Raw genomic sequence first — 57,671 nt, 5'->3', positions numbered from 1 at the left:
GTTCTTGCGGAAGGCCGGGTTGACGTGCACGCGGGCCAGGGCGAAACCGATGTCGTCTTTGGCGCGGGCATCGAACGGGCCTTTGTAGACCACGCCGGCCTGTACGTAGTTGTCGATGGCGTTGGTTTTCTTGTCGTGCATCGTCGCGTTGGCGAACACGCTCAAGCCGCGTGAGTGGTCGCTGGCGATGCTGGTGACTTGCTGCTGGGCACCGAACCACACGCCGTGTTTGCTCGACGCGCTGCGGTAGGCTTCGCCGCTCAGTGCGGCAGGCTGGCCGTTCTGGTCTTTATAGACGTCAGAGGCCTTGGCGCTGCTGTAGTAGTAACCGGCGCGGTATTCGCCCGGCAGGTCGTTGAGTTTCGGCGTCCACACCAGTTCCACCGGCAGCACGGCGCCCTGGGTGCCGCTGCCGCTGAGTTTGAAGCCGTTGCCGCGATCGAGGTTCGACGGGTTCTGCTCATAGGCGCCAACCTGCGCGTACAGCTCCGGGGTCAGGTGATATTTGACCCGCAGCGCCCACTGGCTGACTGGCCAGTTGTACCAGATGCCGCCGACCCAGTTGCCGACCTGCGAGCCGCAGAACGCCAGGTTCTGGAAGTCGCACGGGAAGCTGTTGAAGTCTTCGCCTTCGCCGAAGCGGCCGACCTTGATGTCGAGCTTCTGGTCGAAGAATTTCTGCTGGTACCACATCTGCGTCAGGCGCGTGGTCTGGCCACGGCCCCAGACTTCCTGGGCCGAGGTGAAGCCGCCAACGCGTGGATCGTTGATCCGGTCGTTGCTGATGTTGTTGCCGCTGCGCTTGGTGATGGTCAGCTGAAATTCGGCATCGTCCCAGCCGAGGATTTTTTGCAGGTCCAGGTGCGTGCCCAGACCGAACTGATCGCTGTAGCGCGCGGTGCGATCGTGGTCGTAGCCGCCGTGCAGGTTGCTGCCCATTTCGCCGGTGTAATCGAGTTTGAAGTCGTAGCCTTTTTCCGAGAGTTCGGTACGCGTGCCGTTCCAGTCACCGAGCATCCACGGTGAGTCGCTGTCGAAGGCGGGCGCCGCCTGGGCGTAGGTGGCGAAGCCGAGCGCGGTGCAGCCGCCGAGCAGGCGCAGGGCTGAGATAGCGCTGTCTCGGGAGAAGGAAAAATCAGGCATGGGTCAGTCTTTTTTTGGTGTTTTTCGGGGGTGAACCGAGCGCTTCAATATGTCGCAGGCAGTGAAGCGATTCAGCTGAAGGGCGGCAGGATAATGATCTGTAACAAAAAGACAAAGGGCTTTTATAAACATGCATCCTTTCGGATTTTGTAACAGTACGAAAAGATCGCAGCCTTCGGCAGCTCCTACATTGGAATGCGTACACCTGTAGGAGCTGCGGGACGCTGCGATCTTTTGCCCTTGGCCTACATTTGAAGGAAGCCCTTCCACCGCGCCGGCCCCTCGGCTAAGGTGCGCGGCTTGTGCATTTTCACTCCGTCCAAAGGCCTGGCATGAACGACCACACTCCCGATCCGCTGCATGGCGTAACCCTTGAACAGATCCTCAATGCGCTGGTGGCGCATTACGAGTGGTCGGGGTTGGCCGAGCGCATCGATATCCGCTGCTTCAAGAGCGATCCGAGCATCAAGTCGAGCCTGACCTTCCTGCGCAAAACCCCGTGGGCGCGGGAAAAGGTCGAGCGCCTGTACGTGAAACTGATGCGCACCAAGCGTCCGCTCTGAGATGACCGCCGATTCGCGGCGCCGCCTGATCACGCTCCTCGCCAGCCTCGGCTGGGCCGGGTTGAGCATTCAGCTGTACCTGATTTTCCTTTCGCGGCTGAGTGTCGATGCCAGCCTGCTGGGCGGGCTGGTGAGTTTCTTCAGTTACTTCACGGTGTTGACCAACACCCTGGTGGCGACGGTACTGACCTGCGCGGTGACCCGGCGTGAGTCCGCTGCGCAGCGCTGGTTTCTACAGCCGTGGGTCAGCAGTGGGGTGGCGGTGAGCATTGCTGTGGTGGGGCTGGCTTACAGCATTTTGCTGCGGCATCTATGGCACCCCGAAGGCTGGCAGTTCATCGCTGATGAATTGCTGCACGACGTGATGCCGTTGCTGTTTCTCGGTTATTGGTGGTTTTGCGTACCCAAGGGCACGTTGCGCCTCAAGCACTTGGTGCTGTGGCTGATCTATCCGCTGCTGTACTTCGTTTACGCCTTGCTGCGCGGGCATCTGCTGGGCGCGTATGCGTACCCGTTCATTGATGTGGCGCTGCTCGGTTATGCACAGGTGTTCATCAATGCCGGGGGGATATTGGTGGGTTTTGTGCTGATTGGGTTGCTGCTGATCGGGATCGACCGCTGGCAGTCAGGACGAAGTTAAAAGGTCAATGTGGGAGCGGGCTTGCTCGCGAAGGCGTCAGGTCAGTCAACATCATGGTTGAATGATCGACCGCCTTCGCGAGCAAGCCCGCTCCCACAAGGGCAAATCACTCTTCTACCGAACCCTCAGCGCGCCAGTAGCCGACGGCTTTGATGAACTGTTCATTGAGCCCATGCTCATCCAGCAGCACCCGGCGGATCTGCCGCGAGACCTTGGTTTCGGTCGCTACCCACGCATACAGATTGCCCTTGGGCACCTGCAGTTGTTTGACCGTGGTCAGCAGGTTGTCCTTGCCACCTTCGCGCAGGACCCAGATCACATTGACCTGCGCCGCACTCTCCAGCACTTGTTGCTCGGCACCGTTTTCCACTTCGATCACCACCAGCGCCCTGCGATTGCTCGCCAGGCCTTCGAGGCGGCGGGCGATGGCGGGGAGGGCGGTTTCGTCGCCGATCAGCAGGTAGCTGTCGAAGATGTCCGGCACGATCATCGAACCGCGCGGCCCACCGATGTGCAGAAACTGCCCCGGCTTGGCCTGTTCCGCCCAGGTCGAGGCAGGGCCGTCGCCGTGCAGGACGAAGTCGATGTCCAGCTCGAGTTTTTCCAGGTCATAGCGACGCGGGGTGTAGTCGCGCATCTCGGGCAGCGGGCCGTTGTCCTTGCCCGCGCCGAGCACCATGGTCTCCAGCGCTGCGGTTTGTTCGGCATTTTGCGGGAACAGCAGTTTGACGTGATCGTCGGTGCCCAGGCTGATGAATCCGGCCAGCTCCGGTCCGCCGAGGGTGATGCGGCGCATGCGCGGGGTCAGGTCGACCACGCGCAGCACTTCGAGTTTGCGGCGTTTGATTTCGTGCATCACGCGGTGAATGGTTTGCGTATCGACTGCAGTCATTCGGCTTTCTCCGGGGCAGTTTGAACGGCAGGGCCGTCGACGATGGCTTTGGCGGTGTCATTGAGCAGCGCGGCAACCCGCTGGATTTCTTCCGCGCTCCAGCGTCCGTGGTGCAGTTGCAGGGCGTGGCGCAGGTTGTGCACCGCCTCGTGGATTTCCGGCGGCCGGTCATGGCCGCGCAATGAACGCTTGCTGACGTCGATGCGCATCCGCACACCGTCCAGCGCCACCGCTTGCTCGCTCAGAGACAAACGACCGGCGTCGGTCACGCTGTAGCGTTTTTTGCCGGCCTCGGCGTCGCCGCTGATCAAGTCGCTTTCTTCGAGGAACGTCAGGGTCGGATAGATCACCCCGGGGCTGGGGCTGTAGGCGCCGTCGAACATGCCTTCGATCTGGCGGATCAGGTCATAGCCGTGGCACGGCTGCTCGGCGATCAGCGCCAGCAGCAATAATTTCAGGTCGCCCGGGGCAAAGACCCGTGGGCCACGTCCGCCGCGCTCGCGGCCAGGACGTTTTTCGAAACCGTCGCGGCCGTCGCCGTGCTCGCGGTGGTGATGGGGGGAATGATGGTCTCTCATTTTGCCTTCTCGCTCGTCGTGTTTAGATACAACTTAAGATATATCTTTACGATCATGCAAGGCCTGTCGACCAATGGTTTGTGCATCACCCATCGAGTCGTCGAACGCAAAACGGCGAAAAACAATCAAAAAAACGGGGTTTTAAATCCCGTGGCAAAGGCGCAGATTAGTGCTAACTCTCTAATACTCGAGTTCGCCCTTTATTAACGGGTAAGTGTGGTACGGGTCTTACAGAAGTTGCTGTAAAGTTATGGCTCGTACAGTCATATGGCTGGCGCCGCGTAGTCTGGTTCTTACAGTTGAACATGAACTTTCCCGATTTCAGCGGTTTTTTCTTTCTAAACTAATCGCCGTCGGACTACGCGCTCGCAGGACGTTGCCTGCTTACTTTGAATATGAATTGGTTGACCATGCCTCGGCGTTGAAAGTTAACGGTAAGTCACTAACTCCTAGTGGCTGTTGTGCTCACCTTGATTTTTCGATGAATCAACTAATTTATATAAGACAGGTATTCAATGATGCTCAAGAAACTCGCCTTTGCCGCTCCTCTGACCGTATTGGCCATGTCGGCCTCGATGGCGTTTGCCGCCACTGAAGCCAAGCACTCGATCAGCATCGTGGCGCACGTGCCGGCCGATGACTTCTATGCGGTTCCGGTCGATGCCGATCTGGTCAACAAGGATCAGGACATGAGCTACAACCCGGCCACCGCTTCGATGCGCGAAGTCAACGGGCATTTCGACGTGCTGCACACCGCCGGCAAGGTTCATGCACGTCTGGAAGCTGTGCCGAAGCTGATCGCCGGCAACAAGACCATCGACCTCAAGGTCGAGCTCAACGGCAAGACACTGACCACCAACTCCCAGGAAGTGGTTGGCGAAGCCGAGTCCAACACCCGCTACCGTGCACCGTTCAAGGTCAGCGCCACTGGCGCCAAGCCAACCGCTGGCGACTACACCGGCGTGGTCATGCTGGTGGTAGAACCGTCGGTGTGATGTTTCAGGCAACAACCAACGCTTACTTGTCCAAGTAACGTAACCGGTCGGCAACTTTAAAGTTGTCCGGCCGGGTTTTAACTTTCCGGTTATCAGAGTATCCGTTCATGTTTCCGATGACGCCCATCGCGGCTGCGCTTGCGTTGCTGACTTGCAGCAGCGTACTGGCGGCGCCCCCACCAGTTGATAACTCTCCACGAAGTTTGCTGGCCCAGGCAAAAGGTTTGCCGGCGGAATTCGAAGAGCATTTTTTTGATGTTCCACTGGCCGTCAGAGTGGAACTTGATCAACAACCGCTGGGCGAGGCAATGATTGTTCTGTCGCGCGATGACCGCGTGACCTTGCTCGAATTTACCGACACCAGCGACAGCCGTTTCAGCGCCGCCGAGCGTGATACCTGGGCGAGCATCCTCAAACCCGGCGTGGCCCTGGGCGCGTGTAGCGCGCAATGCCCGGAGCAATTGCTGGCAGTGCATTACAACCTGGAAAACTCGTTGCTCTCGATCGCCACTGAAAACGCCGAGCGTGACCTGCAGACCCAGCGCTTTCATGAGCAGCCCGACGGCGGCAGCAGCGGTTTGATGCTGCGCAACCAGCTGAACCTCAACGGCGGCCAGGAGCAGGACCTGGGCGGGCGTTTCGGCCTGGAAGCCAGTGCCAGCCTTGGCAACTGGAGCCAGTCGTTCAACATGCAACTGGCACGCCTCGGCGGGCCGGACAATCAGACGTATCACGCAATACACGAGCTTTACACCCAGCGCGAACTGCAAGGCAGTTTTTTTCGCCTGGGCTATTTCACCCCCAGTTCCGAAGGCCTGACCCGCCAGCCCCGTTCATTCGGCACCAGTCCCGACACGGCGGTGGGCCTGATGTACGGCAGTTCCGACAGCCTCGCGGTGGACAGTCCACGGCCCAGCGTCTATCCGATCTTTGTCACGGCCAACCGCCAGGCGTCGGTGGAGGTCTATCGCGATGGCCTGCTGATCAATACTCAGGCCGTGCCCGCCGGTTTGCAGACCCTCGACACCCGGCCGTTGCCCGGTGGCATCTATGAAGTCGAAGTGCGCCTGATCGAAGACGGCCAGACCACTTCGACCACCCAGGAACTGGTGTACAAACCGGTGAACTGGCGCAACCTCGACGAGCGCTGGCGCTACAACCTGTTTGCCGGGCAGGAAACCCGCTTGTTCAGCAACTGGGACGAACAGGACAGCGGCGATTTCACCGCCGGCGCTGCGCTCAATTACCTGTTGCACCCACGAGTGATCCTCGGCCTGTCGGCGCGCCAGGTGCGCGAGACATTGCAATACGGCACCTCGATCGACTGGAGCCTGGCCGACAGCGTCAGCCTCTACGCCAACCTTTATCAGACCGAAAAACACGGCACCGGCGCCGACGTGCAGGGCCTGTACAACTACGGCTCCGGCAGTCTGGTGATCAGCCACAATCGCAGCTGGCTCGACACCCGCAACACCTACGACACCCTGCCCGACGGCACCCGCGTGCGCCAGCGCAATGTGTTCACCGGCGAGACCAGCAATTCATCGCTGGCACTCAATCATCGCATCAGCCGCAAGAGCTCGCTCAGTGCGCGGGTTTCGCACAGTGAGGGCAACGTCGAAGGCGTCGGCATGGATCTGGGCTGGACCCAGCGCACCGAGCTGTTCGGCAGCGATGCCAACTGGCGCTTGTCGCTGTTCGATCGACCGGGCAGCTACAGCAGCGGCGATGCGCGCAATCGCGGGGTCGACCTGAGCATCAACGTGGCGCTGGGTGGCCCAGGGCAGCAGATTTCCGGGAGCATCGGCAGCCGCACCGCGCGCGATGGCAGCCGCGACAACAACGGCTCGGTCGGTTATCGCAAGGACCTCAAAGACCATGTGCTGCAAAGCGTTTCGGTCACGGCGCTGACCGATACCTACGGCGTCGGCCTGGCCAGTCTGGCCAATTTCCGCACCGACAGCGTCAACGGCGACGGCTTCCTGCAGCGCTCGTCCTATAACGGCAATTTCACCGGTGGCGTCAACCTCGACAGCAGTGTGGTGTTCGGCGGCAATCAACTGGTCATGACCAGCCAGCATCAGGCGCGCGGTGCCGGGATGATCGTCGATGTCGAGTCGGACATCGACGGCATCACCTTGCGCGCCGACGACCTCAGCGGCGGCAGTGCGGCGCTGCGTCCGGGGCGCAATTTCATTCCGCTCACGGCGTATCGCAACAGCTCGGTGAGCTTCGACTTCGAAGGCAATCACGCACCCGCGGCGAATATCGAACCGGCACGCACCCGCTATCACCTGAACAAGGGCGGCGTCGAGTACCGCAAGGTGCGGGTGATGCAGACGGTCACCGTGCTCGGACGCCTGCTCGATCCACAGGGCCAGCCGCTCAAGGGCCACCACGTGATCAACCACGCCAGCCGTGGCGTCAGCGAAGTCGACGGATTCTTTTCGATGGAAATGCATGCCGGCTCACCGACCCTCGAAGTGCGCTACGCCGACCAGTTGCTGTGCCAGTTTCGCCTCGACATGGACAAGCACCGCAGTGAAAACGATGTGCTGATGATCGGTGACCTGCGCTGCTCGCCGGATACGTTGGCGCACGTAACAGATACTCGTCAGGAAGCCGGTTGAATGATCAGTCTCAGAAGTTTGCGCCGCCTGAGCGGGTGCCTGCTGGCAATGTTGGTAGCGCCCTCGGCAGAAGCCGCCACTCAGGAAATCCGCGCCCTGTTCATGCCGGATTCGGCCAATCCGCAGCGCAACACGTTCGTCAACCAGACGCCGTCCACGGGTTACTGCGAGTACTACCCCGATATCTGTCGCAACAGCCAAACATTCAGCATCCGCCTGCCGACGCGCGTTGTATCGAACAAGCCGATGCAGGCCAACGCCGCTCCCCGTGACAGCGCGATGTTCAAGGTCCCGGGTGGCTGGCGCTCTCTGACCGTGGCCAATGCCGATACCGGGCAAACCAGAGTTGTAGAAGTGCGCATCGCCGGTGTCGGCTCCAACTACATTTTGAGTGACACGGCCGCCAGACTCACCGGCACGTCGACCCCGCTGGAGGGGCACACTCAATTATGGGATGGTTTTAGCTGGGTTTACGCGCCACAGCCTTGTACATCGACCGGGATGGGGTTTTTCGGTGGGGCGACTTTCGCCTTTTTCTGGAAAGTCCCGGATGAGCGGGCCTGTGTCAAGGTCGCCCGTTTTCCAATCCCCGCCATGACCTACGACTACCTGGATTTTGCCTACGAATTGCGTACGCCCAATCCGTTGGAAATGTTCTCGGGGCACTACACCGGCAGCTTGAGTTATCGGCTCGGCCCGGGGGGAGATTTCGACTTCGGCGACGTGATGATCCCGAATGACCCCGACCTGACCCTGAACTTCAATCTGGAGGTTCAGCACACCCTCAAGGTCGACGTTCCGCCCGGTGGTGACAAGATCCGCCTGGTACCGGCCGGTGGCTGGCAGAGTTGGCTGCAGGCTGGCCGGCGGCCAGTGAGTCTGTTCCGCGACCAGACGTTCAATATCTCGGCTTCGTCGCGATTCAAGATGCAGTTGCGCTGTGGGATCGGTATCGACCTTAGTGAATGCGCACTCGAGAACCGCGAGGCGAATCGGCGGATTCGGCTCGAAGTCAGCGTCAGCCTGCCAGCCGGCCTGACCGATCTTTCCGGGCAACCGGTCAGGCGTGCGCGCTTGCGATCAGGTCCGGATAACGCGCTGGAGTTCAAGCCGGGTTTCTATGTGGACCGGGCCCCCGGAACGCTGCATTTCGAAATCCCGTCGCAGTACGTGGAGTCCATATTGCGCCCGGGTGAATCCGCTACCTATATCGGCCAGGTCTGGGTGATCTGGGACTCGGAAATCTGATGCACGGCCAAACGAGCAATCGAGCCGGTAATGTGTTCAATGACCAAGGAATAAAGGTGATGAAACGTCTGTTGTCAGTAGTGAGTCTTTGCGGGTTTTCGCTGGTTCTTCACGCCGCCCCGCAGATCAACGTGGGCACGGTGTACGACTACCTCGACGGTGACAAGAGCACCTATCTCAAGCGGGTGTTCAACAGCGGTGACAGCACCGCGTTCGTCAAGGTCAACATCCTCGAAATCGTTTATGACGCCGATGGCACCTCGCGGGAAATCGAGGTCAAGAGCCAGGCCGACGCACGCAGTCGCGACGGCCTGATGGCCAGCCCGGCGCGGTTGATCGTACCGGCCAACGGCATGCAGGGCACGCGCCTGCTGCTGATGGGCGAGCGCGACCGCGAGCGCTATTTTCGCGTGCGCTTCATCCCGGTGGTGCCGGAAAAGGAAGACGAATTCGCGGTCTCGGCCCAGGAGCGCGACGAGTACAAAAACACCCTGTCAGCGGGCGTCAACGTCATGACCGGTTTCGGCACGGTGTTCTTCGTGCGCCCCAAGGACGCTCGCTTTGACAGCGTCATCGAAGACAGCCCCGGGCGTTATCGCCTGCGCAATAACGGCAACACCGTGGTGGTGATCGATGAGTTTCGCAACTGCGCACTCAAGGACGAAACCGCTTGCGAGCCGACCACCAAGCACCATGTTCGCGCCGGCAACAGCTTCGAGTTCGAGAAGCAGGCAGGACGCGAGTACCGCTTCAACCTGGTGGAAGGCGACAGCAAAAAGACCTTGCGCGTCGCCGGCAGCTAATCAAGGGATGACCTGACATGACCAAGCATTTGATCAGTGCCACGTTCGCCGGCCTGCTGGCGTTGTGCAGCGCCTCGCTATTTGCCGCGCGCGAGGAACACCGGTTCGAGATCTCGGTGGATATTCCGACCCTGGGTTTCTATGTCATCCCGGCCGAGACGGACTGGATTCATCGACCGCAGATTCTGCCGTGGAACGTCAGCACTTCGACCCTCGGCGGCTTGCGCAAATACTTCGACCTGCGGCACGACACCAGCGCCATCGAGGCTCGACTCGAGCGCGAACCGTACCTGTCCAATGGTCGCGACGAACAGAACATTTATCTGCGCGTCAGTTTCGCCGGCAAGCCCCTGAGCCACGAGGCGTTGCCCCGGCAGGTGGTGACGGCGGAGCAGGCACGGATCGGCGGAAGGTTTGCCCTGGAGATCGAACCGATCGTTCCCGTCGGCGGCTACAAGTCGGGCAGTTACTACGGCAATGTCCACCTGATTTTCAATGCGGCAGCGCCGTGAATTTTCTCTGCTCACCGAGACAATCATGAAGCCATTTATCCTACCGCCACGCTTCTCGCGAGCCGGACACCTGGTGGCGCTGCTGCTGGTGTTGTTCGCGCCTGCCGCCGAGGCACTGACCCAGCAGATCAGTGCCTCGTTCCGCCCCGATTCAGCCAACCCGCAAAACAACCGATTCACCAACACCACACCGGTCAGTGGTTATTGCGAACAACATCCGACGGCTTGTCGCGACAACAATATTTTCAGCATTCGCCTGCCGCTGCGCTTCGACTCTGTCCGGGCGCTGCAACCAGACGCCGACGCCCGCAACAGCGCAATGTTCAAACTGCCCACCGAGTGGCGCTTGCTGTCGGTGACCAACACCGAAACCGGGGAGACAGAGCAGGTCGAGGTGCGGATCGCAGGTTTTGGTTCTGACCAGTTGTTGAGCCATAGCACCGTTGATCTGACGGGCGCGCCGGATATCCGCCAAGGGCATGACCAGTTGTGGCACGGCAGTGGCTGGCTGTTTGCTGCGCCACCGTGCCAATACAGCGGTTTGGTCACGTACACCAGTCGCACCTACAGTTTTTTCTGGAAAACCCCGTCGGAAGGCACCTGCGTCAAGGTCGCGAGGTTCGTGGTCCCCGCGATGTCCTACCAGTACCTGGATTTTGCCTACGAGCTGCGCACGCCCAATCCACTGGGCATGTCCTCCGGGGTTTATAACGGGCAGTTGAGTTATCGCATCGGCCCCGGTGGGGATTTCGACATGGGCGACGTCATGCTGCCGAGCGATTCGACACTGACGCTGGATTTTGCCCTCGACGTGCAGCACACCCTCAAGGTCGAGGTGCCACCGGGCGGTGACCAGGTCCAGTTGGTGCCGGCCGGTGGCTGGCAGAGCTGGTTGCAGGCCGGACGTCGGCCGGTAAGCCTGTTTCGTGACCAGATCTTCAATATTTCGGCGTCGTCGCGTTTCAAGATGCAGCTGGAGTGTGAAACACCGGGGATCGTCACCGACTGTGTGTTGCGCAGTCGCACCACCGACGGCATGGTTGAATTACACGTTTTCCTCAGTCTGCCCAATGGCCTGACCGACCTTTCCGGGCAGCCGGTCAAGCGCCGGCGATTGCGCACCGGCGCAGCCAACGCGCAATACTTTCAGCCAGGTTTCTATGTGGACCGAGCCCCCGGCACCCTGCATTTCGAGATCCCGGCATATGCCATGGAATTCTTATTGTTGCCCGGCCTTGGCGGTGCCTATTCCGGGCGGGTGACCGTGATCTGGGATTCGGATGTCTGACTGCCCGCCTGAACAGAAGTCAGGCGGGCTGCGGCCTCAGAGCCCGGCGCGGGTTAGCGCTTCACGGGTCAGACGGCGTGTCAGTGCTTTTTCCTCATCACCCAGATCGACCAGCAGGCGCTCGAAAATCGCATCGCTGATCGGCGCGTCGTCGAACACCACCGTCGGTGGCACCGGCAAATCGTTGATCAGCGTATTGAGCTGTTCGCGTAGCGCGCTGCGTTCGGCATCCACGCGCGCCTGCGTCCATTTCAGTTGGGTTTCGCGCAGGGTTTCCAGTTGCTCGTAGCGGGCCTGGTACAGACGCTTGTTGCGTTCCAGGCGCACCGGGTACTTGTCGCTCAGGTACTGCGCCCAGAACGACTGTTCAAGCATGGCGTCGATCAGCCCGTCACCCTCGCCGAGCGCCAGTACCGTTTCGTAGGCCTGATCGATCATTGCGTCGGTGACCCCGGACACCGGCCGATACAGCATGTCCTCGGACTGCCACGGCAGACCGAGACGTTTCGCCAGGCCGGTCTGATAGGCCAGATAGACTTCGACGTCATCCGGGGCACCGCCACGGCTGGCGACATCGGCCCGGGCAATCTCGTTGACGTGCTCCAGACGCGCGGCGCCCTTGGCCAGGGTCACCAGTTTGCGTTCCAGCTCCTTCGGCTCGATGGAATAGGCATGGGCCTCGTAGGCCAGTACGTTGATGCCCATGTTGTTGAATAACTGCGCACCGGCATCGGCGCAATCCACCGGGGCGACCACCATGGTGAACAGCTTTTCTCGCAGACGGCTGTCGACATGCACCGCATCGAGCATGCGCCATACCCGCTGCATCAGTTGCTCGCGGGCCGTACCGCCGGCGCGATAATCGGCAAAATCGCGCACGCTCAGCAGGGTTTGCATGAACGGCTGGGCCGCCGGTTCATCGACCAGCTCCGACCACGGCGTTTCGCGGTTTACCCCCCAGCCCGGCACGTCGCCCCAGTAATCGGCGCCAAAGCTGGAAATGATCGAGTTGACGCGCAGCGGGTCGCTGAACAGGACGGGTTCCGGCGGCAGGCTCATCGCTCGACGGTGGGCCTGATAGCGCAGTTGGTCGAGTTCCGACAGGGCGCCGACATCCAGGCGCGTGCGCGCCACCAGCCACTGCGCTTCGGAACCGGTCGGCACCTCGGGGATTGCGCTGAGCGGGTTGCCACGCAGATCGAGCAGAAAGCCCCGTGGTCGTGGTTTGGCCAGAGTGCCCTGCGGCCACTCGGTCAGCCCGGTGTACTTGAGCGCAACCACCTTCAGGCGTGGCATGCGCGACAGGTCGGGCGACAGGCCCAACGGGTTGTCGTCCATCTTCAGCACTTCAAGATAGGTCAGGCTGCGCAGGCGCTCGACCGCGGTGGTGTCCAGCACGATGTGGTTGTTGCTCAGGCGCAAGCGTTCGAGACGCCGCAGGGTGGTGCCGATGCGCTCGGGCAAGCGTGTCAGTTCGCAATATTGGGCACTGAGTTCCACCAGGTTCGGGAAGTCTTTGAGCAGACCCGTGGCCTCGCTGGAAAACCGTGTGTTGTCGAGTTTCAGCACCGAGACCTTGTCGAGGAATTTCTTCAGCACGGGACGTTTGGCCCACCAGACCTCCAGGTCCACCGACAGCAGTTGCCGGGACAGGTCCAGCGCGTAGACCGACGGGTCGGCGCGGTTGCCGAGGTCAGTGTTCTTGCGTTCGAAACACTCCAGCAGCCGCTCGTAGATGTGCAGTCCGCCGTCGTCGCGAAAGCTCTGGCTGGCGGGGCCCCAATGCTCCGGTTGCTGGAAGCGCCAGCGATGGACGATGTTGCGCAGTTCACGCAGATCGTTTTCATGGGCCTCGATCGCCGTGAGCGGTGCGCCCTGTTCAGTCAGGGCATTGGCGAATGCGTCGACTTCATCCGCGCTGAAGTGCGGATGCAGATCCTCGATGCGTTCCTGCAGCGTCGTGCCATCCTTGCTCAGGCCGCCACCCCGCAGCAGAAACAACATGTTGGGTTCGGCCGCCGGGCGGATCGGCGGCGTCGCCAGAACCGTGCGGCGCTCGCTCGGCGCCTGGGTCTTGGCGAGGATCCATTGCTTGAACGGCTCGACCTCATGCGTTTGATAGCCGAGGGCATTGCGCCCCTCGTGAGTGATCGCCTGCAGGACTGTTTCATACAGACCGCTTTCGGCATGCAGCGGCTGGTCGGCCGCATCGCGCAGCAGATAGCGGTCGGTCGCGACACGCACCAGCACCCGTAGCCGTGTGGCTGATTCGGCACCGGCGGCACAGCGTAGTTCGCCGTCGAACGTGGCCTCGCGAATTTCCACCCGCAGCGCCCCGAAGCTGTCGCTGTAATGGCGCAGGGCGCCGAGGATCAGCCGTTCGCTGTCGAGGTTGCTCAACGCTTCGTGCTGCAAACCCTGGGCAGCCCGCACCGACTGCAATTCAAACTGCACCTCACGGGCGCTGGTGCGCAGACGCAACGGCAAACGGCGGTGCGCGGTGATCTGCTGCAACTCCAGCGGAGTGGCCTGGGCGACCACCCGTTCGGCGAGCACCGGGATCAGTTGCGGGCAATCCACCAGCGCCTGACTGGCGGCCGGCGACAGGGGCGCTACGGGCGCATCCGGGCCGGCCATGCCGAGCCGTTGCAGGGTGTCGGCGAGCAACGGCGGCGGCTCGGCGTTTTCCACGTGCATGCGTCGCAGTGTGTTGTCGTCGGTACCGGTGAGCAGACGCATATGCTCTAGTTGTGCACTGCTGAAGCCATCGGTGCGGTGCCCGAGTCGGCGCATCAGCAGGGTTCCTTCCCACTGGCGCGGATTTTCCGTTTCACAGACCCAGGCACCGCGCCCATTGTGCTCAAGAGTCGGTGCATAGGCTTGCGGGCGGCTTGGGTGGCGGATGCGATGCTCCCCGGTCGGCTCCTTCGTCACTTCGAACAGGCCATGATCCAGGCGCAACAGTTGTTTGCCGTCCAGGGCATGCAAGCCTTGCGCGTCGGGGCGCACGTGTGGCGCCAAGGTGGTTTCCGGCAGGCGATAGGGGGCGAGGTCGGGGTTCCACAGGCGTGTCTTGCCATCGGCCAACTGCACCGGTTTCATCCCCGCGACAAAGGACGAGAGCTTCACTCGAGCGACGTGGCCCAGGGTGGTGCCGGCGGCGAATGCGCCGAGCTGGACGATGCTTTCCAGCACGCCGATGGCTTGTTCGCCGGCCTCGGCCAGATGCCCTTCGGCCAGATCCACTACGCCTTCGAACACCCCGTCGAGCAGTTGATAGCTGGTATAGGCGAGCATCAGCTCGCCGAGGAACGGCACGAACGGCGTGGCTACCAACAGCGCGACGTCGAGGATGTCGGAGAACATTTTCTGCAGGTTGTCCCACCACGCCCAGCGGGCCATGCGGTCGGCGTAGGCGGTGGCAATCGCGAGCTCGGCGGCGTCATTGAGGATCTTGTTGAGTTTGCAGCGATACAGATAACCCCACAGGTCACCGTTGAACCGGTTCTCGCGGTCGTCCTGGAATTTCACCAGGCTGAATTGTAGGTTCGGATTGTCCACGGCTGTTTCGCGCCAGCTCGGCAGGTTGGAGCCTGGCGCTGCGGGCTGCCATCGGACGGTTTCCAGACGCTCGTTGAGGCGCGCGAAAAAACTCCCGCGCTGGCGCTGGTCGACGAACTGGCTGAAGAATTTCTGATAACCCGAAGGCGTGCTTCTGTCGCGCAATTGCCGGGTCAGTTCGGCCATCAGCGCCAGCGTCGACGGGTATTGCTTGAGCGGATGTTCCGGATCATGGGGCACATAAGCGATGACCGGTACGGTGGCCTGCGCGCTGAAAACATCCGGGGCGATCAGGATGATCCCGGTCAGCGTGGTGTCCATCATCGCCAGGTTGTAGTAGCTGACCGTCTGGCCTTTCCATTTCAGCTGACGGCGGTCATCGAGCATGCCCTGGACGATCCGGTAGGCGTGCGGATCAATGTCCTTTTTCATCAGGGCCATGCGCGCGGCCAGGTCCAGCGCGTGCTTCTGGCTGAGGCTGACCTTGTGCCGCAGCGCCTGCCGGGCAACGCCGTCGTCGGGCAACAGAAACGCCTTCAGGTGCTGCTGGTAGCGCGCGCCGAGATCGAGCTCGCGGCACAGCGCCTTGAACTGCTCGATAGTGATCCTGCGTTTGAGCGGTTTGACCGTGAAACGGCCATTGGCATCGGGGCGGGTGATGAACTCCGAATCGGCACTGAAGGTTTCGCCAGCGGCAAAGTTATGCAGCGCGGCGTCCAGCAGCGACACCGTGCGGCTGTGGGTGGCGCCGGCAAAATCATGCGCCCACCATGAGGTTTTCACCGGCGCGTACAGGCGCACCCAGGTCTGCTCGACATCGTCTTCGATGCCGAAGCGCGACTTCAGCGCTTGCTGCAGCAGCGGTTTGGCAAAGGCATGGACGTCTTGCAGATTGCTCAGTGCGTTGTCGACTCCGTTCTGCGTCTTCCAGGCCATCTGCAACGCCTGTTGCAGACGCTGCTGATCGGCGGGCGCGGCGTCGCGCTGCCAGGGGGCGAGGCCGGGTCTGGCGGTCTTGAGTTGTTTGATGCGAGCCAGAGGGGTGTCGAGCAGCCACGCCGGCAAAGCGTTGGCGATCACCTGTTGATGACCGCTGAAATCGGCAGGGGCGAGGGGTGGCCCTTGCAGGGGAATTCTGGGCATTGCGCTGATCGTCCTTGATCAAAAGTGGAGCGATCAGACTAGGCAACGCCGGGCGCCTAAAAAAGCGCAAATACCCGCTTGAAGCCCGGCGGGTAGTTGCGCCGATCCTTCGAAAATTCAACGCTGAAAAATGCCGGGTTACTGCACCGACTGCGCGTTTGTATGCCTTAACGCGCCGCCGTGGTCTGCGGTGCCTGACACATGGTGTGCGTGCCCGGTTGCAGGTACGGCGAGAGGATCGGCGCCATGCCCTTGAGCACCTGCACCGGCAGCGCCGAGGTGAACTTGAAGTTCTCCGCCGAGCGCCCGGGAACGAACGCGGTCAGCGTGCCGAAGTGGTTGTCGCCGATGTAGAACACGAACGTCGCCGTGCGGTTGATCGACTTCGAACTGAGAATCCGCCCGCCGGAGCCGATGGCCTCGATGCGGTTGTCGCCGGTGCCGGTCTTGCCGCCCATCACCAGCGGCGTGCCGTCGGCGGTTTTGAAACTGCCGGAAACGCGTTTCGCCGTGCCCGAGTCCACCACTTGCGACAACGCCTCGCGCATCGCCGTAGCGACCTCCGAAGGCATCACCCGTTTGCCCACATGCGGGTCGTTGGTCAGGCGCGTTTCATACGGGGTGTCGGCGGCAAAATGCAGGCTGTCGATGCGCAGGGTCGGCATGCGCACGCCGTCATTGAGGATGGTGCCGATCAGCTCGGCCAGCGCGGCAGGGCGGTCGCCGGAACTGCCGATGGCGGTGGCCAGCGATGGCACCAGGTGGTCGAACGGATAGCCGACTTTCTGCCAGCGCTGATGAATCTCGAGGAACGCTTCGATCTCGAGCATGGTGCGGATGCGGCTGTCACGGGCGCCCTTGTGTTTGCTTTTGAACAGCCAGCTGTAGACTTCCTGACGCTCGAACTGGCTGGCCTTGACGATCTGACTGAAGGTGGCGTCCGGGTTGTGCAGCAGGTAGCCCATCAGCCACAGATCCAGCGGGTGGACCTTGGCGATGAAGCCCTGATCGGGCAGATCGTAGGTGCCCGGGCCGTAGGCGTCGTACAGGCGGATCAGACGATCATCGGTGAGTTTTTCGCTGAGCTTGGCGCCTTTCAGGTGTGCGCGCACGAAGCTGTTGAAGTCTTCCTGACTGGCATTGGGCAGCAGATAACGGTGCACCGCAGCCATGCGGATCGGGGTCGGGCGCATGCTGTCGAGGAAGGTCTCGAGGCGCGCCTGGGTGTCCTTGTTCTTGTACTTTTTCCAGAACTTGAGCAGGAACGAAGTCCCTTCGCGGTCGGCGAAATTGGCCAGGTATTCCTGACGCCGCGGGTCGCGGTCGTCCTTGAGCAATTCGGCGCTGCTGTTGGGGCCGGAGTAGGTGACGTAGCGCACCACGTCGCGCATCAGGCGAATGAACGGCAGGTTGATCGACTCGCGCAGGGCATCGCGCAGGGTCGGCATGCGGCCGTTGTCTTCCTTGCGAAAGTTGTGGAACACGTGCAGGCCGCCACCGGTGAAAAACGCCTCACCGGGGCTGGCCGAATATTTGCGGTCAAGCGCGGCACCGAGCATTTTCGACAGGTCGTGATCCTTGTTCTGGATCAGGTAATCGATCACCCACTGGCTGAGCCGGTCCTGATCCGGCACCTCGACTTTCTTCAGTTCCGGCACGCTCATGGCGCCGTACTTGTCGTGCAGTTCGGAGATGATTTGCAGGTAAGTGGTGAGCACACGCATCTTCGCTGTCGAGCCGAGTTCGAGCTTGCTGCCTTCGTTGATGTCGAACGGCTGATCGGTGCTGTCGGTCTGCACCCGCACCCGCGAGCCGTCCGGGGTCAGCTCGAACAGGGTGAAGCTGTAGCGCACCTGGGTGGTGCTGGTGGGGGTCAGCAGGCGTTCGCCGATCAAACCGATCTGCCCGGCAAAGGTCGGGTCGGCGAGTTTTTTCAGGTAGTCGGTGGCCTGGGTCTGCAGCTCGCCCTGCAAGGTGCTGGTGGCCGACAGGTCGAGACGATCGAGGTCGTACAGCGGACGGTTGAGCATGCTCGCCAGACGGCTGCGGGCGACGCTGATGCCCTTGTTGGTTTCGATCGGCTGGATCGTCGGCTGGGTCTGCCAGTCGCGGTAAGTGACCTTGCTCGCCAGCGCGGCATCGGCCAGCGCGCTGTCGATCACGCCGTTCTGTTTGAGCAGGCGCAAGTGGCTGTCGGTGAGGTCGGCGAGCTCTTCACGGCCCTTGGTCAGGTAATGCGAAGGGCGGCGCTGGGCGATCATCAGCGAGAGCATTTCGCGCAGGGCGAGGCCTTTGTCGGCCATGGTTTTCGGGTCGGTGGCCGGGCTGTTCAGCTGTGCGTTGGCCTGGTTGAAATCGCTGCCGTACCAGACCCGCAAACCTTCGGCCATGCCGTGGACTTCGCCATGCCCCGGCACGGCGGAGAGCGGCACGCTGTTGAGGTAGTCGCGGATGATGTTCTGCCGCGCGCCGAGGGTGTCCGGGCCGGGCTGATAGGCGCGAACGCTGGCGGACAGCATCTGGCGGATCTTCTCCGCGCCGGAGACCGTCAGGCCGTCAGGCGAGTGCCGGTACTTCTCCAGTTGCGTCGCCAGGGTGCTGCCACCCGCCGATTGCCCCGGCAGATGGAGCAGCTTCGCCACTTGCGACCAAGCCGCCATGCCGAAACGCGGCCAGTCCACCGCCGGGTTGGCCAGCGGTTGTTTGGGGTCGAGCAGAAAGCGGTTTTCGATGAACAGCAGACTGCTGACCACCACCGGCGGAATCGCCGCAAAACTCGAATACAGCTGCTGCGGATATTTGTACTGGTACAACGGCGCGGCGCGGCAATCGGTGATCGACAGCCCGGCCTGAATCTTTTCCGAATAGGGCACGAACAGACCTTTGTCGGTATAGCTGAGCAATGCCGGAGAAAACCGCGTCTGCTCGGTGACGACGTAATCGCGCTTGAGCAGGCGCGGCAGGAATTCATCGAGAGAGCTGTAACCCAGACGCAGATCGAACGGCCCGTTGCCCGGGTAGCGGATCGCTTCGCTGGGGCCGGGTTCCAGCTGATATTTGAGCGAGGCGGCGTATTGGCTCAGCTCACGGGACTGAAAACGCGAGGTGCGCATCTCCTTGCTCGCGGCCAGGCCCAGCACGATTGCGATAATCAGCAGCAATAACCAGAACGCCTTCCAGCCATGCCGGTTGCGGCTTTTTTTTGGGGGGACAGGCGCTTCATCCACACGTTCAGTCGGAACCACGGCTTTACTCGAATCGGTTTGCCACAAAGCGCCCATAGTCGATTGATCCATTCACGCAGATTGATCGGACTTGACTGAAGCTTAGACGGTGGTGGCGGATGGGGAAAAAAATGTGCGGGGTAGCCATCTGAACAAAACTGAAGTCGGTGGCTGTTTTGTGTGGAGGTTATCTGTGGAGAGGGGATTATTTGTGGTGATGGAATTAATCTGTGGTGATGGGATTTACCTGTGGCGAGGGGATTTATCCCCGATGGGGCGCGAAGCGGCCCCTAACCCAGGGGCACCGCATTTGAAGAGCTTGGGCCTGCTGCGCAGGCCATCGGGGCTAAATCCCCTCGCCACATTCAAATCTCCTGACCACAGATAAATCTTCTGACCACAGATAAATCTTCTGACCAAAGATAAATCTCCTCACCATGATCGGCTTCGGTAACGGACCTAGAGCCAGCAGGCGTCCCAAAGCGGGTAGTCGCCAATCCGCTCCACCAGTCCTGCCCGTAGCGGATTGGCGACGATGTAACGGGCGAACGGTTTCAAGTCCTCACCGTCACGGATGGCGCGGTCGTGGAAACCGGTTTGCCACAATCGGCCGCGACGACCGGTTTTCCTGTTAACGGCTTGGGTGCAGCGCGCCTTAACCGCGCCAATGACATTGCCAAGATTGTCGCTGTTCAACTGCATCAGCCAATGAAAGTGATCAGGCATGACCACCCAGGCAATGGATTCCACCAAGCCTTGTTCATGGGCGTGGCGAAACTCTGCAACCAATAAACGGCCTGTGCGCCAGTCGGAAAATACCGGCTGTCGGTCATACACGACAGAAGTGACGAAATAGGCTCGACCTGTTTCGGAGTGTCGGCCTAAACGAAGACGGTAGGTATTTGGTTTGACTGGCATGTTCGCTCCTTGCGTTCAGTGATCAAGGCCTGAAGGCTAGTGGCGGATTACTTGGGTGGGATCTGTAAATGCCGTAGGAATTTTCGGACGTGGCGAGTAGATGGGGTTGCCTGTGGCGAGGGGATTCAGCGAAACGTCGCACCGCCCCGATGGGGCGCGAAGCGGCCCTGACCAAGGGTGACCAAATTTGAAGAACTTGGGCCTGCTGCGCAGGCCATCGGGGATAAATCCCCTCACCACAAGAGCTTTCAGCGCAAATGGGCCATATGAACTGAGGAGTACCGGTTTAGAGCTGTTAAATCTTCAATACCACCCACCCAAGGGCATGACGATGCACCAACGCTGTGCAATACTCGCCGGCCTTTTTGGTGGCGACTATTCCTACGTAAAGCAGTTAATGCCTCTCCGTAATCCGGCTTTCTGCCGAGAGTTCCCGCTGAATGTTGTTGCTTATAGAGTGAAAAGCCCTGTCACAAGCTTTTTATACTGCACGCCCCGCTGATCTTGCAGGTCGGGACCTGCGAGACGCGTTTGCCCACGAGGCAAGCGCGGTTTCGGGAAGCCTGGGCCTATCGGTCGACGCTTCGCCACTCGGTGGTCATATCCAATAACAAGACGAGGTTGTATCCCTATGCCAGTCGGCAATCACCTGCCCCATGGCGAGACCGCTCACGGCGGCCCGCTCAAACGCGAACTCGGTGAACGGCATATCCGCCTGATGGCGCTCGGCGCCTGTATCGGCGTCGGCCTGTTCCTGGGTTCGGCCAAGGCCATTGAAATGGCCGGTCCGGCAATCATGCTGTCGTACATTCTCGGCGGCCTGGCGATCCTGGTGATCATGCGCGCCCTCGGTGAGATGGCCGTGCACAACCCGGTGGCCGGCTCGTTCAGTCGTTACGCCCAGGACTACCTCGGCCCGCTGGCGGGCTTTCTCACCGGCTGGAACTACTGGTTCCTGTGGCTGGTGACCTGCGTCGCGGAAATCACCGCCGTCGCCGTGTACATGGGTATCTGGTTCCCCGATGTGCCGCGCTGGATCTGGGCCCTCGCGGCGCTGGTCAGCATGGGCTCGATCAACCTGATCGCGGTAAAAGCCTTCGGTGAATTCGAGTTCTGGTTCGCCCTGATCAAGATCGTCACCATCATCGCCATGGTGATTGGCGGCATCGGCGTGATCGCCTTCGGTTTCGGCAACGACGGCGTGGCGCTGGGGATTTCCAACCTGTGGGCCCACGGCGGCTTCATGCCCAACGGCGTGACCGGTGTGCTGATGTCCCTGCAGATGGTGATGTTCGCCTACCTTGGTGTCGAGATGATCGGCCTGACCGCCGGTGAAGCGCGGAACCCGCAGAAGACCATCCCGAACGCGATCGGCTCGGTGTTCTGGCGCATTCTGCTGTTCTACGTCGGTGCGCTGTTCGTGATCCTGTCGATCTACCCGTGGAACGAGATCGGCACCCAGGGCAGCCCGTTCGTGATGACCTTCGAACGTCTGGGCATCAAGACCGCCGCCGGCATCATCAACTTCGTGGTGATCACCGCGGCACTGTCGTCGTGCAACGGCGGCATCTTCAGTACCGGGCGCATGCTCTACAGCCTGGCGCAGAACGGCCAGGCCCCGGCCGGTTTCGCCAAGACTTCCAATGGCGTGCCACGCCGCGCGTTGCTGCTGTCGATTTTCGCGCTGCTGATCGGCGTGCTGCTCAACTACCTTGTGCCGGAGAAAGTCTTCGTCTGGGTGACTTCGATTGCGACCTTCGGCGCGATCTGGACCTGGGTGATGATCCTGCTGGCGCAACTGAAATTCCGCAAAGGCCTGAGCGCCAGCGAACGTGCCGGCCTCAAATACAAAATGTGGCTGTACCCGGTCAGCTCGTACTTCGCGCTAGCGTTCCTGGTGCTGGTGGTCGGCCTGATGGCGTACTTCCCGGACACCCGCGTGGCGCTGTATGTGGGGCCGGTGTTTCTGGTGCTGCTGACGGTGTTGTTCTACGTGTTCAAGTTGCAGCCGACCGGTGAATCGCCAGGCGCGGTGCGTTCGGCCACTTGATGTAGCGCGGTAGCAAGCAAAAGCAAAAGCAAAAGCAAAAGATCGCAGTCTGCGGCAGCTCCTACAGGGTGAATACATATCCCGTGCAGGAGCTGCCGCAGGCTGCGATCTTTTGCCGTTTTACCGCCGGTCCGAAACAGCGATACAAACACTGCAACAACGCTCAAACGTGTATCACCTTGCAATCCCGCGCGGCAGTGAACCGAGGCGCAGACATGAGGGCGAGCGCATTTCTCCAACGAGAGCTCAGTCACCGGCAAGCCCTGCTGTTCTTCCTGCTTGCCACCGCGTTGTATGTCCTGCCACTGATCCTCGCCGAATTCCCCTACATCGACGACAACTGGCGCACGCTGGCCGCCGGCAACGCCTGGGCCGGGCAGGGGCGGCTGTTTGCCGACTGGTTTTATCAGGCGCTGACCTTCACCGGGGCGGCACCTAACATCTACCCGTTACCCCTGTTGCTCGCCGTCGTGGCGATGAGTCTGGCGCTGACTCGCCTGACCTTTCACTACTTCGCCGAACCGACGCTGGCCTGTTGTCTGGTGCCATTGCCGCTCTGGTACAACCCGTTCCTGTTGCAGAACCTGTCCTATCAATACGACGGCCCGATCATGGTCCTGAGCATGGTTGCGGTGCTCTACGCCATCACGTTCGAAGGTTCATCGCGGGTGCAGCGCTGGCTGGTGCCGGCGGCGTTGCTGGCGCTGGCGATCGGGCTGTATCAGATCAGCCTCAATGTGTTTTTCGGTCTGTGTTGTGTCGAGTTGATCAGGGCTGTTCAGCGGCAAACGCCGTGGCCGGAGATCCTGCGGATGGTGGGCTGGAAACTCGCACAAGCTGGCCTGGGCATCCTGATCTACAGCGTCACGGCGTACCCGTTCATGGAGACGTTGCGAAGAACGGATCTGTTGAACCTGGACGCCAATCCGCTGTTGCAGATCGGCATCAATTTCTCTCGGGTTCTGCGGAACGTCGCACTGCTGTTTCACGGCGGCTACCCATGGGTTTTCGCTGCGCTGGTGTTGTGCGCGATCACCGGTTGCGTGCGGCTGGTTCAGGGCCGCCAGCACCGTTGGCCAACCCTGCTGCTGTGCTTGCTCACGCTGCCCGTTCTGGCTTTGCTGGTGCCGGGGATCACCCTGCTGTTTCGGGATTTCAATGAAGGCGCGCGGACCCTGATGGGGTTCGGCGTGTTGCTGTCGGGATTGTTCTATTTGGCGCACGTTGCGCTGGCATCCGGGCACCGTCGCTTGTCGTTGCTGCTGATCATTCCGCTGCTGGCGACGCTCTCGCTGTCCTTCGCGTATGGCCGGGTACTGAGCCTGCAGAAAACCTTTGCCAACAGCGCGCTGTACAGCCTTAGTCACGACATCGCCGCCCATCGCGAACTGCGTGAAGCCAAGCGGATCTACCTGTCGGTGAGCTACTCCGATCGCTGGCTGGCCAGTGCGACCGGTTCATTCAAGCGGCTGCCGGTGCTGCACTATCTGCTCAACATCGACTACTTCGTGCTCGCGGAAAGCCTGCCGTCAGCCGGCATCACCAACGTGGTCGCCGAACGCGAACGGCGCAACGCCATCCACGTCGGTTATCAGGATTTTCCGGCGCTGGTGGACAGCCTGTATTACCGGATTTACCTGATTGGCGATTACGCCTTCATCGTGATGAAAGAACCGCCTCATGGCAGGTTGCTGCAGTGGTAACCCTGACCGTCCGTCGCAATCCACCCTGTACCTGTAATTTCTGACAGTAGACCACTCGAGCGACTTGCCCTAGCTTCGACAATCAGCCGGACCACGCCATGGCAAGGAACCGTAATGAAAGGATTTCCTGCGCTGACAGTGATTGGAATTGCCGATGCCCTGATCCACTGGCAGATTTTTTTTGTTTTGTGCAGCGCCATCGGGTTGACCCAGGCAGCCAGCAACTTCGCCGCGTTCTGCGTGGCGACGGCGTTCTCGTTTTACGTGAACATGCTCTACACCTTCGACAGCAAAACCCCGATCTTCGGCTATTTGCTGTTTATTGGTCTGATGGGGGGCGCAAGCTTTGGTATCGGCAGGATTGCCGATACGCGTGACTGGAGTGGTCTGCTGACGGTCACGGTGTTTACCGCGTTGAACCTGATGTTGAGTTACGGCTTTTTCCGCTTCGCGCTGTTTCGCGGACAACGGACATGAAAGCCTTGCTCGCCGTACCTTTTTTCAAAGACGCGAATGTTTCAGTGCGGGCCGATCGGCTGGTTCTGGCGGCAGTTCTGATTATTGCGCTGTGCGTGCGGTTCTACTCCATTACAGTCCCCGCGATCTGGAATGACGAGGCCTACAGTCTGCTGCTGGCTCGAGAAACGCCGGCGCGCATCTGGGCGTTGACCGCTCTGGATGTGCACCCGCCGCTTTACTATGTGCTGCTGCATTATTGGGTGGCAGTGTGGGGAGAGTCTCCTTTGGCGGCTCGTGCATTCAGTGTGTTGGCTGATATCGGCACGTTGCTGCTTTGCATCAAGCTGATGAGCCTGATCTCGACACGCAGGGCTACCTGGATTGCTGCGTTACTACTGGCGCTCCTACCGATATCAGTGCGTTACAGTCAAGAAGTACGGATGTACACGTTGCTTGGATTCTGGCTGATGGCCGCAACCGTGGCATTGCTATGTTGGGCAAGACAGCCTGAGCAAAAACGCTTTGCGTTGATCTACGTTTTGCTGATGACTGCCGCGTTTTATACCCACTACTTCGCAGGGCTGTGCGTGCTGGTGCATTGGCTGTTCTGGTGGCAGAGCCGGGCCACTCGCGACGGGGCGGCGATTTCAGCGCAATCATGGTTAGTAGCCAATATTGCGATCGTGTTTCTGTATTTGCCCTGGGTTCCCCGTTTCATCCAGCAGCTGGGTAGCATCGGCACCTTCGACTGGATAAAGCCTGTGACGTTGCAGGGAGCCTTGACGCTTGTCTGGCAGTTCACCGTTCTCGGGGAGGCTGCTTCAATACCTCTGACGTGGCAACTGTTGCCGTGTGGGCTGATGTTGGTGTTTGCCGGAACAATCATCATCAGCAACCCCGGCAAACGTCACTTCAGTGTTTTGCTGGTCAGTTACTTCTTTATTCCGCTGCTCGCACTGTATCTGGTTGCCTTGGCGCTTCCTTTTTTTGTACCCCGATACCTGGTGTTCTGCGCGCCGGCCCTCGCGCTGATTTCTGCGGCGGCGATGGATATCTGGGGACAGCGTCGAATCATTCTGGCGAGCGCTGCGTTGCTGTTGTTGGTCATTATGCAAGTTCACGGTCTGACGATGGTGTACCGACAAACCGATGGATTAAACGGGACAGACGCACGCAAGGACACTGGCTTCAGCTCATTGGTCATTCAGTTGAATCGGCTGGCGCATCCAGGAGACAAGATCGTGATCGCGAGTGCTTTCTGGTATCCGAGCTTCGCCTATTACAACACCACAGGTATTGATCCAAAGTTCGAGATCCGCACATCAATTGATGAATTCTTGAAGCTCACCCGTCAGGGTGTGTTTGGCCTGCTCAATGATCCGGTAATGAACGCCTATATTGATGGTGTGACGGTGCTTGATTGTGCAGGCCGAACAATCTGGTGGATTACCGATACGATTTTGCCGAATGAACCACCGCGCTTTGCGAAAGGGAGGAGACCTCTGCAATCGTTGCAGGAGGGGAATGTTTCGTTGTATTCGTTTGCCTGTGACCGGAGTGCCGACCTCAACTGAAGCCGGCACTCCGGTTGCGCTTATGCAGCCACCACCTCGCTCGGCTCAAAACTGTCCGCCCGCGCCATCTGCCACATCCGCGAGTAGAACTCGCCATTCACCTCGCCCGTGAGCAATTCCCCCGGTTTAAGAAACACATGCAGCTGCGAAAACAGCTTGATTTCGGTCGCCGACATGCGTCGCACCAGATGTTTGGCCGAGAGTTGCGACGGATGCTCAAGGCCTGCGGCGGCGAGCATTTCTGCCAGCGCCTTGAGCGTGTTGCGGTGGAAGTTGTAGACGCGCTGGGCCTTGTCCGGGACGACGAGGGCGCGTTGGCGCAGGGCATCTTGCGTGGCGACGCCGGTCGGGCATTTGTTGGTGTGGCAGCTTTGCGACTGGATGCAGCCGATGGCGAACATGAAACCGCGTGCCGAGTTGGCCCAGTCGGCGCCGATGGCGAGGACGCTGGCGATGTCGAAGGCGCTGACGATCTTGCCGCTGGCGCCGAGTTTGATCTTGTCGCGCAGGTTCAGGCCGACCAGGGTGTTGTGCACGAACAACAGGCCTTCGCGCATCGGCACGCCGATGTGGTCGGTGAATTCCACGGGTGCGGCGCCGGTGCCGCCTTCCTTGCCGTCGACCACGATGAAGTCGGGGAGGATGCCGGTTTCCAGCATGGCCTTGGCGATGCCCATGAACTCCCATGGATGGCCGAGGCAGAACTTGAAGCCCACCGGTTTGCCGCCGGACAGTTCACGCAGCTGCTGGATGAAATGCATCATTTCGATCGGCGTGGAAAACGCGCTGTGGCGTGACGGCGAGATGCAGTCTTCGCCCATCATGATGCCGCGAGTGTCGGCGATTTCCTGGGTGACCTTGTGCTTGGGCAGAATCCCGCCGTGGCCGGGTTTGGCGCCCTGGCTCATCTTGATTTCGATCATCCGCACCTGTGGATTCTGCGCCTGGGTGGCGAAGCGTTCCGGGTCGAAACGACCGTCGCTGGTGCGACAGCCGAAGTAGCCGCTGCCCAGTTCCCAGGTCAGGTCGCCGCCGTTTTCGCGGTGATACGGGCTGATGCTGCCTTCGCCGGTGTCGTGGGCGAAGTTGCCGAGTTTGGCGCCCTGATTCAATGCGCGGATGGCGTTGGCGCTGAGCGAGCCGAAGCTCATCGCCGAGATGTTGAACACCGAGGCCGAGTAGGGCTGGGTGCACTGCGGGCCGCCGACGGTGACGCGGAAACTGTTGGGATCGCTCAACGGCGCCGGGCGCATCGAGTGGCCGATGAATTCAAAGCCCGATTGATACACGTCGATCAGCGTACCGAAGGGTTTGTCGGCGCTTTCATTCTTCGCTCGCGAATAGACCAGCGAACGCTGGGCGCGGGAAAAGGGCAGGGCGTCGCTGTCGGATTCCAGCAGGTACTGGCGAATCTCCGGGCGGATGCCTTCGACCAGATAGCGGATGTTGCCCAGGATCGGGTAGTTGCGGCGCACCGCGTGCGGGCTCTGCAGCAAATCGAACACCCCGAGCAGGCTCAACACACCGGTGACGGCGGTGATCGGCCACAGCCAGTCATGGTCGAGAAAGGGCAGGCTGGCGAGGGTGAAAATCACGCAGACGGCAAAGAAGGCGTAGCGGCTCAGGAGTGACAGGCTCATACGGTTTCCTTGGTTCGGACTCAATGGTTACCCATGGCGCGCAGACTGGCTTGCTCTTGTGGCGAGGGAGCTTGCTCCCGCTGGGTTGCGCAGCAGCCCCAAACCTGGCCATCACGGTCTGCCTGATGCATCGCGTGACCAGGTTTTGCGACTGCTGCGCAGCCGAGCGGGAGCAAGCTCCCTCGCCACAGGGGATTCCAAGCTTCAGATATCTCCTGCGTGCCAAGGCTTTTCAGGCGTTCTGCGCCTGGAGAAAAATCGAAAACAGCTCCGACTGGGATTTGATTCCCAGCTTGCTGTACATGTGTTTCTTATGGACTTTCACGGTTTCCACGGAGATTTCCAGCTTACGGGCGATTTCTTTACTGGAGCAACCGCTGAGCATCAAACGTCCGACATCCAGTTCCCGGGCGGTCAGGTGCGCGCCCTTGAGTTGTTGCACCGACGCTTCCAGTTGTACCCGCCAGTCGATCTGCGCCGGTGCGGTAGCGACGGCCACGGTGTCGTTGATTTCGTGCGGCAAGCGTTGACGCAACAGGCCCAGTACCCACGGCTGGATCAAAGACAGCAAAGCAATCTGTTCGCCAGTGAAAGGTTTTTCACTGCCCAGCGACAGGCACAGCGTGCGTTCGCCGTCGAGCTGGCAATTGAACTGGATTTCGTCGGCGACCACATTCAGACGAAAGTATCGCTGGTAATACTCGGTCAGCTCGAAATGTTCGGGCGCCACCTCCGACAGGCGGTACAACCCGCTGCGCGGCTGTTCGCGGCTGGCGATGTAGAACGGGTCGAGCAGGTATACCCCGCGCAGGTAATCCTGAAACAGCGGGTCGGGACTGCCGTCCTCGCCGGGGCATTCGGCGAATACCTGCGGGTGCTGATCGGCGCTGAACAGCAGCGCCACCCAGCTATCGAACGCCACATACTGGTCGAGCAGGCGCACCAGTTGCGCCCAGAAATTCGGCTTGTCCAGCGCCTCGATCAATTGGCCGACGGCGCGGTGCCAGGTGATGTCATCCAGTGAAACAGTCATCGTCTACCCCTGTCGGGTTACCCCGGCCGCGTGATTCCCCGGCCGGTCGCAGCTGCGCATACTGGCCCACAGACAGCCACCGGGCAATCTTTCGGCGCCCGATGTTCAGCACAAGGATCACTCATGAAAGTCGAACTCGCCCAACTGGCGGGCCGTGACCAGGACACGGCACACAACCTTGCGCGCGCCCTCGCAGCGATGGCAGCGTGCGCGGCCGATACGTCACTGATCGTGTTCCCGGAGACCCACCTGACGGGCTTCCCGACGGCCGACAGCGTGGCGCAGATCGCCGAGCCGCTGGATGGCCCGACCGTCAGCGCGGTGCAGGCCGCCGCCCGCGAGCACAACATCGCTGTGGTGATCGGCATGGCCGAGAACGACAACGGGCGCTTCTACAACACCACGCTGCTGATCACCCCCGAAGGCATCGCGCTCAAATACCGCAAGACCCATCTCTGGGCTTCGGATCGCGGCGTGTTCGAGGCTGGCGACCGCTATGCCACCTGCGAATGGAACGGCGTGCGCGTCGGCCTGCTGATCTGCTACGACATCGAATTCCCCGAATCTGCCCGTGCACTGGCACAGCTGGGCGCCGAATTGCTGATTGTGACCAACGGCAACATGGACCCGTACGGCCCGACCCACCGCACCGCGATCATGGCCCGTGCTCAGGAGAATCAGGCGTTTGCGCTGATGGTCAATCGCGTTGGGGCCGGGGATGACGGCTTGGTGTTTGCCGGCGGCAGTGCGCTGGTCGATCCGCTGGGGACACTGCTGTTCGAAGCGGGGCGTGAGGCAGGGCAGTTCAGTGTTGAGCTGGATTTCCGGCAGTTGGAGGTTGCGCGCAAGGATTATCGCTATCTGCAGGATCAGCGCTTGAAACTGCCGGGGGAGGTGCTGGAGCACGCTTCGGGATTGCGTGAGTTGCTGATTCCTTTGCGCTGATCCGGATGCCGTGTCGGTCGGTCTGACGCCTTCGCGAGCAAGCCCGCTCCCTCAGTGACCGCGTTTCCCCTGTGGCAATCCCCCAGACCAACAGTCACCGCGAACTTCCTGTGGGAGCGGGCTTGCTCGCGAAGGCGGCCGCATGGACGACATAACCGTCTGATCCGCAAAAAATCAGTGCAACCGTGTTGCAGGTCGCCCGCCGCCACAGAGACTTTGCGTTCGGCGCAGGGCATGTGATGCTTGCGGCTTTTGCGCCAGGGGCTTGTTCTTCATGTCGACGTTTGCCAACGAAAAAACCATTCGCATCGCTGCCGCTCTGTTGCTCAATGCCGCCGGCCAGACCCTGCTGGTGCGCAAGCGTGGCACCACCGCGTTCATGCAGCCGGGGGGCAAGATCGAGGCTCATGAGTTGCCAGTGCATGCGCTCGCCCGCGAGCTGGAAGAAGAGCTGGGGCTGGCGATTGATCCGGCGCAGGCAACATTTCTCGGGCAGTTCTCGGCACCTGCCGCCAACGAGCCGGGGTTTGTCGTTCAAGCGCAGATTTTTCAACTGACGATCGCCGCCGAGGTGACGCCCGCTGCTGAAATCGAGGAAGTGATCTGGATCGACCCGGCCACTGACGCCGGGCTGCTGCTGGCGCCATTGACACGCGACCTGATCCTGCCGTTTTATCGCCATTCGCTGACCGCGATCGCCTGATCATTCACGCACAGGACGCCCACCATGATCCCGCTTCCAGACCTGCTGATCTTCGCTGCCGCCGCGCTGTTGATGGTGCTGACGCCGGGGCCGAACATGATCTACCTGATCTCGCGCTCGATCTGCCAGGGACGCAAGGCCGGGGTCACGTCGCTGCTCGGCGTGGTGGCCGGGTTTTTCGTGCACATGTTTGCGGCGGCGGCCGGTTTGACCGCCGTGTTCCTCGCGGTGCCGCTGGCCTATGAAGTACTGAAATGGGCCGGCGCCCTGTACTTGCTGTGGCTGGCCTGGCAAGCGGTGAAGCCCGGTGCACGCTCGCCGTTCGAGGCAAGGCAACTGCCAGCGGACTCATCGCGCAAACTGATCACCATGGGCTTTCTCACCAGCGCGCTGAACCCGAAGATCGCGGTGTTCTACCTTTCGGTGTTTCCGCAATTCATCACGCCTGAACACGGTTCGGTGTTCACCCAGAGTATCCTCCTCGGCCTGACCCAGATCAGCGTCAGTTTCACCGTCAATCTGTTGATCGCGCTGTTCGCGGCAAGCATCGCTTCGTGGTTCGTACGCAACCCGACGTGGCTGGCGCTGCAGCGTTATGTCATGGGTTTTGTGCTCGGTGGCCTGGCCGTGCGCCTGATGCTTGAACAACGCAAGGCGGCCTGAACATGTGGATCGAGCGACTGGACGCCAGTCACGCCCTGGCCTACCGCGAGTTGATGCTCGAAGCCTATGACCGTCATCCGCAAGCCTTCACGTCCAGTGTGCGCGAGCGCGCGGTGATGCCGTTGAGCTGGTGGGAAGGGCGACTCACCAGCAAGCTCGATGTGGTCATTGGCGCGTTCGAGGGCGGTGCACTCGCCGGTATTGTCGGCCTGGCCTTCGAACCGCGGGAAAAGGCCAGGCACAAATCGACCTTGTTCGGCATGTACGTGTCAGCCGATTTTCGCCAGCACGGTCTGGGGCAGAAACTGGTCGAGGCCGCCATCGCCGAAGCACAAAACCATCCGGCGCTGAAACTGATCCAGTTGACCGTCACTGCCGGCAACGATGCGGCGTTCAAGCTGTACCAGCGCTGCGGCTTCATCCAGTTCGGACTGGAGCCGCTGGCTGTACGGGTGGGTGAGGATTATTTCGACAAGATCCATATGTGGCGCGAAATAACCGTGTCGCAGGACAGGGGCGAAGCACCTTATTCCTTCTTGTCCGGCGATTGAACAGGAGGGTACTCGATCGGCAGCTTTTCCCCGGTGTAAAGCGGCAGTTCGGGTTCGGCTGCAAACGCGCTCATGATTCCGCCAGAACTGTTGAGTTGTTCGACTTTGATGTTGCGCAAGCCGAAGTCATTGCCGTTACTGCCGTCCTGGTAGTTGCTGATGTACAGCCGTGCCGTCTGCTGCGTGGTAATGGTGAATGTCTTTAAAAACAGGTACCAGATGCCATTCTTCGGCACTTCTCGGCGATCGCCATTGCGTTCCGGGTCTTCGGCGCACAGGATCGGGTTGACCAGCGACGGGTTGGGGCTGTCGGCAACATGCGTGCCTTCGAAGGTGAACCGGTATTGCCCGGGGACGAAGGTGAAGTCGCGATACAGGACGACCCCGGCGAAGCCGGTCGGCGGGCCTGCGTCGGCGGTGAAATTGAAAAAAGCCGTGACCGGTTGATTGTTCATGGGGAACTCGCGGATAGATCCGGAACGGGCTGCGGTATAGGCAACCCAGCCGTTGTAAGTGTCCGCCAGTGATGTGTAGTGATCCTGCCAGAGGGTGACCGAACCGATCGGCGACAGGCTGATGTTGTCCAGTTGATCCACCAACCGTGCACTGACCGGATGGGTACCGCCACCGATTTGCCGGAGGTCGGCGTCGGTCAGGGTGTAGGTGAACGATTTGTCCGCAGGCACATTGGCAATGTTTTTACTCCAGGTGCCTATGGTCAGTGTCACCCGGTCGTAGTCGCGCGGGTAGGTGCGGGTCAGGGTCAATGTGGCCGGTTGTGTCGGGCCGAGGCTGGGCGGATGGCTGACCGTTATGTCGGAGACCGGATAATGGAACAGCAGGTTCAGTACCGGTTCTGAGTCGGCGTAGTTCCCGCTGGGGCGGGTCATCCGATAAAACATAGTATTGAGGCCTTCCTTCATCCATCCCCATTTCAAGTCGATTTCTATCCGCTGGTTTTCCTCGCCCTCCCTGATCTGCGTAATTGCGTCAGTCGGCTGGTCGTTGACATAGACGTGGACAGAGTCTCCGACGGCCAGCGTCGTCGAGAATGTCAGGGCCGGGTCGATCACCATGTACAGAGGCGTGGACGGCGAGTAAATGCGCGATGGAATGCCCGCATGGTACTTCCCTGCCGGCAGAACCGATTCCTTCCACCCCGGGATCAACATGGGAAATAGCTTGAGCGCTGCGTCGGCTTGGGGAGAGTTGAGGTTGCTGTTCATCTTCTGTCCTCGGCTGTTGTGCCTGAAGCGTTGTGGCGGCAGACACCATCAGAGCGCGAGGGTAAAGCTGTGTCACCTGTCAGATCTGACAGGTGAACGGTATTTCAAGACCAGCGGTCATCCCCTCAGAGCAAAAGTTCGCAGCCTTTCAGGGTCAGCGCACCGCGCTGACGCCATCCAGCGTCGAGAACGAGGTGTCCTTGGCGGTCAGGAGGAAGTCACGCATGTACGGTGCATCCAGCATGTCCGCGCGAATCGCCGCGTACAGCGTGGCAAACAGACCTTTTTCGCCCAGGCGCTTGGCCTTCACGTAGCCGCGCGAACTGTATTCATGCAGCGCCCAGTGCGGCATGCCGCACACGCCACGGCCGCTGGCGACCAATTGCATCATCATCACCGTCAATTCCGAGGTGCGCACCTGCGCCGGTTCGATGTCGGCCGGTTCGAGGAAACGGGTGAAGATGTCCAGCCGATCGCGTTCCACCGGGTAGGTGATCAGCGTCTCCGTCAGCAGGTCTTCGGCGACGATATAGGGTTTGCTCGCCAGCGCGTGCTGGTTGGCCACCGCAAGCATCGCTTCGTAAGTGAACAGCGGCACGTAGGTGATGCCGGCGATGTCCAGCGGATCGGAGGTCACCACGAGATCCAGATCGCCACGGGCCAGTGCCGGCAGCGGGGCAAAGGAGAAGCCCGAGGCGAGGTCGAGTTCGACTTCGGGCCAGGCGTCGCGGAACTGGTCGATGGTCGGCATCAGCCACTGGAAACAGCTGTGACACTCGATCGCCATGTGCAGGCGCCCGGCAGTGCCGCCGGCCAGACGACTGATGTCGCGTTCGGCGGCGCGCAGCAGCGGCAGGGTCGCGTCGGCCAGTTGCAGCAGGCGCAGGCCGGCGCTGGTGAAACGCACCGGTTTGGTCTTGCGCACGAACAATGGCATGCCCATGCGTTCCTCCAGCTCCTTGAACTGGTGCGACAGTGCCGACTGGGTCAGGTGCAGGCGGTCGGCGGCATCGACCAGACTGTCGGCCTCGCGCAGGGCGTGCAGGGTTTTCAGGTGACGGATTTCAAGCACGGCTGGCCCCATGAGGAAAATTTGTGACAAATTCGAAGGTGGTGAGTTTGTCTCATGTTGGCGGCGCTGTCGACAGCTCAGGCAGCAGCGGGGCACAGCCAGTGCCCCGCCGCTTTTTGCCCTAAAGGTCGGCGAAATGCCGGAGGCCCAGCGGTTTACCGATGTCGCCGCGCCAGATCGCTTCGACCTGTGCGCCGCCGGCAGCCTGGGCCTGCTGCCATTGCAGGCCGAGATTGCGTTGCTCAGGCAGTTTCAGATGCGCTTTGACGAAGTCCTCGAAGGGCACTTTGTCCGAGGTGTAGTGAAAGTGCGCGTACCACAGCGTGCGCGGCGGATTGGAGGTGAGGTCGCGTACCTCGTATTCCTGGAGGAAGTCCTTGCGTCCGTCCGTGCGTTTGCCCAGTGCCCGACGCGCACCTTCCTTGCGGATATCCACCACTTGCTGCTGCAGCAGGTAGTCCAGATAACCTTCGCCGGGGGTCTTGCTGCGCAAGGTCTGGTCGATGCGCAGGGTGCGCCCGGCCCGTTGCAACTCGCCGGCCCTGGTGTGCAATTGCACAATCACCGGCTCGGTCGGCGATAGCCGTTCGATGTTGCGTGCCCGGGTACTCAACTCCGTCGCTTCGCTGACCAGCATGTGCTCCAGGTCCACCGGGAGCATGTCTTGCCGGGCATAGCCGCTGACCTTGTTGCTGTATGCCGTCACCGCCGCGAGCCGTTGCCGCGCTTCGGCCAGCAAGGGGCGGGCATCGCCGGGCAGCGTCGGGGCGGCATCAGCCGGTTGCGTCTGCAGGTGATACTTGCCGCTCGAGCGCGGCAGCCAGGTTTCGCGAAAACCGTCGAGGCCCTCGACGGTGAAGCGTTTTTCCCGGGTGCCGGCGTCGATGCTTTCGGTACCGATCAGCAACTGGTTGTCTTCGGTCTCGAACAATTGCTTGCCACCGGCCTCTTTGGGCTTGATCGGCGGGCGCTGCTTGATGGCCTGGCGCGCATGGGTCTCCACTGTGGTCAGACCGTCGAGAAACGCCGTGACTTCACCCAGGTCCAGGTGCTGCGGATAGCCGAGCGTCCAGGCGTTCAATTGACGTCGGAAGCCGGCGTAGATGTGCAGGCACTCCTCAATCACGCGATTGCGCTGGGCAAGGCTGGCGCTGACTTCGGGCAGATGATGCTGAGTCAGCAGTGCGCGCCCGACTTTTACCCGGGCCTCTTTCAACTGCGTGTGGAAATAGATCCACGACAGATCATCGACCGCGTCATAGCGGGTAATGATTTCCAGCAGGTGCGCGGTCCTCAGGTAATAGTGCGCGTGTTCACCGAGCTTGTGATTGAGGGCTGCCATGTCGGTGGCCATCCGGGCTTTCTGCGCCCGGTTGGTGATGCGGCTGTTCCACAGGTTGGCCTGTTCGGTGATCCCGTGCAGATGGTCGAACTCCTTGAGGAAGTCCTTGCGGACTTCCTTGCGCCGGGCCATGAGCTTGAGGTGGGCGAGGGTATGGTCATAGGGCGTGACGTCGGATTCGGCGACCAGTGCATCGACCCGGTTCAGGTGTTCGAGCAGGCGGTCACGGGCCACGGTGACACGCTGAATGGCACGATCGACCACGATCCAGGCGCAGCGGCTCTGGATGTCTTCAATCTGCAGACGCTTGCGGCCGTGGCTCAGGGGCAGCAGTTCGGCAAGGTTCTGGTATTGCGCGGTGGCCACGTCGATGTCACTGACACACGCCGCGTCGACACCTGCCTGTAAGGGCTGGCGTTGGGCGCTGTCGAGTTTCTGGTAGTTCTCCAGCAACTGATTGGAGGCGCGTGTCTGGGTGTCGAGGCGCCGGGTGTAGGCGTCGGCGGTGTTGGTCAGGGTCAGTTGCCGACGCAATTGCCGGTCGGTCCACCAGCGCGGCAGCCATTGGCGGATGGCTTCGGGCCAGAGCGGGTCGAGGCCATTGGCCAGATGCCCGAGCGCCGCACCACCGCCTGCGCCGCCGCCGTCCATCACGGTGCCATACACGGCGTAATGGGTGTTCCACTGACCATGCTCGTCGAGGGCGATCGGCTGTTTGTAGCCACGTATCCACGTCCCGTACAGGCGCCAGCCGCGTGGCTGGTCGCTGAGCTGGACGCGATAGATGCGGCCCAGACGCATGATGAAATCGCCTTCGGCATGGCGGTACACGTTGCGGTAAACGCCATGGCTCTCCGGGTGTAGCCCGGCCAGGGAAATCTCGTGTTCGTACTCGTAGCCCTTGAAGCGGTCAAGCGACTGGCGCGACCACTGCCAGGAGGTGCGCCCTGCGGCCGATCTGCCCAGTGACGCGTGTTGCCGCTGACGGGTTGCCAGGCGTGCGGCGACGGGGGCGTTGACGGTGCCCGGGAGCACGTCCATGGCGGCGTCGATCAGTGACAGCAGGACCATTTCCACTTCCGCCAGTCCGTGGCCGAGCTCACCGCGCAAGAACGCCGCGACGGCGAGGTTGGCGCTGTGCCAGGCGTCATACAGGGCCACCGCTGCACCAACGAACGGCAGCATGCCGATGGCCATTTTCAGGTAGTTGAACAGCGCGCCGGACTGCAGCGCACTGTGCTCCAGAAACAACGCATCGTTGGAGCGCGAACTGCTGCGATGGGCTTCCAGCAAGCGGCCCATGTGCACGTTCAGCAGATGACTGGCCAGCGAAGTGGTCGCCGGCCAGGCCATGCCGACGCCGATCAGGGCATCGAAGTTGCGCAGTTGCGCCTGGTTGATCCGGCTCACATGGCTGGCGAAATCGCCGCTCACGGCACGCCCGGCGAGGTAGTTGACCAGATGGCTGTCCACGCACCGGCGGAACAGATCCAGGCGCGCCTGCTCCAGCGTTGCGTACTGCCGCAGGAAGATCGCGTCGCTGCTGTCGGGCAGGTACAACAGGGTCAGGCCACTGACCTGCTCGACGATGAAGGTGACGCCGGCGAGGGTGCTCGGTCCCTGATGCGCGGTATCCGCTCCGCCGACCGTCAGGTGCACCGGCAGCAAGGCGATGCGTTTGCCATCGACGGCATAAGCCTGGGCCGTTGCCGCGTCGATGGCGATCTTCAGCACGGCATGGCCGGCACTGTCGATGTGCTGTTGCAGCAAGGCGAATTCACCCTGCAGTCCGAGCATCAGGCGCCACGGCTCGCTCAGGCATTCGCGGCGCCAGGCCTGGGTGAACGCGGGTTCTGTCGAGGTGCCGAAAAACGTCTGGCGAATCAGGGTTTCATAGCGTCCGGGCAGATCCAGGTCCGTCACCAGTTGGCGCAGATAGACCGGTTTGATGCCCGCCTCGATACGCTGGCGATCACCGTCGTCCTCGGCGCTGACCTTGACCCGCATGAACGACAGGCGCAACCACATGTCCTGGTCGATGTTGTCCTGGGCCAGTTGTTCCAGGCTGAGGTCGCCGCGTTCGGCGCTGGCGATCAGGACACCGCTTTGTGGGGTGCCGGGCGCGGCACCCTCGATCGGGACTTTTTGCCAGGTTGTGGAGTCCGGCAGGTCGAGGCTCACACGCACGCTTTTTGCCAGTGCAAAGTCGTGGCGCAAGCGCGCGTCGATACGTTTTTCGGCAAAGACCTGGCGTGGTGGCAACTCCCGTTCGAGCAAGGCATGGGCGCGTTGCATGGCGATCAGGTAGCGGCTGATCAACGCCTTGATGTGCGTGCGGCGCAGATCATCCAGTCGGTCGAACCACGGCGGCAGGTTGCCGGCCAGCGCGGCGCTGTGGTCTTGCTCCTGGCGCTCGGCCCAGGCCCGTTCGCGAGCCCGGGCCATGGCCACGGTCAGGCGCGGCAAGTGTTGTTCGCGCAGCTTTTCCATGGCTGTTTTGCGCTCGCTGGCATGCGTGGGCAGCGGGTTGTCGCGCAGGATCGTGGCGGCCTGTTGTTCACATTCATAGAGCTGCTGCTCAAGGGACCAGGCCAGCGGGTTGCCCGTGAGTGGCGTCAGGTGCAGGCTCAGTACGCGGTCGTCGGCTGCGCGCCTGAACAGGTTCTGCTCCAGCGCCTGACGCGAGGTGAAGCGTTGCAGCCCGCCAGACTGGCCGGGCCAGTACAGCAACAGGCTGTCAGGCGAATCCGCCGCCAGCGCCGAAGGCGCCGCGATGATCAGCACGCCTTGCAGAGGTTCGACAGGGTGTGCGTCGTGGTCTGCCGTCGACAACGCTACGCGCACGACGGTCAGGGTGGCCGCTGGCAGCGTTCGATCCGGTGCATCCAGCAACGCGGTGAGCCGTTGATGCTCCTCGCCTGTCAGGTGTCCCAGTGCCCGTTGCAGCTCGACCTCGGCGCGCAGCCCGGCGATCCGGGCTTGCAGCAGGGCCTGGTATTGCACGTTGCCGGCATGACGCAGTTCGAGCATGCTCAGCGGGTCGTGGCTGCCGAGCAGCGCCGTGGCTGCCTCGTGGCTGGCGTGCCGGGCCGCGCTCAGGGCGTCGAAATGTTGCGCCAGTTGCTGGCGTTGCGCGCTGTGCAGTTGCGCCGCCGCGGCGTCGCCGAGCACCTGTTCAAGCGCGCGCCGTTCAACCGCCAGTGCCTGACTGCGCTGGCTGAAGGGAATGTCCGGGGTCAACAGGCCGAACAGCGCCGGGTCGTCGTCCATTGGCGAGACCTCGATTGCCGGCGGCGCGGCGCCGATCAGTCCCTGAACGTCGAGCCATGTGGCTGTCGACACTGCGTGCGCAAACAGCGGTTGCAGGTTCAGTCGCAGCGGATCCTCGGCAAGCTCGACTTCCTCCAGCGTCACCGCCTCCAGCCGTGGCTGCCGACTGTGCTGCTGGCAGTGGCTGATAAGCCAGCGCTGCAGATCGGCCTGTTGCTCGAACAGTTGCAGCGCTGGTGAGTGCGCCGGCCAATACACCAGATGACTGGCGCAATCGAGTCGAATCAGCAGAGCGCCGGGCAGCGTGACCAGGCTGGCATCGCTGCGCTTGAGCAGTGGCTGGCGGAAAACCACAGCGCTGCTGGCGGCCCCGGGCGCCACGCTCGCCAGCAGCGTCTGTACGGGCGCGGTTTGCAGCTTGCCTTGCGCGCAGGCGCTCAGGCAGCTCGCTTCGAAATGCTCGCGGTAGAGGATCAGCGCTTGCTCCCGGCGCGAAAAAACTGTGCCGGTGGCGCGTTGCTCCCAGTCGGTACGCGGGGTCTGCGCCAGCAGTTCCAGCCACTGACGGTGACAGTCGCGCAACAGTGCGCTGGCTTGCTGCTGAAGGTTTTGATCGAGGTGTCCGGGCAGTGGCTGCGCGAGGCCGAAATCGACCGGGGCAGGGATGGGGAGGTCGAACATGACGACAAGGCTCCAATTGGCTTGAAAGACCGGGCTGAGCCGGATTTGCAGCCATTAGAAGGCAGGTGTCCGAGGCGGGTGCGGTAGCGGGATATCGCTCTGGCAGCGGTCTGGTTGCAGATTGTTTCGCTGCCCGCAGGCGACCGCTTGGCAATCTTCATCAAACTGTCACGCAACTGTGGCAGCGCGCTTGAACAAACTTCATCAGACTCGCGCTCTACTGGGGTTCTGCGTTTCGGTGTTTCTTCATGCGTTTATTTGTTCTGTTGGCCGCGCTGTTGTTCGGCCTGCCGTCGATGGCGGCTTCGCGTTGCGACGTCAATGTACCGACCGAACGGGTCGATCTGGCACAGGTGAGCCTGGCGTACCAGAGCATCGGCCGTGCCTCGGATCCGGCATTGCTGCTGGTGATGGGCCTGGGTGGACAACTGATCCACTGGCCGGACGAAGTGGTGGTCGCGCTGTGTCAGCAAGGCTTTCGGGTGATCCGTTACGACAACCGCGATGTCGGTCTGTCGACCTGGCGTCAGGCACCGGCCGAGGCCAACCTGACCTTTGAAGTGCTGCGCTACAAGCTCGGCCTGCCGGTATCGGCGCCGTACTCGCTGACAGACATGGCCGACGACGCGCTGGGTTTGATGGACGCGCTGCACGTCGACCAGTTTCACGTACTGGGCGCGAGCATGGGCGGGATGATCGCCCAGCATCTGGCGGCGATGGCGCCACAGCGGGTGGAGAGTCTGACGCTGATCATGACCAGTTCCGGCGCCGAAGGTTTGCCGGCGCCGAGTGCGGCGCTGGTGCAATTGCTGGCGCGGCGTGGCGCACCGAATCGCGAAGTGGCGCTGGAGCAGCAGGCTGATCTGTTGGCGGCGCTGGGCAGCCCGTCAGTCACTGATGACCGCCAGGCCTTGCTGCATCAGGCAGCGGTGGCCTACGACCGGGCGTTCAATCCTGAAGGCGTGAAACGCCAGATCATGGCGATCCTTGCCGAGCCGAGCCGGGTCACCTTGCTCAATCAACTGCGGGTGCCGACACTGGTGGTACACGGCACGGCCGATCCGCTGTTGCCGGTGATGCACGGCGTGCACCTGGCGGCGCATATTCGCGGCAGTCAGTTGAAGCTGATTCCCGGTCTGGCTCACCGTTTTCAAGAGGCGTTCAAGGCGCCGTTGCTGGCGGCGGTGTTGCCGTATCTGCAACAGCACCGTGAAGACACTTCGCACTGGGCGCAGATCGAGCCGGTGGCGAGCGGTAACCTGCTGTAGGCGAGGTTTTGGCGGTGTTGATTCGGGCCTCTTCGCGAGCAAGCCCGCTCCCACATTGGCAAGCATTCTCTGTAGGAGCTGCCGAAGGCTGCGATCTTTTGCTTTTGAAGATCAAAAGATCGCAGCCTTCGGCAGCTCCTACAGGTGTATCTTTCAGACTTTGCGATGTGTGATCTGCCCGCGAGGTGTGTAATGAATTCCGCTTTGAACATCGATTTTGTCAGCGACGTTTCCTGCCCGTGGTGCGTCGTCGGTCTGAACAGCCTGCTGCAAGCACTGCAGATTCTGCGCGATGAAGTGCAGGCCGAGATTCATTTCCAGCCGTTCGAACTGAACCCGAAGATGGGCCCGGATGGGCAGAACATCACCGAACACATTAGCGAAAAGTACGGTTCGACCCCGGAGCAGTCACAGAAAAACCGCGAAGCGATTCGTGCCCGTGGCGCCGAGGTCGGGTTTGCCTTTCGCACCGATGGCAACAGCCGCATCTACAACACCTTCGACGCCCATCGTCTGTTGCATTGGGCCGGGCTTGAGGGGTTGCAGTTGCCGTTGAAAGAGGCGCTGTTCAAGGCCTATTTCACCGATGGCGGTAATCCGTCCGATCATGCGCAGCTGGCGCAGGTCGCGGAAAGCGTGGGCCTGAATCGGCAACGTGCCGATGTGATTCTGGCCTCCGACGAGTTTGCCGATGAGGTGCGTGCAGAAGAGCAGCTATGGCTGCAACGCGGCGTGAGTTCGGTACCGACCGTGGTGTTCAACGGTCAATATGCGGTCACGGGCGGGCAACCGGTGGACACCTTTGTCAGAGCGATCCGGCAGATCATCAGTGAAACCCGGGGCGGCACCGTCAACAACTGAATGCCAACCCTGTAGGAGCTGCCGCAGGCTGCGATCTTTTGTCTTTAAAGAGCAGGATCAAAAGATCGCAGCCTGCGGCAGCTCCTACAGGGATCAGCTGTGCAGCCGCACCCACACCGAGACCAGCACGCTGGCGGCGATCAGCCATGCGACGACGGCCACGGCGAGTGACGCCTCCAGGCGCATGCGGTCAACCATCACGTACAACGTCGCCAGATAGATGAAGTACGGAATGATCGACCACATGCCAAAGACGATGGTTGCCTTCAGATCGTCGATCGACCGGCTGTTGCCGACGATGTAATGGGCGATCAGTGCGAAGGTCGGAAACAGCGGCACCAGCCCGGCGATGTAATAGTTTCGGGTCTTCGACAGTGCGGCGAGAATCACCACCACTGCCGCGCCAAGTGCTGCTTTGAGAATCAGATCCATCAGTGGCTCAACCCGTACTTTTTCACTTTATCGAACAGCGTGGTCTTGGCCATGCCCAGCTCCAGACTGGCCTGAGTCAGGTTGCCGCCGCTGCGTTGCAAGGCATCGTTGAGCAGGTTGCGCTCGAAAGCTTCCACCGCTTCGGCAAACGCCAGACCCTGACCGCTGTTGCCGGCGCCGGACTTCTTGAACGCCGGCAGGCCGAGGGCGAAGCGTTCGGCGACGTTGCGCAGTTCACGTACGTTGCCCGGCCAGTCGTGGCTCATCAGGTTCGACAGGGTCTGGTTGTCCAACTCAGGCAAGGCGCGGTCGAAACGCAGTGCCGATTGCTGGGTGAAATGTTCGAACAGTTGCAGGATGTCTTCACGGCGTTCGCGCAGCGGCGGCAGTTCCAGGGTCACCACGTTGAGGCGGTAGTACAAGTCGCTGCGAAACTCGCCGGCCTTGCTCGCTTCGTCGAGGTCGGACTTGGTCGCCGCGATCACCCGGCAATCCACCGCGACGCTCTGGTTCGAGCCGAGGCGTTCGAGGGTGCGTTCCTGCAACACGCGCAGCAGTTTGATCTGCAAGGGCAGGGGCATGCTTTCCACTTCATCGAGGAACAGCGTGCCGCCGTCGGCGTGTTCGATCTTGCCGATGCGCCGTTTGCCGGCGCCGGTGAAGGCGTTGGCCTCGTGACCGAAGATCTCGCTTTCGAAGAGGTTTTCCGGCAGGCCGCCGCAGTTCAGCGCGACGAATTGCCGGGTGTGGCGGCGACTGAAGTCGTGCAGGCAACGGGCGACCAGTTCCTTGCCGGTACCGGTTTCGCCTTCGATCAGCACGTTGGCCGAGGTGTCAGCGACGTTGGCGATCAGTTCGCGCAGGTTCTGCATCGCCGGCGAGCGACCGATGATCCGGCCTTCGAGGGAATCACGTTCGGCCAGTTGCCGGCGCAGCGAAGACACTTCCCGGGCGAGGCTGCGTTGCTCCAGCGCGCGACGGGCGACGTCCACCAGCCGTTCCGGCGAGAACGGTTTTTCCATGAAATCGTAAGCGCCTTTCTGCATCGCGCCGACCGCCATGGAGATATCGCCATGACCGGTGATCAACACCACCGGCAGACTGCGGTCGCGTTGCTTGAGGCGGGTCAGCAGTTCCAGACCATCCATGCCGGGCAGGCGAATATCGCTGATGACGATCCCGGCAAAGTTGTCGCCGACCCGCTCCAGCGCTTCTTCGGCACTGCCGACGCCGACGCAGGGAATGTCTTCCAGGGTCAGCGCCTGCTGGCAACCGAGCAGCACATGGGGGTCGTCTTCGACGATCAGCACACTAAGGTCGTGGTTCATATTGGCTCGGCAGGAGTAGGGCTTACCAACGGTAAACTGAGGACGAAGGTGGTGCCACCGCTGGCCGGGTGCTCGACACCCAGATGTCCGCCGGTGGCGGCCGCGAGGCTGGCGGAAAGGGTCAGGCCGAGGCCCAGACCCTGCTCGCCGGGTTTGGTGGTGAAGAATGGTTCGAACAGATGCTTGCGCGCCTCGGCATCGACACCGTGGCCGTTGTCGCGCACCCGCAGGCGATATTTACCGTTGAACTCTTCGCCTTCCAGCCACAGTTGCGGCGCGGGTTGCGCCTGCATGGCGTCGAGGGCGTTGCCGATCAGGTTGACCAGAATCTGCTCGAGGCGAGTCTGGTCTATCTGCACCTGGACGTCGCTGAACTGTCGGTGCAGTTGCAGTGCCATGCTCTCGACCCGCGCGCCGAGCAATTGCAGCGCCGCATCCACCGCTTTGCCGAGACTGGCCTGGCCTTTGTCGTCGCCGCGCCGGGCGAACGAACGCAGGCTGGCGGTGATCCGGCCCATGCGGTCGATCAGGTCGTTGATGGTCTTGAGGTTGGTGCTGGCGACGTCGAGCTGGCCGCGTTCCAGAAAGCGAATGGTGTTGCCGGACAGGGTGCGCATCGCCGCCAGCGGCTGGTTCAGTTCGTGGGCGATGCTGGTCGACATCTGGCCGATGGCTGCGAGTTTGCCGGCCTGCACCAGTTCGTCCTGGGCGCGGCGCAGGGTCTCTTCGGCCTGGCGCCGTTCACGGATCTGACTCTTGAGCCGTTCGTTGCTGGCACGCAGGTCGCCGGTGCGTTCGGTAATCCGACGCTCCAGTTGATTGTTGGCTTCCTGCAAGGCTTCGCGGGCGGCGAGGCGGGTGGCGATGACTTTGCGCCGTTCGTTCCAGGCGATCAGCAGGAACGCCACCAAGGCGAAGGCCACCGCCACCAGAATGCCCTGATTGATCGCTTCACGGCGCAAGTCCTGCAACGGCGTGAGCAGGGTGAAATTCCACGGTGTGTCGCTCAGCGGCCGGGTCTGCGCCAGATAGCTGATGCTGTCGTCATCGGCGCTCAGTTCACTGTTGGCCGGGAAGGTCAGTTTTTCCACGCCTTCGGCCAGGGTTTCGCGGGCCAGCGGTTGCAGTTCGTTGAGCGGGAACCAGTAGTACTGCAGGCTGCGCGCGAGTTTTTCTTTGGTTTCATCGCTCAGCGGTACTACAGACTTGAGGCGGCGAGCCGGATCGCTGGAGAGAATGATGATGCCGTTCTCGTCGCTGACGAAGGCTTCCAGGCGCGCCCGTTGCCAGCGCTCTTCCAGCGCTTCGAGGCGCACCTTGACCACGGCGACGCCAATGATCTTGCCGTGTTCTTCCAGGCCATGGGCAAGGTAGTAGCCGGGTTCGCCGCTGGTGCTGCCGATCCCGTAGAAACGCCCGGGTTCGCCGCGCACGGCTTTCTGGAAGTAGGCGCGAAAGGACAGGTCTTCACCGAGGTAACTGTCGACGTCGCGCCAGTTACTGGTGGCCATCACGCGGCCGGTGGTGTCCATGACGTAGATGGCCCGACTGCGGCTGCGCCGGTTCAGGCCTTCAAGGTAAGCGTTGACCGTTTGCCGGTGTTCCGGGGTCGGGTCGGCCAGCAGTTGCGGGACACTGGTTTCCAGTTCCAGCAGGCTCGGCAGGTAGGTGTATTTGCTGATCTCGCTTTCAACCGTGCGCGCGTGCAGTTCGAGCTGACGCTGGCCGTTTTCGCTGAGGCTGCGGATGCCGAAATGTTCACTGGTCCAGAAACCGGCGTAACCCAGTCCGATCATCAGAACGATGATCAGCGGCGGCAGGAACAAATGACGGATCAGACGAGGCTTCACGGCAAGTGATGGCGGCGCGGCGCGATAGAGATTGGGGTCGCATTTCATCACAGTTGCCTTGGGTCAACCAGCGCTGCCGCGGACGACGCACTGGTTTGGTCGAGCCTGGAACCTGTGGCGAGGGGATTTATCCCCGATCGGCTGCGAAGCAGTCGTCAAACCGGCAGATGCGGTTTGATTTTGAAATGCTGGGGTCGCTTCGCGGCCCATCGGGGATAAATCCCCTCGCCACAAAGCTCCCTCGCCACAGAGTTCGGTGTGTTGCTTTTAGTGCTGCAGGATTTTATCGAGGAAGTGCTGCGCGCGTTCGGAGCGGGCGCTGATGTCGCCGAAGAATTCCTCTTTCGGGCAGTCCTCGATGATCTTGCCGGCGTCCATGAAGATCACGCGGTCAGCCACTTTGCGAGCGAAGCCCATTTCGTGGGTCACGCACATCATGGTCATGCCCTCATGGGCCAGTTGCACCATCACGTCGAGCACTTCGTTGACCATTTCCGGATCGAGCGCCGAGGTCGGTTCGTCGAACAGCATGACGATCGGGTCCATTGCCAGCGCACGGGCAATCGCCACACGCTGCTGCTGACCGCCGGACAGTTGTCCCGGATGCTTGTGGGCGTGCGCCGACAGACCGACGCGCTCGAGCAGTTGCAGACCTTTCTTGGTCGCTTCTTCCTTGCTGCGACCGAGCACCTTGATCTGCGCGATGGTCAGGTTCTCGGTGATGGTCAGGTGCGGGAACAGCTCGAAATGCTGGAACACCATGCCGACGCGCGAACGCAGTTTCGGCAGGTTGGTCTTGGAGTCGGCAATCGAGGTGCCGTCGACGACGATATCGCCCTTCTGGAACGGCTCCAGCGCGTTGACGCACTTGATCAGGGTCGACTTGCCCGAACCCGACGGGCCGCAGACCACGATCACTTCGCCTTTCTTGACCTCGGTGCTGCAATCAGTCAGCACCTGGAAGTCGCCATACCACTTGTTGATGTTCTTGATGGAGATCATACGGCAAACCTTTTTTGCAGACGCTTGACCAGCAGCGAGGCGGAAAAGCTGATGATGAAGTAGACGACACCGGCAAAGATCAGGAACTCGTTGGAACGACCGATGATGTCGCCGCTGGAGCGCGCGGAGTTGAGGAAGTCCACCAGGCCCACGGTGTAGACCAGCGAGGTGTCCTGGAACAGGATGATCGACTGTTGCAGGAGCAACGGGGTCATCTTGCGGAACGCCTGGGGCAGGATGATCAGACGCATGGTCTGGCCATAGGTCATGCCCATCGCCTGGGCCGCGGCCATCTGGCCTTTGGGGATCGACTGCACGCCGGCCCGGACGATCTCACAGAAGTACGCGGCTTCGAACATCATGAAGGCCACGACGCAGGAGGTGAACGCACCGATCGGGGTGTCTTCGCCGGTGATCCAGCGCAGCACGAACGGCACCGCCAGGTAGAACCAGGTGATCACCAGCAGCAGCGGGATCGAGCGGAAGTAGTTCACATAGGCGCCGGCCACCCGCGACAGCAGTTTGCTCGACGACAGGCGCATCAGCGCGAGGATGGTCCCCAACACGATGCCGCCGACCACGCCCATGACCATCAACTGCAAGGTCATGACCATGCCGTTCCACAGGCCCGGGATCGCGGGGATGATGCCGCTGAAATCGAAGTCCATTATTTACCCCCCACGGAGATCAGGCCGGGCACCGCGACTTTCTTCTCGACCATGCGCATCAGCAGCATCAGGCTCATGTTCAGGGTGAAGTAGATCAGCGTGGCCAGGGTGAAGGCTTCAAACAGGTTGGCCGAGAATTCGGCGGTCTGCTTGGTTTTCGCCAGCAGTTCCATCAGGCCGATCAAGGACGCCACGGAGGAGTTCTTGAAGACGTTGAGGAATTCCGAGGTCAGCGGCGGAATAATGATGCGGTAGGCCTGGGGCAGCAGCACGTTCCAGTAGATCTGCGGTAGCTTGAAACCCATGGCGCGGGCGGCGGATTCCTGGCCACGCGGCAACGCCTGGATGCCGGTGCGCACTTGCTCGCAGACCCGGGCAGCGGTGAACAGGCCCAGGCACACGACGACGCTCAGGTAGGCCGAGGTTGTCGGGTTCAGATCCTGTTTGTACCAGTCCTGCAGGTTCTGCGGCAGCAGGTCGGGTACCAGGAAGTACCAGATGAACAGCTGAACCAGCAGCGGCACGTTGCGAAACAGTTCCACGTAGCAGGTCGCGATGCCCGATACGAGGCGGTTCGGCACGGTGCGCATGACCCCCAGAATGGAGCCCAGCAGCAAGGCGATAATCCACGCCACGATGGCGATGGCGATGGTCCAGCCCAGACCGGTGACGTACCAGTCGAGATAAGTCTCGCTGCCGACGCCGGTGGACTTGAAGAACACGCCCCAGTCCCAGTTGTAATTCATTAGGGTCTCCCCTCGAGAACGATCAATGTACAAGCACCCGCTTGGGGAAAATCCGTTCCCTCCCGACGTTGAACGCCGGGCACACGCGATCGGCTCGAAAACCGCCAGGTCGAGTGTTCCACTGTAAAGCCAGCAGGTAGTAACAGACGTCTGAGGGCGGTTGCGCCCTCAGACGACAGGTCAGTCAGGAATCAGATTTTTACGTCAGGCGCAGGCTTGTCGCTTGGATTGGCGATCAGCTCTTTCACCTTGTCGCTCATCGGGAAGTTCAGGTTCAGGCCTTTTGGCGGGATCGCGGTTTCGAACCACTTCTTGTAGATCTCGTTGATCTTGCCGGATTTGTACAGGCCGACAATGGCGTCATCCACAGCCTTCTTGAAGGCCGGGTCGTCCTTGCGAACCATGCACGCGTAGGCTTCGAAGGACTGCGGCGTACCGGTGATGACCCAGTCGTCCGGCTTCTTGGCCTTGGCTTCTTCACCGGCCAGCAGCGCGTCGTCCATCATGAAGGCAACGGCGCGGCCGCTTTCCAGCATGTTGAAGGATTCGCCGTGGTCTTTGGCGGAGATGATGTTCATGCCCATCTGCTTGTCGGCGTTCATCGCTTTGATGATGCGCTCGGACGTGGTGCCGGCGGTGGTCACGACGTTTTTGCCTTTGAGGTCGGCAAAGTCAGCGTAGGACGGCTTGCCATCCTTGTCTTTCTTGACCAGCAGACGGGTGCCGATTTCGAAGATGTTGACGGTGAAATCGACCTGCTGGGCGCGTTCGGCGTTGTTGGTGGTGGAGCCGCACTCGATATCCGCGGTGCCGTTCTGGATCAGCGGGATACGGGTTTGCGAGGTCACCAGGTTGTACTTGACCTGCAGGTCTGGCTTGTTCAGGTCTTTTTTCAGGGCTTCAACGATGGCCACTTGAATGTCGTGGGAGTAGCCCACGGGTTTGCCGGAAGCATCCGCGATGTAGGAAAACGGGATGGAGCTGTCGCGGTGAGCGAGCGTGATGGTGCCGGAATCGTTGATTTTCTTCAGGGTGCCGGTGAGTTCGGCGGCGAAAACTGGTGTGCTGATCAGAGCGGCAGCAATGGCTGCACCCAGGATATGGGGAACGATGCGCATCAAATTTTCCTCGAATTGTTTTTTTTATGGAGCCAGTTTGTCGGCCCTTTTGTGCTTCGAATGCCTGACGGCTCCTGAAGTGTTGGCACGGCAGGCATTCGTCGAGAGAGTGTAGAGCATGAGTCGTGCCAGAGCAGTCGCTGGTGTCTAATCGCTTGATTTGTAAGGTTATTAAAGTTTTGTGATGGTGTTTTTGGCGGAAACTGATCCGGTTATCCGAATTGACCGGGAGGTCGCGTTCGGAAAACCGAACGATCTTTTAATCGCTGCCCTCATATTGATGCTCGCCCGCATAACCCTGTGGCGAGGGGATTTATCCCCGATAGGTCGCGAAGCGGCCTTCTTTTAGCGCAAAGGCGGGGGACCGCTTCGCAGTCCATCGGGGATAAATCCCCTCGCCACAGGGTTAGTGCAGGCAAAGTAAGTCACGAGCAAAAAAGCCCCTGAATCGTGAGATTCAGGGGCTTCGTTTTAAGCGATGTTCAAGTCACGCCGCTTCAATCTTGCGGTTCTGCTCGACCTTGCCCAGGTACGCCGCCAGTTTTTCCTGCTCGGCCGGGGTGGTGAACAGGCCCAGCTTGCTGCGGCGCCACAGGATGTCGTGCGCGGTGGTCGCCCATTCTTCACTGCACAGGTAATCGACCTCGCGGGTGTAGAGCCCGCCGCCGAGGTGTTCGCCCATGTCATTCAGCGACTCGACGCCTTCGAGCATGCGCCAGGTGCGGCTGCCGTAGGTGGTGGCCCAGCGGCGGGCGATCTCGGTCGGGACGAAGTCGAACTTGTCGCGGATCTGCGCGCTCAAGGCTTGCGGGGTGGTCATGTCTTCGCCGCCGGGCAGGGTGGCGGTGGCAGTCCAGCTCGGGCGCATCTGGGTGAAGTACGGCATCAGTTGGGCCATCGCCGACTCGGCGAGTTTGCGGTAGGTGGTCAGCTTGCCGCCAAACACCGACAGCAGCGGTGCCTCTTCGCCACCGCCAGACAAGGCCAGGGTGTAATCGCGGGTCACGGCGGACGGGTTGTCGGACTCGTCGTTGCACAGCGGGCGCACGCCCGAGTAGCTGTGCTGGATATCGTCGCGGCTGATCTGCTTCTTGAAGTGCGCGTTGACCACTTTCAGCAGGTAATCGGTTTCGCCGTCGGTGATCGCCACTTTCGCCGGATCGCCGGTGTATTCACGGTCGGTGGTGCCGATCAGGGTGAAGTGGTTCAGGTACGGAATGGTGAAGACGATGCGCTGATCTTCGTTTTGCAGGATGTGCGCGTGATCGCCTTCGTAGAGTTTCGGCACGATGATGTGGCTGCCCTGAATCAGACGGATGCCGTACGGCGATTCCATCTTCAGGTCGTCACGGATGAACTTGGCGACCCACGGGCCGGCGGCGTTCACCAAGGCTTTGGCAGTGATCGAAAACAGGCTGCCATCGGCGCGTTCCAGGTTCAGGTGCCACAGGCCTTTGGCGCGGCGGGCGCTGACGCAACGGGTCTGGGTGTGCACATGAGCGCCTTTTTCCCGGGCGGCCATGGCGTTCAGAACGACGAGGCGGGCGTCATCGACCCAGCAATCGGAGTATTCGAAGCCTTTGGTGATTTCGCTTTTCAGTGCGCTGTCGGCACCAAACTTCAGGCTTTTCGAACCTGGCAGTTTTTCGCGCTTGCCAAGGTTGTCGTAAAGGAACAGGCCGGCGCGGATCATCCACGCCGGACGCAGGTGCGGACGGTGCGGCAGCACGAAGCGCATCGGCTTGACGATGTGCGGTGCCTTGGCCAGCAACACTTCGCGCTCGGCCAGCGCTTCACGCACCAGACGGAATTCGTAATGTTCGAGGTAGCGCAGGCCACCGTGGATCAGCTTGCTGCTGGCCGACGAAGTGTGGCTGGCCAGATCATCCTTTTCGCAAAGGAACACCGAGAGACCGCGACCGGCGGCATCCGCTGCGATCCCCACGCCATTGATCCCGCCGCCGATGACGGCGAGGTCGTAGATCTCGGAGATAGGGGGCGTACGCAAGGTAGATGTGGACATCGGCTGGCCTCGGGCTCTTTTGATTTTCTGTCTTGGAAATCGAACATTAATGTTCATTTGCGAAAATGGTAGCCCATAAAGACGCGCACAGCCAGTCACGTTCGATTGAAAAAACTCATCGAAGGACGGTTAAAAGAAAATTTTCGAACATTAAAAGCAAAAGATCGCAGCCTGCGGCAGCTCCTACAGGTCAAATGAACCCATGTAGGAGCTGCCGCAGGCTGCGATCTTTTGATCTTGCGCGGTTAAACGACTTCCAGGCGAATCTTGTGCTGGCTCAACAGTTGCGCCAGTGCCGGCACCGGTTGCTGATCGGTCACCAGGCAGTCGATCAGGCTGATCGGCCCCAGGCGAATCATCGCGTTACGACCGAACTTGCTCGAGTCCGCCGCCAGAATCACCTGTCGCGCATTGGCGATGATCGCCTGCGACACGCGCACTTCCTGATAATCGAAGTCGAGCAGGCTCCCGTCTTCGTCGATGCCGCTGATACCCACCAGCGCGAAATCGACCTTGAACTGATTGATGAAGTCCACGCTCGCCTGACCCACCACACCGCCGTCCCGGCGTACGTTGCCGCCGGTCAGCAGCACATCGAAGTCATCCTTGGCACTCAGCATCGAGGCGACGTGCAGGTTGTTGGTGATGATCTTCAGGTGGTTGTGATTGAGCAGGGCGCGGGCAATCGATTCGGTGGTGGTGCCGATGTTGATGAACAGCGAGGCGTGATCGGGGATCTGTGCGGCAATGGCTTCGCCGATGCGTTGTTTTTCATCGCGCATCTGATCGGCGCGCATCGCATAGGCGGTGTTTTCGACGCTGGAATCATAGGCCGCGCCGCCATGGTAGCGACGCAACAGATTGGCTTCCGCGAGCTGATTGATATCGCGGCGGATGGTTTGCGGGGTAACAACGAACAGCGTGGCCATTTCCTCGATGCTCACATAGCCGCGTTCGCGGACCAGCTCGAGGATTTGCTGCTGACGGGGAGGCAGATTCATGGGGCTTCCTTTGGGCTGCCGTGCAAAATTTGCCCATGATGCCGCAGGAATCTCCTCCCGACCAGTTACATGCCTTTACAAGTACTCAGGTTGGCTTATTCAGCGTCTTCACGCGCCCAGTCACGGGTGCGGCTGACGGCTTTTTTCCAGCCTTTGTACAGCTTCTCTTTCTCGGCTTCGTCCAGGCTCGGTTCGAACTCACGCTCGATGACGGCCTTGCCGCGCAGTTCGTCCAGGCTGCCCCAGAAACCGCAGGCCAGACCGGCCAGATAGGCTGCGCCCAGCGCGGTGGTTTCGCGCATTTGCGGACGCTCGACCTGAGTGCCGAGGATGTCGGCCTGGAACTGCATGAGGAAGTTGTTCGCGACCGCGCCGCCGTCCACACGCAGGGCTTTGAGGCGTTCGCCGGAGTCCTGTTGCATGGCGTCGAGCACGTCGCGGGTCTGGTAGGCGATCGACTCAAGTGCGGCGCGGATGATGTGATCCACGCGCACACCGCGCGTCAGGCCGAACAGTGCGCCACGGGCATACGGGTCCCAGTACGGAGCACCGAGACCGGTGAACGCCGGTACCAGGTACACGCCGTTGCTGTCCTTCACTTTATTGGCGAAGTATTCGGTGTCGTGAGCGTCGTTGACGATCTTCAGTTCATCACGCAGCCACTGCACGGTCGAGCCGCCGTTGAACACTGCGCCTTCCAGGGCGTAAGCCACTTCGCCACGCGGGCCGCAAGCGATGGTAGTGAGCATGCCGTGCTGCGATTTCACCGCTTTGTCGCCGGTGTTCATCAGCAGGAAGCAGCCGGTGCCGTAGGTGTTTTTCGCCTGACCCGGCTCGACGCACATCTGGCCGAACAGTGCCGCCTGCTGGTCACCGGCGATACCGCCGATGGCGATGCCGCTTTTGGTGCGACCGTAGATTTCAGACGAAGCCTTCACTTGCGGAAGCATCTCGCGCGGGATGTCGAGGATTTCCAGCATCTTCGAATCCCACTCCAGCGAGTGGATGTTGAAGAGCATGGTGCGCGAGGCGTTGGTGTAGTCGGTGACGTGCACCTTGCCGCCGGTGAATTTCCAGATCAGCCAGCTATCGATGGTGCCGAACAGCAGTTCGCCGTTGCGCGCACGCTCGCGGCTGCCTTCGACGTTGTCGAGGATCCACTTCAGCTTGGTGCCGGAGAAGTAGGGGTCGGTGACCAGACCGGTGTTGTCGCGAATGTATTCTTCGTGGCCATCGCGCTTGAGCTGCTGGCAGATCTCGGTGCTGCGGCGGCACTGCCAGACGATGGCGTTGTACACCGGACGGCCGGTGGTCTTGTCCCAGACCACGGTGGTTTCACGCTGGTTGGTGATGCCGATGGCCGCGACCTGATCGTGATGCAGACCGGCCTGGGCCAGTGCTTCGACCATCACCGCGCTCTGGGTGGCGAAGATTTCCATCGGGTCGTGTTCGACCCAGCCGGCTTGCGGGTAATGCTGGGCGAATTCGCGCTGGGCGGTGCAGACCACGTTCGCGTCGCGGTCGAAAATGATCGCGCGGGAGCTGGTCGTACCCTGATCGAGGGCAATGATGTAGTTCTTATTCTGAATGTCGGTCATGTCGATTGCCTTGGACGAAATAAGGGAGAGTGGGCCGTGGCGCGGGCTCTAAAAGGGCAGGAGCCCGCGCCGACTGTTTCAAGAAGTTCTTGGTTTGCCGTCAATGGCCGGTTCTGCATCCTTTGTAGCAGGTGTGGCGCCGGTCAGGTGACGGGCGATGAGCCCGCGATACCCGGCAGCGCCGAGGCAGGCACCGACAATCGGTGCAAAAATCGGAATCAGGAAGTACGGAATATCGCGGCCGCCAGTGAAGGAAATTTCACCCCAGCCGGCGAAGAAAGTCATCAGTTTCGGACCGAAGTCACGCGCCGGATTCATCGCAAAACCGGTCAGCGGGCCCATCGAGCTGCCGATTACGGCAATCAGCAAACCGATCAGCAGCGGAGCCATCGGGCCTTTCGGCAGACCGTTGTTGTCATCGGTCAGGGCCATGATCACGCCCATCAGGATCGCGGTGATGATCATCTCGACCAGGAACGCCTGGGCGGTCGACAACACGGGATTGGGGAAGGTGGAGAACACTGACGCCAACTCAAGGCTGGCAGCCGAACCACGAACCATTTGGTGAGTTTGTTCGTAATCGAAGAACAGGTTGCTGTACAGCGTGTAGACCAGCAGCGCGCCACAGAAGGCGCCGGCGATCTGCGACAGGATATAGAACGGCAGTTTGCGCTTTTCGAAGTCAGCGAAAATGCTCAGGGCGATACTCACGGCGGGGTTCAGGTGCGCGCCGGAAACCCCGGCGGTCAAGTAGATCGCCATGCTCACGCCGACGCCCCAGATGATGCTGATTTCCCACAAGCCAAAGCTGGCACCCGCGACTTTGAGCGCAGCGACGCAACCGGTGCCGAAAAAGATCAGCAGTGCAGTACCCAGAAACTCGGCCAGGCATTGGCCGGAAAGCGATGGTTGCTGTAAAGCAGTTGTCATTGAAAACCTCGATTTTTGTTGTTGTCTGGCGCATTTGCCGTCAGGGCAAGGCGCGATTTTCCCCGGGGCAGGATCCCCATCCTGGTCCCGGTTTACTGCTGGGTGCTGCGGTGACGATAATTCTTACATTATTCAGATTCGAAAAAATATAGACAAGAAACAAACCTGTCAAAGGTCGAAAGTGAACCCACCGGTCACAATTAAACTATCAACCTGCTGAATGATCCCGCAGATGACCGTGGCGATAGCCCGGCGATTCGCCGGTAAAGCCCGGAAAATGGGGCTTGCGCTAGAGCCTTTTGCGAGGCGATGGCCTAAAATCCGGCGCAGGATTTTTCTCTTGATGCCGAGCCTGGAGCTGCCATGACCCCTGCGTTGGACTTGTTGAAAAAAGTTCGTGCCGAACATCGCGTGCACAGTTACGAACATGATCCCAAGGCCGCGTCCTATGGGCTGGAGGCCGCAGAAAAACTGGCGCTGGAGCCGGCGCAGGTGTTCAAGACGCTGCTGGCCGCCAGTGAAAAGGGTGAACTGCTGGTGGCGGTGGTGCCGGTCGTCGGAAGCCTTGATCTCAAGGGCCTGGCACAGGCAGCGGGGGTCAAGAAAGTTGAAATGGCTGACCCCGCCGCCGCCCAGCGCTCCACCGGTTACCTGTTGGGCGGTATCAGTCCGCTGGGGCAGAAAAAACGCCTGCGCACCTTCATTGATAACTCTGCCCAGGGTTTTGCGACTATTTATGTCAGTGCTGGCCGGCGCGGACTGGAAGTCGAGTTGGCGCCTGCAGTGCTGGCCGAACACACTCAGGCCAGATTCGCCGACATCGGCCGCGCGTAACGTGCGGCACTGAATGAACAAAATTGGCCGGTTCTGTCACTGGCGCTAAGCCGGCCCGCGTTGCATGCTCTGCCCACTGATTGGGGGGAGAAGGTTATGCAACTTGAGTTTTATCAGGTCGATGCGTTCAGTGATCGGCCGTTCAGCGGCAATCCGGCGATGGTTTATCGGCTCGACGCATGGCTCGCCGATGAGCTGATGCAGAAGATCGCCGCCGAGCACAATCTGGCGGAAACCGCATTTGTGGTGCGCGAAGGCGCGGCGTGGCACATCCGCTGGTTCACCCCGACTACCGAGGTGCCGTTGTGCGGGCATGCGACGCTGGCCAGTGCTCATGTGTTGTTCGAGATCTACAAGGACAGCGCCGAGCGTCTGGACTTCGTCTGCAAGTCCGGACCGTTGAGCGTCAGCCGCGAAGGTGATCGGCTGTGGCTGGATTTTCCGACGATCGTCCCTTCGGAGATTGGCGTGACGCTGGATGTCGAGCGCGCCTTGGGCGTCGAGGCGGTGGATGTGCTGGGTTCCAACGAATTGTTTGTGGTGCTGGAGTCGGAGCAGGCGGTGCTCGACTGCAAGCCGGACATGGTCGCGCTGGCGAAACTGCCGTGGCTCGGCGCTATCGTGACGGCGCGCGGCAATCAGCATGATTTCGTCTCGCGTTATTTTGCCCCGGCGATCGGCATCAATGAAGATCCGGTCACCGGCTCGACGCATTGCAGCCTGATTCCCTACTGGTCGAAACGTCTGGGCAAATCCAGTTTGACCGCGTGCCAGCGTTCGGCGCGGGGCGGGGAGTTGTTCTGTCGGCTGGAGGGGGAGCGGGTGAAGATCGGCGGGAATGCGACGCTGGTGGCCAGCGGTACGCTGATTTTGGGCTGACCCAAAACCAATTGTGGGAGCGGGCTTGCTCGCGAATGCGCTGTGTCAGTCAACAAAGAGGTCGTCTGACATAGCGCATTCGCGAGCAAGCCCGCTCCCACAGTTTTTATCCGAGGCGGATCAGAGTGCCGTGCTGTAGCGGCGAACGCCGTTTTCCGCAGCCGGGATTTGCGCAGCAGTGCTGCCGCTGGCCTGGAACAGGACAAGGTGTTCGGCGGCAACACGAATCCCCACCTCTGCACCCACCTGATGGTCGGCATGGCTCGGGAAGATCGACTCCAGTTGCGCACCGGTCGGCAGTTGCAGGCGATACAGGGTCGAAGCACCGAGGAAGGTCTTGCCGACGATCCGTGCTTTCAGCGCACTGTCCGGCGCATAAACGATGTCATCGGGACGCAACAACACGTCCACCGCACCACCCACCGGCCAGGTGTAGGCCCGGTTGCCGCGCAGTTCGCCGAGTTCGGTCTGCACCGACTCAGGGCTGCCGAGCTGGCCGCGAATGAAATAACCCTGACCGATGAAGCTGGCGACAAACGGCGTCGCCGGCTCGTGGTAGAGGTTGTACGGCGTGTCCCACTGCTCCAGCCGACCTTCCTTGAACACACCAACGTGGTCGCTCACGGCGAAGGCTTCTTCCTGGTCGTGGGTCACCAGAATCGCGCTGGTGCCACGGGCCTTGAGGATGTCGCGCACTTCGTGACTGAGCTTGCGCCGCAGTTCGCCATCGAGGTTGGAGAACGGTTCGTCGAGCAGCAGCAGTTGCGGTTCCGGTGCCAGCGCTCGGGCGAGGGCGACGCGTTGCTGCTGGCCGCCGGACAGCTCGTGCGGGAAGCGCTTGCCGAGGTTCTTCAGGTTGACCAGTTCCAGCAGCTCTTCGGTGACACGCTCTTTGTGCGGGTGCTTGCGGATGCCGAAGGCGATGTTGTCTGCGACGCTCAGGTGCGGAAACAGCGCGTAGTCCTGGAACACCATGCCGATCCGGCGTTTCTCCGGAGCCAGGGTGAATCCGGCGCTGGAAATGGTTTCGCCGCCCAGAGTGATTTCCCCTTCGTGCACCGGTTCGAAACCGGCGATGGCACGCAGGGTGGTGGTCTTGCCGCAGCCGGACGAGCCGAGCAGGCAGCCGATGTCACCGGCGTTGAGGTGCAGATTGAGGTTCTGCACCACGCGTTGATCTTGATAGCCGCAAGCAAGGTTGCGCAGGTTCAGCAGTAATTCATGGCTCATGCGTGGTGATATGCCGGTTCAACGAGGAACTCGAGCAGGGCCTTCTGTGCGTGGAGACGGTTTTCTGCCTGATCCCAAGCGACGGAGCGCGGGTCATCAAGCAGGTCGAGGCTGATTTCTTCACCGCGGTGCGCTGGCAGGCAGTGCATGAACAGCACATCTTCGGCCGCCAGATCGAGCAGGGCGCGGGTCACCTGGAACGGAGCGAACAGCTTCAGGCGCTTGGCAGTTTCCTCTTCCTGGCCCATCGAAGTCCAGACATCGGTGCTCACCAGATGCGCACCGCGCACGGCGTCCTGCGGATCGCGGACAATGGTCACGCGATCACCGGCCTTGGCGACGAATTCAGGATTCGGCTCGTAACCTTCCGGGCAGGCAACGCGCAACTGGAAGTCGAACTGGATCGCCGCTTCTATATAGCTGTTGCACATGTTGTTGCCGTCGCCGATCCACGCCACGGTCTTGCCCTGGATCGAGCCACGGTGCTCAAGGAAGGTCTGCATGTCGGCCAGCAACTGGCACGGGTGCAGGTCATCGGACAAGCCGTTGATCACCGGCACGCGCGAGTTGGCGGCGAATTCGGTCAGGGTGCTGTGGGCAAAGGTACGGATCATCACCGCGTCGAGCATGCTCGACATGACAATGGCGCAGTCGCCGATCGGCTCGCCACGGCCCAGTTGGGTGTCGCGTGGCGAGAGGAAGATCGCCTGGCCACCGAGCTGGATCATGCCGGCCTCGAAGGAGATCCGGGTACGGGTCGAGGATTTCTCGAAGATCATCCCCAGGACGCGGTTTTTCAGCGGCTCGAACAGTACGGCGCGGTTTGGCTGGTCCTTGAGCTCTACGCCTCGTG

General features: G+C 61.0%; 44 protein-coding genes (1 of these 44 running past the window's edge). 20 read left to right on the top strand and 24 right to left on the bottom strand.

Annotated features, from left to right (window positions below; all coding sequences use genetic code 11):
- Positions 1-1,143: the 5' portion of a carbohydrate porin gene (locus ACIOUG_RS14710; protein WP_401066559.1), read on the bottom strand. 219 nt of this gene lie to the left of the window's left edge; 1,143 of the gene's 1,362 nt are visible here — the first part of the coding sequence; the start codon lies at positions 1,141-1,143; its stop codon lies beyond the left edge, outside the window.
- Positions 1,144-1,475: 332 nt separating this feature from the next.
- Here ACIOUG_RS14710 and ACIOUG_RS14705 point away from each other — a divergent pair, with 332 nt between their 5' ends.
- A complete protein-coding gene (locus tag ACIOUG_RS14705; protein WP_003227831.1) occupies positions 1,476-1,706 on the top strand; it encodes a VF530 family DNA-binding protein in 231 nt (76 codons plus the stop codon).
- A gap of 1 nt (position 1,707) precedes the next feature.
- A complete protein-coding gene (locus tag ACIOUG_RS14700) occupies positions 1,708-2,346 on the top strand; it encodes a Pr6Pr family membrane protein (RefSeq protein ID WP_401066557.1) in 639 nt (212 codons plus the stop codon).
- A 106-nt stretch (positions 2,347-2,452) separates the two neighbouring features.
- On the opposite strand, the gene ACIOUG_RS14695 is transcribed toward ACIOUG_RS14700, so the two are convergent.
- Positions 2,453-3,238 carry a siderophore-interacting protein gene (locus ACIOUG_RS14695; RefSeq protein ID WP_401066555.1) on the bottom strand — a complete coding sequence of 262 codons (786 nt, stop codon included), beginning with the start codon at positions 3,236-3,238 and terminating at the stop codon, positions 2,453-2,455.
- Positions 3,235-3,816, bottom strand: coding sequence for a PadR family transcriptional regulator (locus ACIOUG_RS14690; RefSeq protein WP_096795541.1), 582 nt, complete (start codon positions 3,814-3,816; stop codon positions 3,235-3,237). Before ACIOUG_RS14690 ends, ACIOUG_RS14695 begins: the two co-directional genes overlap by 4 nt.
- Positions 3,817-4,334: 518 nt before the next feature.
- Here ACIOUG_RS14690 and ACIOUG_RS14685 point away from each other — a divergent pair.
- The 6 genes from ACIOUG_RS14685 (at position 4,335) to ACIOUG_RS14660 (ending at position 11,292) form a co-directional block, all read left to right on the top strand.
- Positions 4,335-4,811 (top strand): CS1 type fimbrial major subunit, encoded by a 477-nt coding sequence (locus tag ACIOUG_RS14685; RefSeq protein WP_401066553.1) that lies wholly within the window; start codon positions 4,335-4,337, stop codon positions 4,809-4,811.
- 107 nt (positions 4,812-4,918) lie between these two features.
- The gene (locus ACIOUG_RS14680; RefSeq protein ID WP_401066552.1) at positions 4,919-7,441 is read left to right on the top strand and encodes a CS1-pili formation C-terminal domain-containing protein; all 2,523 of its coding nucleotides are present in this window, start codon (positions 4,919-4,921) and stop codon (positions 7,439-7,441) included.
- Complete coding sequence (locus ACIOUG_RS14675) at positions 7,442-8,689, top strand: hypothetical protein (RefSeq protein WP_401066550.1); 1,248 nt, start codon at positions 7,442-7,444, stop codon at positions 8,687-8,689.
- A 59-nt stretch (positions 8,690-8,748) separates the two neighbouring features.
- On the top strand, positions 8,749-9,492 hold the full coding sequence (locus ACIOUG_RS14670) for a molecular chaperone (RefSeq protein ID WP_401066549.1): 744 nt from the start codon (positions 8,749-8,751) through the stop codon (positions 9,490-9,492).
- A 17-nt stretch (positions 9,493-9,509) separates the two neighbouring features.
- On the top strand, positions 9,510-10,004 hold the full coding sequence (locus tag ACIOUG_RS14665) for a CS1 type fimbrial major subunit (RefSeq protein ID WP_401066547.1): 495 nt from the start codon (positions 9,510-9,512) through the stop codon (positions 10,002-10,004).
- 25 nt (positions 10,005-10,029) lie between these two features.
- A complete protein-coding gene (locus ACIOUG_RS14660; protein WP_401066545.1) occupies positions 10,030-11,292 on the top strand; it encodes a hypothetical protein in 1,263 nt (420 codons plus the stop codon).
- A 36-nt stretch (positions 11,293-11,328) separates the two neighbouring features.
- On the opposite strand, the gene ACIOUG_RS14655 is transcribed toward ACIOUG_RS14660, so the two are convergent.
- The 3 genes from ACIOUG_RS14655 to ACIOUG_RS14645 form a co-directional block, all read right to left on the bottom strand.
- The gene (locus tag ACIOUG_RS14655) at positions 11,329-15,996 is read right to left on the bottom strand and encodes a dermonecrotic toxin domain-containing protein (protein ID WP_401066544.1); all 4,668 of its coding nucleotides are present in this window, start codon (positions 15,994-15,996) and stop codon (positions 11,329-11,331) included.
- A gap of 167 nt (positions 15,997-16,163) precedes the next feature.
- A complete protein-coding gene (locus ACIOUG_RS14650; RefSeq protein WP_401066542.1) occupies positions 16,164-19,277 on the bottom strand; it encodes a transglycosylase domain-containing protein in 3,114 nt (1,037 codons plus the stop codon).
- 402 nt (positions 19,278-19,679) lie between these two features.
- On the bottom strand, positions 19,680-20,138 hold the full coding sequence (locus ACIOUG_RS14645) for an REP-associated tyrosine transposase (protein WP_401066540.1): 459 nt from the start codon (positions 20,136-20,138) through the stop codon (positions 19,680-19,682).
- Positions 20,139-20,769: 631 nt separating this feature from the next.
- Between ACIOUG_RS14645 and ACIOUG_RS14640 the strand changes: the two genes are divergently transcribed.
- The 4 genes from ACIOUG_RS14640 (at position 20,770) to ACIOUG_RS14625 (ending at position 25,924) form a co-directional block, all read left to right on the top strand.
- Complete coding sequence (locus ACIOUG_RS14640) at positions 20,770-22,188, top strand: amino acid permease (protein WP_401066539.1); 1,419 nt, start codon at positions 20,770-20,772, stop codon at positions 22,186-22,188.
- Between the two features lie 215 nt (positions 22,189-22,403).
- A complete protein-coding gene (locus ACIOUG_RS14635) occupies positions 22,404-23,891 on the top strand; it encodes a glucosyltransferase domain-containing protein (protein WP_401066537.1) in 1,488 nt (495 codons plus the stop codon).
- A gap of 114 nt (positions 23,892-24,005) precedes the next feature.
- On the top strand, positions 24,006-24,368 hold the full coding sequence (locus tag ACIOUG_RS14630) for a GtrA family protein (protein ID WP_401066535.1): 363 nt from the start codon (positions 24,006-24,008) through the stop codon (positions 24,366-24,368).
- The gene (locus ACIOUG_RS14625) at positions 24,365-25,924 is read left to right on the top strand and encodes a hypothetical protein (RefSeq protein ID WP_401066533.1); all 1,560 of its coding nucleotides are present in this window, start codon (positions 24,365-24,367) and stop codon (positions 25,922-25,924) included. The genes ACIOUG_RS14630 and ACIOUG_RS14625 overlap by 4 nt, the downstream gene beginning before the upstream one ends.
- Positions 25,925-25,944: 20 nt before the next feature.
- On the opposite strand, the gene ACIOUG_RS14620 is transcribed toward ACIOUG_RS14625, so the two are convergent.
- The gene (locus ACIOUG_RS14620; protein ID WP_401066532.1) at positions 25,945-27,564 is read right to left on the bottom strand and encodes an FMN-binding glutamate synthase family protein; all 1,620 of its coding nucleotides are present in this window, start codon (positions 27,562-27,564) and stop codon (positions 25,945-25,947) included.
- Between the two features lie 232 nt (positions 27,565-27,796).
- Positions 27,797-28,597, bottom strand: coding sequence for a response regulator transcription factor (locus tag ACIOUG_RS14615; protein ID WP_401066530.1), 801 nt, complete (start codon positions 28,595-28,597; stop codon positions 27,797-27,799).
- A 123-nt stretch (positions 28,598-28,720) separates the two neighbouring features.
- On the opposite strand from ACIOUG_RS14615, the gene ACIOUG_RS14610 reads away from it, so the two are divergent.
- From ACIOUG_RS14610 to ACIOUG_RS14595, 4 genes are all read left to right on the top strand, one after another.
- A complete protein-coding gene (locus tag ACIOUG_RS14610; RefSeq protein WP_401066529.1) occupies positions 28,721-29,542 on the top strand; it encodes a carbon-nitrogen hydrolase family protein in 822 nt (273 codons plus the stop codon).
- 274 nt (positions 29,543-29,816) lie between these two features.
- The gene (locus ACIOUG_RS14605; protein WP_401066527.1) at positions 29,817-30,245 is read left to right on the top strand and encodes an NUDIX domain-containing protein; all 429 of its coding nucleotides are present in this window, start codon (positions 29,817-29,819) and stop codon (positions 30,243-30,245) included.
- A 24-nt stretch (positions 30,246-30,269) separates the two neighbouring features.
- Positions 30,270-30,908, top strand: coding sequence for a LysE family translocator (locus ACIOUG_RS14600; RefSeq protein WP_401066526.1), 639 nt, complete (start codon positions 30,270-30,272; stop codon positions 30,906-30,908).
- A gap of 2 nt (positions 30,909-30,910) precedes the next feature.
- The gene (locus ACIOUG_RS14595; RefSeq protein ID WP_401066524.1) at positions 30,911-31,459 is read left to right on the top strand and encodes a GNAT family N-acetyltransferase; all 549 of its coding nucleotides are present in this window, start codon (positions 30,911-30,913) and stop codon (positions 31,457-31,459) included.
- On the opposite strand, the gene ACIOUG_RS14590 is transcribed toward ACIOUG_RS14595, so the two are convergent.
- From ACIOUG_RS14590 to ACIOUG_RS14580, 3 genes are all read right to left on the bottom strand, one after another.
- A complete protein-coding gene (locus ACIOUG_RS14590; protein WP_401066523.1) occupies positions 31,435-32,685 on the bottom strand; it encodes a hypothetical protein in 1,251 nt (416 codons plus the stop codon). The genes ACIOUG_RS14595 and ACIOUG_RS14590 overlap by 25 nt on opposite strands.
- Positions 32,686-32,839: 154 nt before the next feature.
- Positions 32,840-33,757, bottom strand: coding sequence for a transcriptional regulator MetR (metR, locus tag ACIOUG_RS14585; RefSeq protein WP_401066521.1), 918 nt, complete (start codon positions 33,755-33,757; stop codon positions 32,840-32,842).
- 121 nt (positions 33,758-33,878) lie between these two features.
- Positions 33,879-39,050 (bottom strand): dermonecrotic toxin domain-containing protein, encoded by a 5,172-nt coding sequence (locus ACIOUG_RS14580; RefSeq protein WP_401066520.1) that lies wholly within the window; start codon positions 39,048-39,050, stop codon positions 33,879-33,881.
- 248 nt (positions 39,051-39,298) lie between these two features.
- Between ACIOUG_RS14580 and ACIOUG_RS14575 the strand changes: the two genes are divergently transcribed.
- Together ACIOUG_RS14575 and ACIOUG_RS14570 are read left to right on the top strand one after the other, a co-directional pair.
- Positions 39,299-40,318, top strand: coding sequence for an alpha/beta fold hydrolase (locus ACIOUG_RS14575; RefSeq protein ID WP_401066519.1), 1,020 nt, complete (start codon positions 39,299-39,301; stop codon positions 40,316-40,318).
- 192 nt (positions 40,319-40,510) lie between these two features.
- Complete coding sequence (locus tag ACIOUG_RS14570; RefSeq protein WP_401066517.1) at positions 40,511-41,179, top strand: DsbA family oxidoreductase; 669 nt, start codon at positions 40,511-40,513, stop codon at positions 41,177-41,179.
- Between the two features lie 93 nt (positions 41,180-41,272).
- On the opposite strand, the gene ACIOUG_RS14565 is transcribed toward ACIOUG_RS14570, so the two are convergent.
- The 11 genes from ACIOUG_RS14565 to ACIOUG_RS14515 form a co-directional block, all read right to left on the bottom strand.
- Complete coding sequence (locus ACIOUG_RS14565) at positions 41,273-41,602, bottom strand: GlpM family protein (RefSeq protein WP_401066562.1); 330 nt, start codon at positions 41,600-41,602, stop codon at positions 41,273-41,275.
- Between the two features lie 8 nt (positions 41,603-41,610).
- Positions 41,611-42,939 carry a sigma-54-dependent transcriptional regulator gene (locus ACIOUG_RS14560; protein WP_401066515.1) on the bottom strand — a complete coding sequence of 443 codons (1,329 nt, stop codon included), beginning with the start codon at positions 42,937-42,939 and terminating at the stop codon, positions 41,611-41,613.
- Positions 42,936-44,837 carry an ATP-binding protein gene (locus tag ACIOUG_RS14555; protein ID WP_401066513.1) on the bottom strand — a complete coding sequence of 634 codons (1,902 nt, stop codon included), beginning with the start codon at positions 44,835-44,837 and terminating at the stop codon, positions 42,936-42,938. Before ACIOUG_RS14555 ends, ACIOUG_RS14560 begins: the two co-directional genes overlap by 4 nt.
- A gap of 219 nt (positions 44,838-45,056) precedes the next feature.
- Positions 45,057-45,791, bottom strand: a complete 735-nt coding sequence (locus tag ACIOUG_RS14550) for an amino acid ABC transporter ATP-binding protein (protein WP_401066512.1) — start codon at positions 45,789-45,791, stop codon at positions 45,057-45,059.
- The gene (locus tag ACIOUG_RS14545) at positions 45,788-46,459 is read right to left on the bottom strand and encodes an amino acid ABC transporter permease (RefSeq protein ID WP_003227756.1); all 672 of its coding nucleotides are present in this window, start codon (positions 46,457-46,459) and stop codon (positions 45,788-45,790) included. The genes ACIOUG_RS14550 and ACIOUG_RS14545 overlap by 4 nt, the downstream gene beginning before the upstream one ends.
- Complete coding sequence (locus tag ACIOUG_RS14540) at positions 46,459-47,205, bottom strand: amino acid ABC transporter permease (RefSeq protein WP_401066510.1); 747 nt, start codon at positions 47,203-47,205, stop codon at positions 46,459-46,461. The genes ACIOUG_RS14545 and ACIOUG_RS14540 overlap by 1 nt, the downstream gene beginning before the upstream one ends.
- A gap of 191 nt (positions 47,206-47,396) precedes the next feature.
- On the bottom strand, positions 47,397-48,323 hold the full coding sequence (locus ACIOUG_RS14535; protein WP_258675878.1) for a glutamate/aspartate ABC transporter substrate-binding protein: 927 nt from the start codon (positions 48,321-48,323) through the stop codon (positions 47,397-47,399).
- Positions 48,324-48,810: 487 nt separating this feature from the next.
- Positions 48,811-50,346, bottom strand: a complete 1,536-nt coding sequence (glpD, locus tag ACIOUG_RS14530; protein ID WP_401066508.1) for a glycerol-3-phosphate dehydrogenase — start codon at positions 50,344-50,346, stop codon at positions 48,811-48,813.
- A 245-nt stretch (positions 50,347-50,591) separates the two neighbouring features.
- Complete coding sequence (locus ACIOUG_RS14525) at positions 50,592-51,347, bottom strand: DeoR/GlpR family transcriptional regulator (RefSeq protein ID WP_007916700.1); 756 nt, start codon at positions 51,345-51,347, stop codon at positions 50,592-50,594.
- Positions 51,348-51,442: 95 nt separating this feature from the next.
- Positions 51,443-52,945 (bottom strand): glycerol kinase GlpK, encoded by a 1,503-nt coding sequence (glpK, locus tag ACIOUG_RS14520; RefSeq protein WP_401066507.1) that lies wholly within the window; start codon positions 52,943-52,945, stop codon positions 51,443-51,445.
- Between the two features lie 78 nt (positions 52,946-53,023).
- A complete protein-coding gene (locus ACIOUG_RS14515) occupies positions 53,024-53,875 on the bottom strand; it encodes an MIP/aquaporin family protein (protein WP_401066505.1) in 852 nt (283 codons plus the stop codon).
- A 363-nt stretch (positions 53,876-54,238) separates the two neighbouring features.
- On the opposite strand from ACIOUG_RS14515, the gene ybaK reads away from it, so the two are divergent.
- Positions 54,239-54,709: a Cys-tRNA(Pro) deacylase gene (gene ybaK / locus ACIOUG_RS14510; RefSeq protein WP_025112386.1), complete on the top strand. Its 471-nt coding sequence runs from the start codon at positions 54,239-54,241 to the stop codon at positions 54,707-54,709.
- 96 nt (positions 54,710-54,805) lie between these two features.
- Positions 54,806-55,588, top strand: a complete 783-nt coding sequence (locus ACIOUG_RS14505) for a PhzF family phenazine biosynthesis protein (RefSeq protein ID WP_401066504.1) — start codon at positions 54,806-54,808, stop codon at positions 55,586-55,588.
- 120 nt (positions 55,589-55,708) lie between these two features.
- Here ACIOUG_RS14505 and ACIOUG_RS14500 read toward each other — a convergent pair whose 3' ends face one another.
- Both ACIOUG_RS14500 and argF read right to left on the bottom strand, forming a co-directional pair.
- Positions 55,709-56,818, bottom strand: coding sequence for an ABC transporter ATP-binding protein (locus tag ACIOUG_RS14500; RefSeq protein ID WP_401066502.1), 1,110 nt, complete (start codon positions 56,816-56,818; stop codon positions 55,709-55,711).
- Positions 56,815-57,671 (bottom strand): ornithine carbamoyltransferase (argF, locus tag ACIOUG_RS14495; protein WP_401066501.1); only part of this gene is annotated, 857 nt, incomplete at its 5' end. The genes ACIOUG_RS14500 and argF, both read right to left, overlap by 4 nt.

The sequence above is a fragment of the Pseudomonas sp. NPDC087803 genome (genome assembly GCF_044742995.1).
In the GTDB taxonomy this organism is placed as follows: Bacteria; Pseudomonadota; Gammaproteobacteria; order Pseudomonadales; family Pseudomonadaceae; genus Aquipseudomonas.
This window is presented reverse-complemented; position numbering and strand designations above follow the sequence as displayed.

Coding starts and splice junctions, on each gene's coding strand:
- ACIOUG_RS14525 (WP_007916700.1), bottom strand. CDS start 51,347: ATGAATCTGCCTCCCCGTCAGCAGCAAATCCTCGAGCTGGTCCGCGAA.
- ACIOUG_RS14680 (WP_401066552.1), top strand. CDS start 4,919: ATGTTTCCGATGACGCCCATCGCGGCTGCGCTTGCGTTGCTGACTTGC.
- ACIOUG_RS14605 (WP_401066527.1), top strand. CDS start 29,817: ATGTCGACGTTTGCCAACGAAAAAACCATTCGCATCGCTGCCGCTCTG.
- ACIOUG_RS14695 (WP_401066555.1), bottom strand. CDS start 3,238: ATGACTGCAGTCGATACGCAAACCATTCACCGCGTGATGCACGAAATC.
- ACIOUG_RS14685 (WP_401066553.1), top strand. CDS start 4,335: ATGCTCAAGAAACTCGCCTTTGCCGCTCCTCTGACCGTATTGGCCATG.
- ACIOUG_RS14600 (WP_401066526.1), top strand. CDS start 30,270: ATGATCCCGCTTCCAGACCTGCTGATCTTCGCTGCCGCCGCGCTGTTG.
- ACIOUG_RS14615 (WP_401066530.1), bottom strand. CDS start 28,597: ATGACTGTTTCACTGGATGACATCACCTGGCACCGCGCCGTCGGCCAA.
- ACIOUG_RS14705 (WP_003227831.1), top strand. CDS start 1,476: ATGAACGACCACACTCCCGATCCGCTGCATGGCGTAACCCTTGAACAG.
- glpD (WP_401066508.1), bottom strand. CDS start 50,346: ATGTCCACATCTACCTTGCGTACGCCCCCTATCTCCGAGATCTACGAC.
- ACIOUG_RS14650 (WP_401066542.1), bottom strand. CDS start 19,277: ATGGGCGCTTTGTGGCAAACCGATTCGAGTAAAGCCGTGGTTCCGACT.
- ACIOUG_RS14515 (WP_401066505.1), bottom strand. CDS start 53,875: ATGACAACTGCTTTACAGCAACCATCGCTTTCCGGCCAATGCCTGGCC.
- ACIOUG_RS14640 (WP_401066539.1), top strand. CDS start 20,770: ATGCCAGTCGGCAATCACCTGCCCCATGGCGAGACCGCTCACGGCGGC.
- ACIOUG_RS14560 (WP_401066515.1), bottom strand. CDS start 42,939: ATGAACCACGACCTTAGTGTGCTGATCGTCGAAGACGACCCCCATGTG.
- ACIOUG_RS14645 (WP_401066540.1), bottom strand. CDS start 20,138: ATGCCAGTCAAACCAAATACCTACCGTCTTCGTTTAGGCCGACACTCC.
- ybaK (WP_025112386.1), top strand. CDS start 54,239: ATGACCCCTGCGTTGGACTTGTTGAAAAAAGTTCGTGCCGAACATCGC.
- ACIOUG_RS14550 (WP_401066512.1), bottom strand. CDS start 45,791: ATGATCTCCATCAAGAACATCAACAAGTGGTATGGCGACTTCCAGGTG.
- ACIOUG_RS14570 (WP_401066517.1), top strand. CDS start 40,511: ATGAATTCCGCTTTGAACATCGATTTTGTCAGCGACGTTTCCTGCCCG.
- ACIOUG_RS14625 (WP_401066533.1), top strand. CDS start 24,365: ATGAAAGCCTTGCTCGCCGTACCTTTTTTCAAAGACGCGAATGTTTCA.
- glpK (WP_401066507.1), bottom strand. CDS start 52,945: ATGACCGACATTCAGAATAAGAACTACATCATTGCCCTCGATCAGGGT.
- ACIOUG_RS14505 (WP_401066504.1), top strand. CDS start 54,806: ATGCAACTTGAGTTTTATCAGGTCGATGCGTTCAGTGATCGGCCGTTC.
- ACIOUG_RS14700 (WP_401066557.1), top strand. CDS start 1,708: ATGACCGCCGATTCGCGGCGCCGCCTGATCACGCTCCTCGCCAGCCTC.
- ACIOUG_RS14535 (WP_258675878.1), bottom strand. CDS start 48,323: ATGCGCATCGTTCCCCATATCCTGGGTGCAGCCATTGCTGCCGCTCTG.
- ACIOUG_RS14690 (WP_096795541.1), bottom strand. CDS start 3,816: ATGAGAGACCATCATTCCCCCCATCACCACCGCGAGCACGGCGACGGC.
- ACIOUG_RS14635 (WP_401066537.1), top strand. CDS start 22,404: ATGAGGGCGAGCGCATTTCTCCAACGAGAGCTCAGTCACCGGCAAGCC.
- ACIOUG_RS14545 (WP_003227756.1), bottom strand. CDS start 46,459: ATGGACTTCGATTTCAGCGGCATCATCCCCGCGATCCCGGGCCTGTGG.
- ACIOUG_RS14660 (WP_401066545.1), top strand. CDS start 10,030: ATGAAGCCATTTATCCTACCGCCACGCTTCTCGCGAGCCGGACACCTG.
- ACIOUG_RS14575 (WP_401066519.1), top strand. CDS start 39,299: ATGCGTTTATTTGTTCTGTTGGCCGCGCTGTTGTTCGGCCTGCCGTCG.
- ACIOUG_RS14540 (WP_401066510.1), bottom strand. CDS start 47,205: ATGAATTACAACTGGGACTGGGGCGTGTTCTTCAAGTCCACCGGCGTC.
- ACIOUG_RS14590 (WP_401066523.1), bottom strand. CDS start 32,685: ATGAACAGCAACCTCAACTCTCCCCAAGCCGACGCAGCGCTCAAGCTA.
- ACIOUG_RS14655 (WP_401066544.1), bottom strand. CDS start 15,996: ATGCCCAGAATTCCCCTGCAAGGGCCACCCCTCGCCCCTGCCGATTTC.
- ACIOUG_RS14675 (WP_401066550.1), top strand. CDS start 7,442: ATGATCAGTCTCAGAAGTTTGCGCCGCCTGAGCGGGTGCCTGCTGGCA.
- ACIOUG_RS14620 (WP_401066532.1), bottom strand. CDS start 27,564: ATGAGCCTGTCACTCCTGAGCCGCTACGCCTTCTTTGCCGTCTGCGTG.
- ACIOUG_RS14665 (WP_401066547.1), top strand. CDS start 9,510: ATGACCAAGCATTTGATCAGTGCCACGTTCGCCGGCCTGCTGGCGTTG.
- ACIOUG_RS14500 (WP_401066502.1), bottom strand. CDS start 56,818: ATGAGCCATGAATTACTGCTGAACCTGCGCAACCTTGCTTGCGGCTAT.
- ACIOUG_RS14580 (WP_401066520.1), bottom strand. CDS start 39,050: ATGTTCGACCTCCCCATCCCTGCCCCGGTCGATTTCGGCCTCGCGCAG.
- ACIOUG_RS14595 (WP_401066524.1), top strand. CDS start 30,911: ATGTGGATCGAGCGACTGGACGCCAGTCACGCCCTGGCCTACCGCGAG.
- ACIOUG_RS14610 (WP_401066529.1), top strand. CDS start 28,721: ATGAAAGTCGAACTCGCCCAACTGGCGGGCCGTGACCAGGACACGGCA.
- ACIOUG_RS14670 (WP_401066549.1), top strand. CDS start 8,749: ATGAAACGTCTGTTGTCAGTAGTGAGTCTTTGCGGGTTTTCGCTGGTT.
- ACIOUG_RS14555 (WP_401066513.1), bottom strand. CDS start 44,837: ATGAAATGCGACCCCAATCTCTATCGCGCCGCGCCGCCATCACTTGCC.
- ACIOUG_RS14630 (WP_401066535.1), top strand. CDS start 24,006: ATGAAAGGATTTCCTGCGCTGACAGTGATTGGAATTGCCGATGCCCTG.